A 49,690-nucleotide genomic window follows, 5' to 3' on the forward strand; every position below is an offset into this window, starting at 1 on the left:
TGAGGGTGTGGGAGAGTAGGTCACCGCCGGACTTAACTTGAGTAGATGGTTTGAGGCCCTGGTACCGTTTGGTGCCGGGGCCTCACCTGTTTAACCAGACTATTTAAGCCGTACGCGCATCGGCGGTCCTCACCCTTCCTATCTTCATGGATGTAGATAAGGTGTGTAGTAGAAATAACAAGATCTTCTACACGAGGGGCTTTCCTTGACCACCGAGACTACGAGTCCACTGACATACCGCGACGATTCAATTCGTCCCCAGGACGATCTCTACCGCCATAGCAATGGCAAGTGGTTCGAGACAGCAACAATTCCAGGAGATCAAGGAATTTACGGTTCCTTCATGGAACTCCGCGACCAGGCTGAGGCTGCGGTCCACGGAATCATTAATGAAGCAGTGCAGAAGGTCGATTCCGGTGCAGAAACTGACGCCGCCACCCAGCGCATTGCCCGCCTCTACAGCTCATTCATGAATGAAGCCGTTATCGAAGAACGCGGTGCCGATCCGGTTGCTGTCTTCTTGAATACTATTTCGGATATCCAGAACACCGAACAGCTGCTAGAAGTATGCGGTTTCTTCCAGCGCAAAGGCATCAGCGGCTTCATGGATATCGGCGCGATGAACGACGCCGGCAATCCGGACCGGAACCTGCTGACCTTCCTGCAAGGCGGCCTGGGCCTGCCTGATGAGTCCTACTATCGCGAAGAGCAGTTCGCTGAAACCGTATCCGACTACCAGGACCACCTTGGCCGCCTGCTGGCCCTTGGCGGTATTGCTGATGCCGAAGCCGCGGCCGCACATGTCGTAGCGCTCGAGAAGGCCATGGCCTCGCATCACTGGGACCGGGTCAAGGTCCGCGATGCTCAGGCACGCTACAACCTGATGTCCGATGAGGAGCTTTCCGCGCTTTTCCCGGGTGTGAGGACCTGGCTGGCAGGCGCCGGCATTGAGCCGAAGTACTACAGCGAAGTTGTCGTCTGGCAGCCAAGCTACCTTCAGGGATTGTCTGAGCTATTCGGCTCCCAGCCGCTGGATGCCTGGAAGAACTGGTTGCGGGTCCAGGTGCTGCGCTCGTTCGCTCCCTACTTGTCCAGCGCATTCGTCAATGAGAATTTCTCCTTCTACTCGGCCAAGCTCGGTGGCGTGGAACAGCTCAAGGAACGCTGGAAGCGAGGTGTCGCATTCACCGAAGGTGCTGTAGGCGAAGACATCGGCCAGCTGTACGTGGCTGAGCACTTCCCTGCAGAGGCCAAGGACGCCATGGACGCGCTGGTTCAACGGCTCATCGAGGCTTACCGCATCTCGATCAGCGAACTGTCCTGGATGGGCCCGGAGACCATCGAAAAGGCACTGGATAAGCTTTCCAAGTTCCGTCCGAAGATCGGCTACCCGAACCAATGGATCGACTACTCTGCCATCCAGGCTGATGAACTGGACGTCATCGCGAATATTGCCTCGGCGAACGAATTCGAGTTCGCTCGTGAATTGAAGAAGATCGATGACGGGGTGGATCGCGAACTGTGGTTCATGTTCCCCCAGACGGTGAACGCCTACTACCACCCGCTGCTGAACGAAATCGCGTTCCCAGCGGCAATCCTGCGCCCGCCATTCTTCGACGTGAACCGCGACATCGCCTCGAATTTCGGCGGCATCGGCGCGGTCATCGGCCACGAAATCGGCCACGGCTTCGATGACCAGGGCTCGCAGTTCGATGGCACTGGCCAGTTGACCAATTGGTGGACCGATGAGGACCGGGCTTCCTTCGAGAAGCTGACCGCCAAGCTGGTGGGCCAGTACAACGCGCTGTCCCCTTCAGAAGCCCCGGAACACAACGTCAACGGTGCACTGACCTTGGGCGAGAACATCGGCGACCTCGGTGGCCTGGGCATTGCCTACAAGGCCTACAAGCTCGAGTTGGCCGCCCTTGGCATACAGGAAGATGAAGTGATCGACGGCATCACCGGAGACCAGCGCTTCTTCTACTCCTGGGCCGAATGCTGGCGCACGCTGATTCGTCCGGAGACCGCGGTGGTACGCGTGACCACCGACCCGCATGCACCCGGGGAGTTCCGCTGCAACCAGGTTCCGAAGAACCTGGCATCCTTCCACGAGGCCTTCGGCACCAAGCCCGGCGATGGCATGTGGCTGGATCCAGCTGACCGCGTAGAAATCTGGTAAACCGCATAACTGAATGGATAGGGCAGGGGCAAAGCCAGCTTTGCCCCTGCCCTATCCTGCGTTGCGGGCCAACATCACTGTGTAAGGCTGATCATGAAGGGCTTCAACTGCACGCCATGACACGTAGAATGGTCTATTGTGACTTCCGAAAATAATTCCGCACAGGCCCCAGATCCAAACGACCAGCGACAGGTGCGCACCGATAAGCGCAACCAGCTGCTGGCCAAGGGCGAGGAAGCCTACCCGGTAGGCATAGCTCGCACCCACTCGTTGCAGGAAATCCGCGACAAGTACGAGCACCTCGAAGCTGGTGAAGAGACCGAAGACGTCGTCGGCATCGTCGGCCGCATCGTTTTCATGCGCAACACCGGCAAGCTGTGCTTCGCCACCTTGCAGGAAGGCGGCCAGAAGGGCGAAGGGGTTCGCCTGCAGGTCATGCTCTCGCTTGCCAACGTTGGCGAAGAGCGCCTGGCCCAGTGGAAGTCGCTCGTCGATCTGGGCGACCATGTGTTCGTGACCGGCAAGGTCATCTCCTCGCGCCGCGGCGAGCTGTCCATCATGGCAGACGCTTGGGAAATGGCTTCCAAGGCCCTGCGCCCACTGCCGGTGCTGCACGCCGATCTGAATGAAGAGACCCGCGTGCGCCAGCGCTACGCCGATTTGATCGTGCGCAACGAGGCCCGCGAAATGGTCTACAAGCGCGCCGCGATCGTCCGCGCCGTACGCAACACCCTGGAGAACCGTGGCTATGTCGAGGTTGAGACCCCGATGCTGCAGCTGGTTCACGGTGGCGCTTCGGCCCGTCCATTCAAGACGCACCTGAACGCCTTTGACCAGGAAATGACCCTGCGCATCGCAACCGAGCTGTACCTCAAGCGGTGCGTCGTTGGCGGTGTTGACCGTGTCTTCGAAGTGGGGCGCATCTTCCGCAACGAGGGTGTCGACTCGACCCACTCGCCGGAATTCACCACCTTGGAATCCTACGAAGCCTACGCCGACCAGTACGTCATGGCCGATCGCATCAAGGAAATCATTCTCAATGCCGCTGATGCCATTGGTGCCGGCCGCACCATCGAGACCCCCAAGGGCACCGCTAACCTGGACGGCGAATGGCGCTGGGTCAGCGTCTACCCTGGCCTGTCCGAAGCTGTCGGCGTGGAGATCACCCCGGAAACCGAAGCTTCGGTGCTGCGCGAAGTCGCTGCGAAGCACGAAGTGAAGATCGATCCAGCCTGGGGCGCCCAGAAGCTGGTCATCGAGCTGTTCGGCGAAATCGTCGAGCCGACCTTGATCGATCCGACCTTCGTGTGCGACTACCCGCCACTGGCACAGCCGCTGGCACGCCCGCATCGCTCGAAGCCGGGAGTCATCGAGGCCTGGGACCTGATCATCGGCGGCATGGAGCGCGGTACCGCGTTCTCCGAGCTGATTGACCCGGTGATCCAGCGCGAGCGCCTGACCGAGCAGTCCCTGATGGCTGCTGGCGGCGATCCGGAAGCAATGCAGCTTGACGAAGACTTCCTTCGTGCATTGGAATACGGTGCACCGCCGATGGGCGGTATCGGTTTGGGTATCGATCGTCTGGTTATGCTTTTCACCAACGTCGGTATTCGTGAAACTATTCTGTTCCCACTCCTAAAGCCGGAGGCATAGGAATGCCATATATTGAGGCGATCGTCCCGACAATCGGCCTGGCGCTGCTTTTCTGGTACGTGATGAAAGCAATTACAAACGCGGATCGAAAAGAACGCCAAGCTGAAGCTGAAGCTGATGCGCTAATTCAAAATCGCTCGGATTCTAATAATCCAGTAAACGAGAATTAGTCTTTCCTGAAAGAACCTTGTGAATTCTGATGATAATTAGAGTTTAGTGCGGCTATTTGTATATGCTTGTTGTTTGAAATGGGCTGATGATCGAATGTCAGTTGGTCCAGTACATTCAAGCTCGGAGGAATTCCTAAATGGCACGTCAGGTTCAAATTGCCCTGATCGACGATATTGATGGTAGCGAGGCGACTGAATCTATTGCATTCAGCGTCGCTGGTCAGCATTTTGAAATCGACCTGAACGACGAGCATGCTGCTCAGTTCCATGCAGCCATCGAGCCGTACATCGATGCGGCGCGCTCGTCGAAGCAGACTGCAGCGAGCGAAGCTCCAGCAATCCGCGCATGGGCGAAGGAAAACAACATCAAGGTCAACGCACGCGGACGCCTTAATGCAGAAGTTGTAGATGCCTACAATGCTGCAATGCGCAAGGGCGGACGAAACCGCGCGAAGTAATTTGCGAGGTTTTCAACAAGTCTCAATATAAGAGCCGGCACGCAATGCGTGCCGGCTCTTATTCTTATAACGACGTTCGTAATTCATCCAATACTTTCATTGAACATCGCAATATTGGCGAGCCAAGTAAATCTGGAAATTAATTGCACCTCAATTACGGATTTCCGGTACCAGGGGACCGCTTCGGTTATCCCTGTGGCGAACAAGGGCGCATTGCCGGCGCTTGGTGCGTAGCATCGAATTATTGGTAAGCAAGGAGTGTGCCGAAGATGTTTGAGAGATTTACCGACCGTGCCCGTCGAGTTGTCGTGCTCGCCCAAGAAGAGGCGCGCATGCTCAACCACAACTACATCGGCACCGAGCACCTGTTGCTCGGTCTAATCCACGAAGGCGACGGTGTCGCCGCAAAGGCGCTTGAGTCGCTGAATATTTCGCTGGGTGCCGTTCGTGAGCAGGTTCAGGAGATTATCGGCAAGGGCCAGCAGGCGCCTTCCGGTCATATCCCGTTCACTCCTCGCGCCAAGAAGGTTTTGGAGCTCTCGCTGCGCGAAGCGCTGCAGCTGGGGCATAACTACATTGGTACCGAGCACATCCTGCTCGGCCTGATCCGCGAGGGCGAGGGCGTCGCAGCCCAGGTACTGGTGAAGCTGGGCGCTGACCTCGGTCGCGTGCGCCAGCAGGTCATCCAGCTGCTCTCGGGCTACCAGGGCGGCAAGGAAACTGCCTCCGCTGGCGTCAGCTCGGGCGGACAGCAGGAAGGCACCCCGGCAGGCTCGGCGGTGCTCGACCAGTTCGGCCGCAACCTCACCGCAGCTGCCCGCGAGGGCAAGCTCGATCCAGTGATTGGCCGCGAGCACGAGATGGAACGCGTCATGCAGGTCCTCTCGCGCCGTACCAAGAACAACCCGGTGCTGATCGGCGAGCCTGGTGTCGGCAAGACCGCAGTCGTCGAGGGCCTGGCCCAGTCGATCGTGCGCGGCGATGTGCCCGAGACCATCAAGGACAAGCAGCTGTACACCCTGGACCTCGGTTCCCTGGTGGCCGGCTCCCGCTACCGCGGCGACTTCGAGGAACGCCTGAAGAAGGTCCTCAAGGAAATCCGCACCCGTGGCGATATCATCCTGTTCATCGACGAGATCCACACCCTCGTTGGTGCTGGTGCCGCCGAGGGCGCCATCGATGCAGCGTCGATCCTCAAGCCGATGCTGGCTCGTGGCGAACTGCAGACCATCGGTGCCACCACCTTGGATGAGTACCGCAAGAATATCGAGAAGGATGCAGCGCTTGAGCGCCGCTTCCAGCCGATCCAGGTCAAGGAGCCTTCGGTGGAGCTGACCACGCAGATCCTGCGTGGCCTGCGCGACCGCTACGAGGCGCACCACCGCGTGACCATCACCGATGGTGCACTGCAGGCCGCTGCCACGCTGGCGCACCGCTACATCTCCGATCGCTTCCTGCCGGACAAGGCCGTGGACCTGATCGACGAGGCGGGCGCACGCCTGCGCATCCAGCGCATGACCGCTCCTCCGGCCTTGAAGGAAATGGACGAGGAAATCGCCACCGTGCGCCTGGAGAAGGAAGCTGCGATTGACGCGCAGGACTTCGAAGGGGCTGCCTCGCTGCGCGATAAGGAATCCAAGCTGATTGAGGCCCGCAACGAGAAGGAGAAGTCCTGGCGCAATGGCGACATGGACGAAGTCTCCGAGGTGACCGAGGACCTTATTGCCGAGGTACTTGCCAACTCCACCGGCATCCCGGTTGTGAAGCTGACCGAGGAAGAGTCCACGCGCCTGCTGAACATGGAAGACGAGCTGCACAAGCGCGTCATCGGCCAGGACTCGGCGATCAAGGCCATCTCCCAGGCGATCCGCCGTACCCGTGCAGGCCTGAAGGATCCGAACCGCCCAGGTGGTTCGTTCATCTTCGCCGGCCCAACCGGTGTAGGCAAGACCGAGCTGGCCAAGGCGCTGGCAGAGTTCCTCTTCGGTGAAGAAGACGCGCTGATCACCCTGGACATGTCCGAATACTCGGAGAAGCACACCGTTTCCCGGCTCTTCGGTGCTCCTCCGGGCTACGTCGGCTACGAAGAGGGCGGGCAGCTGACCGAAAAGGTCCGCCGCCGTCCGTTCTCCGTAGTGCTCTTCGACGAGGTCGAGAAGGCGCATGCCGACTTGTTCAACTCATTGCTGCAGATCCTGGAAGACGGCCGCTTGACCGACTCCCAGGGCCGTGTGGTGGACTTCAAGAACACCATCATCATCATGACCACCAACCTCGGTACCCGCGACATCTCCAAGGGTGTGATGACCGGCTTCCAGTCGGCCGCGGATACCAAGACCGGTTACGAGCGCATGCAGGCCAAGGTCCAGGAAGAACTGCGTCAGCATTTCCGCCCTGAATTCCTGAACCGTGTTGATGACACCGTGGTCTTCCCGCAGCTGAACCAGGACGAGATCGAAGAAATCGTCGACCTGTTCATCGCACGCCTGGCCAAGCGCCTGGAAGAACGCGAGATCACCATCGAGCTGACCCAGGCTGCCCGCAGCCTGCTGGCCCAGCGCGGTTACGATCCAGCAATGGGTGCCCGCCCGCTTCGCCGCACCATCCAGCGCGATATCGAGGACCAGCTCTCCGAGCGCATCCTCTTCAGCCAGATCGTTGCGGGCCAGAAGGTCACCGTCGACGTCGAGGGCGAAGGCGAGAGCCGCAAGTTCGTCTTCCACGCTGAAGGCGGCACCGGCCAGCTGGAAGGCGAGCCGGCACCGGCAGCACTGGAAAGCTAGGCCGCAGAGGCATAACCCATAGCCGTGGAACTGACAACGTTCAGTTCCACGGCTATTGGCTTTAATCCGGCCATGTCGTAGGCTCAACACATGAAGAAGCGAAGCAAAGGGCAACAGCTGATTGCCGCTTCCTGCCTCGCAGTCATGGCCTATTCAGCCCTGTACCTTCTCCTCCGTCCCCAGCTTCCTGGACAATTGGTGCGCCATGCCGGCACCGACGGAGCCGGATACGGCCCAACGTGGCTGGTGGTGCTGGTGATTGGTGCCGCGGGCACGCTCAGTATTGCCATCGGCATCATTGCCTACCGCGACTTCACCTCATTGGGGCACTGGAACCCGGGACCGAAATCGATTGTGGTCTGCTTCCTGGCCGCTGGCTTCGGAATCCTCGGACTGGGCGCTGCCATGCTTCTCGCTGCCATGGGAGAAGACGCCGCGCAGCAAGGCACCCTGCCTATTGGCATGGGACTGCTTGGGCTGATCGGGGTCTTCGCGCTTTCCGCCTCGCTGCTGGCAAAGGCATTGCCCCAGGCGGAGCAAGAAAGCCTCGACGCCTGAAGAGCAATCGATTCCCTCCGGGCGTGCTGGGCTTAGCGGGCCACCGCCTTGGCTACCAACTCGGCAAGCATTTCTTCGAGCTGCCCATCAAGCGCGGTAATGGCGAACGAGGTGGGCCATAGGGTGCCCTCATCCAGCTGCGCAACATCGTTGAAGCCGAAAGTCAGGTAGCGGGTACCGAACTTCTTGGCATCCTGCATGAAGCACAAGATCTTGCCGTCCAAAGCGTAAGCGGGCATGCCATACCAGGTTTTCGGCTCCAATTCCGGAGCCGTCTCGGTGATGATCCGGTGCAGCTTCTGCGCAAGCACCTTGTCGTTGCCCTCGAAGGAAGCAATCTTCTCTTCCACTTCCTTGCGGGCCTGTTCCGCCTTCTCGGCTTTGGTCATGCGCTTCTTCGAAGTGCGCACCTCAGCGGCCCGCTCTTTCATCGCGGCTTTCTCGGCGGCTGAAAAGCCTTCTTGTTCTGAACTGCTCATGCTTCTTCTCCCTGAACTGCTTGGTTGATACGGACCATATTTCCCGAAGGATCGCGGAAGGCGCAATCGCGCGGACCCCACGGTTGGTCCATTGGCTCCTGCAGGACTTCAGCGCCCGACGCGCTCAAAGTTTCAAAGACCTTGTCCAGATCATTGGTGGACAGCACCAGCGGCCCGATCGCGCCCTTGGCTACCAGCTCGGCCAAGGCCTGCGCATCGGCAGCTGACCGGCCAGCGCCCGGAGCCGAAAGCACCAGGCTGGTGCCGGCGCCGTCGGAGCCGCCAAGGGACACCCAGCGGAAGCCGCCGTTGGCGACATCGGAGAGGACCGTGAAGCCCAGCGCATCGCGGTAGAACGCGAGCGCCTCATCCACATCGAGCACGGTCAAAGGGACATGATTGATTGAAATGCTTGCCATGGCTCCAGCCTAGGGAGCGCCGACCAGATAGCGCTTCTTCAAAACTGCTCAGAATCTCTCGGGACGCAAAAGGATCTTGGCGATGCAGGCAGGGATCGGCTCGGTGGCTGAATGGTCCCGTTCCCGGTATGACGAGGGAGTTTCGCCGACCACTTCGGTGAAGCGCGTGCTGAAGGAACCCAGAGAGGTCCATCCCACTTGCATGCAAGCATCTGTTACCGAGACCGATGCGCGCAGCAGATGCATGGCGCGCTCGATACGGCGGGTGAGCAAATAGGCATGCGGGGTCTCGCCATAGGCCCGCTTGAACTCCCTGGAAAAATGAGCAGGAGACATGGAAGCACGCTGGGCCAACGCAGGCACATCCAATGGTTCCGCATAGTGCCGGTCCATCAGGTCCCTGGCCCGGCGCAGGTGCGCCAGGGTTTTCAGCGCTTCGGCATCCACCGGCTAGCCCCGGTTCCTGGCTCGCAGGACAAGGAATGCACCCAGCACCGTTGAGCACAGGTAGATCCCGGTGACGGTGATCCAGCCCGCGGTGAAGCCACCGGCCGAGCCGACCAGCAGGCCCATGGCCAAGGGCCCCACTGTGAAACCGCCAAACTGGCCCGCCGAGACGATTCCGCTGGCACTTCCCAGGCGGCTTGCGGGGATCACCCGCAGCAAGCCCGCCATCAGCACTACCGAAACTCCCAGGGCCGAGGCGCCGTGCAGGCAGACCGCTAGCCAGAGCAAGGCCACCGAGTGCAGCTGCTGGGCCATCAGGAAGCTGGCACCGCCCGCAGTGGCCAGCGACGCCAGCAGCAGCAAGAGCTTAGGAGCTGATACGCCGCGTGACATCATCTGCCCCCATCCGACGCGGGCGGAAACGCCAATGACGCCAGCGACCGCGGCGGTCAGGCCGCCAGCGACCAAGGAGAAGTCCAGCTCGCGGACCGCAAAGAGCGCCAGGTAGACGTTGGTCGCCTGTACGCCGACACCGTTGATGAAACCGAATAGGGCCAGCGCAAAAATGACGAACTTCGTGGAGGGGGCGGCCGCAGCCACCGGCTGGCTCGCGCCCGCTGCCGCCTTCTGCGGGGCAGGCGCGGCGAGCATGGGAGTCGCGCGGATAACCCGTACAGCGATCACCGCGAGGACCGCGGCGAGCACGGCGCCGGCCAGCGATGCTCCGTTCCAGCCAATGAATGCAGCCAGCAGCGGGAACCCCACGCTGCCTACGAGCTGTGAAACCTGCACGCCAGACTGCTTGATGCCGGTCCACGTGATGCGCTGGGCACTAGGGACGCGCTGGGCCAGAATGCGGTTGGTGACCCCGTTGGGGAATGACTGGGCGAAGCCGGCCAAACCGGAAGCCGCCAGGAGCAAGACGTAGCCTGCGGGAATGGCTGCCAAGCCCAGCGCGACCGCCGTCGTGCCGAAGATCAGCAGGACCAGCCTGGTATCCGGTTGCCTGTCGGAGAACTTCCCGAAGACGGCGTTACCCAGTGCGGCGCAGCCGAAGCACACTGTCGCCAACAGGCCGAACTGGGATTCGGTGATTCCCAAATCCCTGATGACCAGGTCGCTGGTGGCGTTCAACCCGTAATTAAGCAGGGGAGCGATGCCGACGGCGGATAGGAGGATGGCAAGCAACCCGAATCCGGGGCGTGCTGTTCTAGCTGGCATCCTCATCCTTGCTCCAGTGCGACTTCAATGTTCAAGTTTATCTTGGCACACCGTGTTGCGGGATGTTCCTTCAATGACATATCCGGCATCTGCTTCGATTCTGCAAACGGTGGGGCATAGGATTTAGAACGTGAACTCTTTTACCGTCCGCTCAGCCAGAACCAGTGATGTCAACGCTATCCGCAATCTTGTGCGCCCGTTGGCCGAGGAACGGATCCTGCTGGATAAGGAAGCGGTCACCTACTACGAGTCCATCCAGGAATTCCTGGTCGCCGAGGACGCGGACGGCAATGTTGTCGGCTGCGGCGGTTTGCACGTCATCTGGGAAGACATCGCCGAAATCCGTACCTTGGCGACCTCGGGCGAGCTGCGTGGCAAGGGCGTAGGCCATGTCCTGCTCTCCGAACTCTTGGAACGTGCCCGGGAAGTCGGGGTTGGCCGCGTCTTCTGCCTGACCTTCGAAGTGGATTTCTTCATACGCCAAGGCTTCAAGGTGATGGCTGACCAGAGCGCCGTGGATCCAGCGGTATACCAGGAGATCCTGCTCTCCCGGGATGAAGGCGTTGCTGAATTCCTGGACCTCGCCCGCGTGAAGCCGAATACCTTGGGCAACACCCGGATGATCATTACGCTGGACTGATACTTCTAGTCCATCCGGTCGTAGCGCGCACGGAATACCAGGTACAGCGCGTAGCAAACCAGGCCCGCACCGATAGCAACCAGGGCAACCGGCCCAAACGGCTGATCCTGGATGGCCTTCAGCGCTCCATCGATGCCGCTGGCCTCTTCCGGGTCGCGCTGTACCGTGGCCACGATGAAGAGCAGGCCCACGGCACCGAGGACTACGCCTTTGGCAGGATAGCCCAGCATGCCCGAGTGCTTGATCGCGCGCGATACCTCGGTATTTCCGGAACCGGAGAGATCCTTCAAGAACTTCCGGGTGGCACCCTTGTAGATGTAGTAGCCGGCCATGGCCAGCAGCCCCAGGCCCAAGGCGATCAGCAACCCCCGGCCAAGTCCGGTCTTCATCATTTCTCCGCTGAAGCTGGTGGCAGTCTTTCCCGAATCACTGGGAATTCCCACCGCAAACCGCCCAAAGGTGAAGCCGACAGCCAAGAAGGACACCGAGATGGCCGCGGACTTGAGCCTGCCCTTCAGCTCGTTTTCGGGCAAGAAGGCCTGCGCCAAGGACCATAGGCCCAGCAATAGTGCGCCGATTGCGCAGATCCACAGCAAGACCATGCCGAAAGGCTGCTCTGCCAAGGCGCCCATGGCTCCGCCCTGATCGGCTTCCGCCTTGCCGCCGGCAGCGACGAAAGCTGCGAGGATTCCCACGGTTGCGTGAAGTACGCCGTTGGCGACGTATCCCAGGCGTGCGGCGCGTTCGAACCATGGGTGCTTGGCTACGTGGCGAACAGCAGCGGCCGGATCAACTGAAGCGTTCATGGGCTAAGCATAGGTAGGCATCAGGGCATAAAGCTAGCCGCTTCTGGCTCGTTCCGGGCCGATGCTACGAAGGCAGGCGGATTCCATCTTCTTCGGCGATCGCCAGGCCATCTTTGAGCAGCCCGGCCAGTGCCCGTTCACGCTGCTCCAATGGTGATTGCAATTGGTCAAGCGCCACATACCTTGCATGCGATTCATGGGACAGCTCGGCCAGGAAGGACTGCTCTGGCACCGCCTGCTCATGCTCGCGCAGGATCGCCATGATGGCGCCGCGGACCTGCCGGTCCGTACCCTTCCAAGCTTGTCCCTTCGGGATGTAGTGCGGGGCCGGTTGCCCCTGGGCAATCCATGCGCACTGCTGGAAGACCGGGCATTGCTCGCACTTCGGGCTGCGAGCGGTGCACACCAGGGCACCGAGTTCCATTACCGAAATATTCCACAGATTCGCTGCCTGATGATCCTCGGGCTGGACTTCTGCAGCCCGGGCGAATTCACTGGCACGCGGGCTTGGCTCGGGCAATGCCATGCCGCCAAAGAGCCGTGCATGCACGCGGCGAATGTTCGTGTCCACGACAACGGTGCGCTCGCCGAAGGCAAAGCAGGCAATGGCGGCCGCGGTGTAGGAGCCGATGCCCGGCAAGGCCAGGAGCTCGGCTTCGGTGCGCGGGACTTCGCCGTTGTACTCGGTGGTGATCTCCACGGCGGCGGCATGCAAGCGCTGCGCGCGCCGCGGATAGCCCAGCCGTCCCCACGCTTTCAGTGCTTCGGACAGCGGTTCCGCAGCCAGATCCTGCGGCCGTGGCCAGCGGCGCATCCATTCTTCCCAAACCGGCAAGACACGAACTACCGGAGTCTGCTGGAGCATGAACTCGCTGACCATGACTTCCCAGCCGCTCACTCCGGGGCGTCGCCAAGGCAGGTCGCGGGCGTTCTCTAGGTACCAGGTGTTGATGGTGTTGTGGATTTGCTGCACCCCACCACTCTAAGCCAGCGCACCGTCCGCCCGGAATCAGCGGGAATGGATTGCAGAACGTGATTTGCCCTGGATCCTACGCCATTACCGGCTTCGGGCAGGCAAATGAATTAGCCTTAAGCCATGAGCAACGCATCAGGGGGGAAACCATCGGCCAGCGTCTACCGGCGCAGGCGGATCACCGTGGCAGTACTTGCCCTGGTGCTCGTCGGCCTGCTTGTCTGGGGCGTCGTTGCGCTGGCCGGATTGTTCTCCCCTGATGAGAAGAAAACTGCAGGCAATGAGCCAAGCGCCCAGCAAACCCAGTCGGTTCCTTCGCCATCGCCAGAGCCGGAAGACGACGAAGCTGCGGCCAAGAAGTGCAAGAGCGACGAGGTCGAGATTACTGCGACTACCGATGCGAAAAGCTACGCCTCGGACAAGAAGCCGACCTTGCTGCTGGGCATCGAAAATGTTTCCAAGCGCGAATGCGAATTGAACGTCGGAACCACGCAGCAGGAGTTCCTGGTTTCCAGCGGCGCGGACCGCATCTTCTCCACCATCGATTGCCTGGATGGCGCAGAAGATGTGAATCTGGCCTTCAAGCCGGGGCAGAAGGAGAACGCGCGCTTCACCTGGAACCGCGAGCGTTCGGCTCCCGGGTGCAAGTCGGTCAGCGTGCAGCCGCGTCCGGGAACCTACAAGTTCACCGCCGCTATCGGCGACTTCGTTTCGGAGCCGGTCACCTTCACCTTGGAGTGAAAACGCCTAGATGTAGCGATCCAGCAACGAGGATTCGGCCATGCGGGCCAGCCCTTCCCGGATGGAGCGTGCACGCTGCTCGCCGACGCCCTCGATTTCCATGAGCTGGCTGGTGGACGCTGCCATGAGCAGCTGCAAGTTATCGAAGGACGCCACCAGGCGGTCCCCGACCAGCTTGGGCACCGTGCGGATCTGCGAAAGCAGGCGGTAGCCCTTCGGGGTCAGCTGGTCGTCTTGGCCAATGGTGGAGTGCGGGAACAGGATCTTGGTCAGGCCATCAAGCTCAATGAGCTGGGCATCGGAAACTTCATGCAGCGTCTCCAGGGCACGCTCGATATCCAGCTCCTGGCCTTCAGCGTCGGAATAGTCCCGCAGGAGCAACTGGTTATCCGCCTGGATGCCGGAGAGCAATTCCGCATGCTGGGCCGCCAGCAGGCGCCCATCGATGCCCAGCTCCAGCACGTAGCGGGAGATTTCTTCGCTGGTACGGCGCAGCATCTCGGTGCGCTGCAAGACAGCGAGCACTTCCCGCGCGGTGGCGACATCTTCAATTTCCGCAGCTGACAGGGCGCTGGTGACCTGGTCCAGGCGGTGGCGGTACCGTTCCAAGGTAGCAATAGCCTGGTTGCCGCGGGCCAGCAGGCGCTCGGCTGGCTCGAGCACATGGCGCTCGCCGTCGGCATAGAGGGTGATGGTCTGCATGGACTGCGAAACCGAAATCGTCGGGAACCCGGTTTGCGCGGCTACGCGTTCTGCCGTGCGGTGGCGGGTGCCGGACTCCTGGGTTTCAATCTGCGCATCCGGCATCAGCTGCACGCCGGCCTGCTGGATCTGGCGTCCTGTGCCGTCCAGAATGATCGCGCCGTCCATCTTGGCCAGTTCGCGGATGCGTGTAGGCGTGTATTCGGTGTTGATCCTGAAGCCGCCGGAGCTGATCGACTCCACGAGCCTGTCATGGCCCAGCACTATGAGAGCGCCAGTACGGCCGCGCTGGATCCGTTCAAGACCCTGGGCGAGCTCGGTACCCGGGGCAATCTGGGCCAGAACGGCAAGGAATCCGGGGGTTGGGTGCGCTTTCAACTTGCGTCCTTTCGGCGGGCAGCAACAATCAAGTTTATCCTGCGGGCTTCTGTCGCTGGTTAAACGCAATATCCAGCGCCTGCGCGATGTTCTCCACCTGGAATACGCGGATGCCCTCGGGGATATTCTTCAACGGTTCCGGGGTGGCCGGAGCCATCGCGAAAGAGAAGCCCAGACGCTGCGCCTCGGTGATGCGCCGTGAGATTTCCGGTACTTGCCGAACTTCGCCGGCCAAGCCGACTTCGCCGAAGGCCACGAAGTCCTGCGGCAGCGGGAATTCATTCATCGAAGAAGCCAATGCCAGCGCGCAGGCCAGATCCGAGGCGGGTTCGGCAATTTTCACGCCACCCACGGTGGCGATATACGAGTCCATGGACGACAGATCCATATGCGCGCGGGCCTGCAGCACCGCCACAACCATTTGCGCCCGCGCGGCATCCAAGCCACTGGTGGCCCGGCGGGCAGCAGGGGCATTGCTGCGCGAGAGCAAGGTCTGCACCTCGGCAACCAGCGGCCGGCGGCCCTCCATCGTGACGGTGATGCAGGTGCCCGGCACCGGGGTGCGGGTTCGGGTGACGAAAAGCTTGGAAGGATCGGTCAGCGATTCAATGCCGTCTTCATTCAAATCGAAGCAGCCCACCTCGTCGGTGGCTCCGTAGCGGTTCTTCAGCGCGCGCAGGATGCGCAACCGCGAATGCTTCTCGCCATCGAACTGGCAGACCACGTCCACCAGGTGCTCGAGCAGCCGTGGGCCGGCGACCGAACCTTCCTTGGTCACGTGGCCGACCATGATGGTGGACATGGCTCGGGTCTTGGCCGCGTTGATGATCGAGGCAGCGACTTCGCGCACCTGGGAAACGCCGCCGGCAGCGCCGTCCACCTCTGCCGAGGAGAAGGTCTGCACCGAGTCCAGGATCAGCAGCTGCGGATCGATCTCCTGGATCTGCCCCAAGGCCAGAGCCAGGTCGGTTTCGGCGGCCAGGAACAGCGTATCGGCGATGGCGTTGATGCGTTCGGCGCGGGACTTTACCTGCGCGGCGGACTCTTCACCGGTTAGATAGAGCACGCGCAAGCCGGTTTGCGCGGCTTTCGCGGCAACGTCCAAGAGCAGCGTGGACTTGCCCACGCCAGGTTCGCCGGCCAGCAGGATCGCGGCTGCCGGAACCAGGCCGCCACCGAGCACGCGGTCAAGTTCGGAGACGCCGCTGGGGCGGAAGGCCGCTTCGGAGCCGTCAATCTGCGCGATCGGCTTGGCTGGGTGGGCCACCTTGGCCGCGGCTACGGTACGGGCGGAGACGACACCCACTTCTTCGACAGTGCCCCAGGCCTGGCATTCGCCGCAGCGGCCCACCCACTTAATCGTGGTCCACCCGCATTCAGAGCATTTGAACGATGCGGAAGACTTGCTGCGAGTGGAGGTTTTGGCCATGGCTCAATGCTATCGAGCTATGCGGACATTTTCGTTCAGGACAGCTTGGGCAGCACTTCGATGGCTTCTTCGTGTTCGCGGCCTGCCGCTTCGAGCAGATCCACCACCATCGGGCGCAGCAGCAAGACCAGGCCTTCGCCCTGGAGCCCCTCAACTCCCAGGGCGCGCGGATCCAGTTGGGCGGCGACGCCTTCGAGCTGCAGCTGGGCGGCCTTCTCGTATTTGCGTTGGCCAGCCACCGTGGTTTCGCGCACCGAGTGCGCCAAGGTGTTGACCGCCTCGGATAGCTCGCGCATCAGGGGAGCCAAGGTTTGCGCGCCTTCCGGGGTCAGTGCGCTGTTGCTGAGCACGGAAGCAAGGCGCCGGGCGAAGACCCGCGAGTTGCGGGCGGCCCAGTCGTAGTGGTTGAAACGCTTGGATAGCCGGTTCAGTTCATGGCGGTGGCGACGCCCGGTGGGGGAAATCGTTGCGATTTCCTTCGAAGCGCGGAAGGCGGCTGGCAGCATATCCAGGTACTTCTGGGTTCCGCGAGCCTTGATCAGTGCGTGGAAGGCTGCGCGCCGGTCATCGTCGCGGATGGCCCAGGCGCATTCCAAAAGCGCTTCGGAGAGCTCCTTGAACAGATCCGATAACGCGGACACCGGGCTGCGCCGCGGGTCGGTAGGCCAGAAAATAATCACCAGCAGGGCAAGCAGGGACCCGGTCAGGGCATCGATGGAACGGGCAAATGGCCCATCCGCGCTGATGGGCAGCAGCACTACCAGCGCCGATTGCATGCCCAGCTGGGTGGAGAAGATGGCACCGGAATCCAAATAGCGGGCAATGACCAGACTCAGCGACATCACCAGTGCGGCCTGCCAGATCCCCTGCCCGAACCAGTGCATGAGGGTATCGCCCAGCGCCACCCCCAGGGTGCACCCCAGGGCGACTTCGGCGGTTTTGCGCACGGTGGTGGAGGCGCCGAAGCCCAGGGAAACCAGCGCGCTGGTGGCTGCGAAAATCGGCTGGGAATGTCCCCAGATGCTTTCGGCGATCCAAAAGGCTCCGATTGCGCCAAGCGTCATGCGCAGGATTCTAGGCAGGGAGTTGCGCGAGCGTATCAGCCCAGCGCGATTGCGCTGCGCTATGAATCCGAATAGATGCGCTGGCATGCGCTTCACTTTCCGCCCAGTTGCCATGGCTTCAGTCTTCCACGTGTTCGGCGGCAGGTGGCAGAAGCTGCCGGGATATTGCGCTGGTGAGCAGGATCACTTGGCTTCGGGTATGTTGTTAACCTTATGTTCACCTTTGCCGGGGGAGCTGGTTACTTTCGATCTTTAACGTCGTAGATGAAGCGGGAAGACGCCGCTGAAGGTTTTACATCGATCTACCAACATGGGGAGTAAATCTCGTGAAGCTCAATCGCTTTGGCAGCGCAGCTGCTGTTCTTTCCGTAGCGGCACTCGCGCTGACCGCTTGCGGCTCGGATAACCCAACCGCCGCAGCAGGTTCTGAAGGTGCCGAGGCGTCGGCAGCATCCGGTGTCACCGGAACCCTGACCGGCATCGGCGCATCCAGCCAGAACTCGGCCATGGAAGCATGGACCACCGGCTTCAAGACCGCCAACCCGGAAGCCAACGTGCAGTACTCGCCAGATGGCTCCGGCGCAGGCCGCGAAGCATTCCTGGCAGGTGGCGCGCAGTTCGCCGGCTCGGATGCATACCTGAAGGAAGACGAAGCCGAAAAGGCCAAGGAAGTTTGCGGCCCAGAAGGCGCATTCAACATCCCGGCCTACGTTTCGCCGATCGCGATCGCTTTCAACCTCGAAGGCGTTGAAGAGATCAACATGGACGCAGCCACCATCGCCAAGGTGTTCAAGAAGGAAATCACCAAGTGGAACGATGAGGCTATCGCCAAGCAGAACGAAGGCGTTGAACTCCCGGACACCGCAATCACCGTGGTGCACCGCAATGATGAGTCCGGTACCACCGAGAACTTCGTCGAGTACCTGAAGGCCGCAGCGGCTGACGTTTGGAGCTACGATGTTTCCGGCGACTGGCCAAGCGACATCCAGTCGGAGAATGCCAAGGGCACCTCTGGCGTGGTTTCGACCACCACCTCCACCAACGGCGCAATCACCTACGCCGACTTCTCCGCAGTGGGCGGCCTGTCCACCGTGAACGTGAAGGTCGGCGAGGAATACACCAAGATTTCTGCTGAAGCAGCTGCCAAGGCCCTGGAGACCGCAACCCCAGTTGAAGGCGCAGCCGAGAACGACCTGGCTCTGGACCTGGAGCGCGACACCACCGAAGCGGGCACCTACCCAATCGTCCTGGTTTCGTACCACATCTTCTGCAGCAGCTACAAGGACCAGGCAACAGCCGATCTGGTCAAGGCCTTCGGCAACTACGTCATCTCCGAAGATGGCCAGAAGACCGCGCAGGCTTCGGCAGGCAACGCCCCGATCTCGGCAGCCATTGCCGAGAAGGCAAAGAAGTCGATCGACGGCATCACCGTCGCCGAGTAGTACCCCGCCGGGCAACCGGCACCAGGTGCGGGTGGACGAACTCACCCACCCGCACCAGCAGTACCCCTCCACCCCCGCAGTGAAAACTGCACCACCCCCGTTTCGTAAAGGCTCTAGCCATGACTACCAATGCTTTGACAAGCAAGTCATCGACTTCCGGCCGCGCTGGTGACAAGATCTTCTCCGGTGCCGCCCTGGGCGCCGGTGCCCTGATCCTGATCACGCTCTTCGCGGTCGCGGTCTTCTTGCTGATCCAAGCCCTGCCGACGTTCTTCGCCGATCCGGCGGAGATTTCCGGCGGCGCAGGATTCTTCGCTTACATCTGGCCGATTGTTATCGGCACCGTGATCGCAGCGGCTATCGCGCTGCTGATCGCCACCCCGATCGGCATCGGCGTGGCGCTGTTCATCTCGCACTTCGCTCCACGCAAGGTCGCAGGCCCGCTGGGCTACCTGATCGATCTGCTCGCCGCGATCCCCTCGGTGATCTACGGCGCGTGGGGCTACATGGTGCTCGCTCCGGCTCTGGTTCCAGGCTACGAATGGCTGGCCAAGAATCTGGGCTTCATCCCCATCTTCGAAGGCCCCGCCAGCCAGACCGGCAAGACCATGCTCACCGCCGGCATCGTGCTGGCCGTGATGGTGCTGCCGATCATCACCTCGCTGAGCCGCGAGATCTTCTTGCAGACTCCCAAGCTGCACGAGGAAGCCGCGCTGGCACTGGGCGCAACCCGCTGGGAAATGATCACCACCGCGGTGATCCCGTTCGCCCGTCCGGGCATCATTTCCGCCGTCATGCTGGGTCTGGGCCGCGCCTTGGGCGAGACCATGGCCGTTGCGCTGGTGCTCTCCACCGGCAACCTGATCCCATCGCTGATCAAGACCGGCAACCAGACTATCGCCGCGGAAATCGCCTTGAACTTCCCTGAGGCCTTCGGCCTGCGCCTGGCAGAGCTGATCGCCGCCGGCCTGGTCCTGTTCCTGATCACCCTGGTCGTGAACATGATCGCTCGTGGAATCATCGCCCGCCACAAGGAATTCTCGGGAGCTAACTGATGAGCACCATGACTACTAACCAGAGCAACAGGCCCGGGGCCCCGACTCCACCGGTGCGCAAGCGCAACTCCTTGGCCAAGGGCAAGCTGCCGAAGTGGGCCATCTGGGCGATCGCCGCAGGCGCCATCATTGTCGGCGCGGCAGCGTCCACGCTGACCGGCTTCAACGTTGCCTCCTTCGCCATCTACTCGGCGCTCATCTTCCTGGTGGCCGCCTCCGTGATCACCACCGCAGCTGAAGGCAAGCGCCGCGGCAAGAACGCGATGTGGACCTACCTGATCTACGCGGCGTTCATCGTCGCCGTAATCCCGCTGGTATCCGTGCTCTATACGGTGCTGGAAAAGGGCATGCCGGGCCTGAACAGCCACTTCCTGTTCAGCTCCATGAACGGCGTGACCGGCGCGGTGGACAATGAATCCGTCGCCAATGGCACCCCGGTAGTCGGCGGCGCGTACCACGCGGTGATGGGCACCTTGCTGATCACCCTGTGGGCCACCTTGATCTCCGTTCCAGTGGGCATGCTGACCGCTGTCTACCTGGTGGAATACGGGCAGGGCAAGGCGCTGTCCAAGGCGATCACCTTCTTCGTCGACGTGATGACCGGCATTCCTTCGATCGTTGCCGGCCTGTTCGCAGCGGCCTTCTTCGGCATGATCCTGGGTCCGAACGCCCGCATGGGCATCGTCGCGGCGGTCGCGTTGAGCGTGCTGATGATCCCAACGGTGGTCCGCTCCACCGAGGAAATGCTCAAGATCGTTCCCAACGAACTGCGTGAAGCTTCCTTCGCGCTGGGCGTGCGCCGCTGGCGCACCATCTTGAAGGTCGTCATCCCGACCGCGATCTCCGGCATCGCCTCGGGCGTCACCCTGGCCATCGCCCGCGTGATCGGCGAGACCGCGCCAATCCTGGTCACCGCAGGCATCGCAAGCCAGATCAACATGAACGTCTTCGCAAACTGGATGTCCACGCTGCCGACGTTCATCTACTACCAGATCCTGACTCCGACCAGCCCGACGAACATCGACCCGTCGGTGCAGCGCGCCTGGGCTGCTGCCCTGCTGCTGATCTTCATGGTCATGGCTTTGAACCTCATCGCCCGCCTGGTCGCTTCGATCTTCGCCCCAAAGAAGGGCCGTTGAGCTAAGGCTCCGGTCCGGACAAACCCGAACTTTTCAAGGATTACATCATGGCAAAACGCATTGACGTCAACGACCTGAACGTCTACTACTCCAAGTTCCTCGCCGTTGAAGGCGTCTCGATCAACATCGAGCCGAAGTCCGTCACCGCTTTCATCGGCCCCTCGGGCTGCGGCAAGTCCACCTTCCTGCGCACCCTGAACCGCATGCACGAGGTCATCCCGGGCGGCCGCGTCGAGGGCCAGGTCCTGCTGGACGGCGATGACCTGTACGGCGCCGGCGTCGACCCGGTCACCGTGCGCAGCCAGATCGGCATGGTCTTCCAGCGTCCGAATCCGTTCCCGACCATGTCCATCAAGGACAACGTGCTCGCCGGAGTGAAGCTGAACGGCCAGCGGATTTCCAAGTCCGATGCCGATGCCCTGGTCGAGAAGTCGCTACGCGGCGCCAACTTGTGGAACGAAGTCAAGGATCGCCTGGACAAGCCGGGCTCGGGACTCTCCGGCGGCCAGCAGCAGCGCCTGTGCATCGCCCGCACCATTGCGGTCAAGCCGGACGTGATCCTGATGGATGAGCCTTGCTCGGCATTGGACCCGATCTCCACCCTGGCTATCGAGGACCTGATCAACGAGCTGAAGAACGACTACACCGTAGTGATCGTGACCCACAATATGCAGCAGGCTGCACGCGTGAGCGACAAGACCGCGTTCTTCAACATTGCGGGCACCGGCAAGCCGGGCAAGCTCATCGAGTACAACGACACTGCAGCCATCTTCTCCAACCCGGAGCAGAAGGCCACCGAGGATTACGTCTCCGGACGCTTCGGATAAAGATTTCGGATACCGCCGCTCCTTGAGCCGGCGGTAGACGGACCGGAAGGGGGGTCTTCCGGGGATCCTGGAGGGGATCACCGCCAGCGGCGCACCGATTACGGTGCGCCGCTGCACTTTAACTATTCATGTAAAGCACCCTTGACTGTAAAGCACGCTTGTCAGTAAAGTGTGGTTTACATCAATAGGGATAGGGGACAACGATGGATTCAAAAGCAGTTGGCCAGAGCAAATGGGGCCGTTCGCGCTTCGGTGGCGGGTCGGGCGCCCTGATTGCCGTCAGCCTCAGCGCAGGGGCAGTGCTTTCAGCCGGTGCAGGTGTGCTCTTCGCCCGGCTGAACGCCCCGGAGCATTTCGTCTTGGCAGCGTTGCTCATGGCCGCTGGCTTGCTGCCGGTGCTTTCTACAGCTTGCTGGGCGTTGCTGCTGGATCGCGACACCCTGCGCGGTGCCACAAGGAACCCCGAGATATCGGTGGAGAGCCAGTGGTATGACCGAGCTGCCATCGGAGTGTTCCAGGATTTGCTGTTAGTTTGCGGCCTCGGTGGTGCAGTGTTTTCGTTCATTCAGATCCAAGCATCACTTGGCCTCGTTCTGGCTGGTGTCGTGCTGCTGGCGTTGCTTGACTTCGGAATCCGCTATTTCATCATTAAGCGGGCAGAAAGCTAGTGGAGAACAATCTCAGTGCATACCGCAGGGAACGCGGGTTCTCCCAGCAAGCATTGGCCGACCTGCTGGGCGTCTCCCGGCAGACCGTCATCTCGCTTGAAAAAGGCCGCTACGACCCGTCCCTGCCGCTGGCATTCAAGCTCTCGGCGGTCTTCGGCTGCAAGATCGAAGACCTCTTCATTCCGGGCGAAGACTAGGCGTTGCCCAGCAGCGGGTGCACCGCCAGGGTGAGAATCGCGCCGCAGGCAACGCAGGCAATCGGGGTCAGCACCCAGTGCAGCAGCACCTTGGTGACATTGCGCCACACCACCGATTCGAAAGACTGGTTATTGCCGGCACCGACGATGCCGCTGGTTACCGCCTGCGTGGTGGACAGCGGCAGGTGCAAGACGAGCGAGCCGAGGAACAGCATTGCCGCGGCTACGCCCTGGGCGATCATGCCGCGCAGCGGATCGAAGTTCACCAGCCGGCGGCCGAGCGTATAGGTGATGCGCCATCCGCCCAGGAGCACGCCAAGCCCCAGTGCCGAGGCCGCGGCCAGCTGGATAGCCCATGTCACGGGCCCCGGGTCCATTGCATGACCGGTGATCAGCACCAGTGCGATCATCGCGCCGGTGCGCTGGCCATCTTGCAGCCCCAGTCCCAGAGCCACGGCGCAGGCGGTGATGGCCTGGCCTGCGCGCGAGCCGTTGTTGACCGAACGCGAGGAGTTGTGGCGCATCAGCCAGGTCGCCGGAATCACCAGCGCATAGGACAACAGGTAGGCGATGACCGGGGTGATCAGCATGGGCAGCAGCACCGAGCCGAGCAGCAGACCCCAGGCCCCGGACATCGACAGGTCGCCCATGAAAGCCGAGGCGCCGCTGGCGCCCACCAAGCCGGAGAACAGCGCATGGGTGGAACTGACCGGCAGGCCGCGCCACCAGCAATACAGGCCCCACGCGCCGGCGGTCAGCAGGCCGCAGATCAGCAGCTTCAATCCGACGACGCCATCGGGGAGATTGAAGTTCAGCTTGTCCACCAGCGCCACGCTCAGCCCCGAGGTCGCCAAGGTGCCGAGGAAGGCGAATACCGCCGCCACAGAGACCGCAATGGCCGGGCGCAGCGCCCTGGTGCGGACGGAGGCCGCAACGGCCGTAGAGGAATCCCTGAAGCCGTTGAGCACGCCATAGCCCAGGGTCAGGACGATCGCGAATCCGGTGAGGACCGAAAGGATGGTCATTTCCCCTAGGACTCCTTCACCAGCACGCGACCCAGGTGGTCGGCGAACTGGCGCAGGGTGTTGGCGGTAAGCATCAGGTGGTCGGCCACGCGCTGGTGGCGGTGGATGGTCCCTGGCTTGGCGAACTTCGCGATCTCATTGACCCACACCAGGTGGGTTCGGGCCGCGCGCTTGGAGAACTGCAGCATCTGCAGCCAGTTGTCTTCCAGGTCATCGAGGTTATGCAGGCGCTGGACCGAATCGGAGGCCAGCTCGGCCAGCTGCGAAATGAGTTCAAGCTGCTCCGAGGAACGCTCGGAAAGCGGGGTGGAGCCAACGGTCATGATCAGTTCGCCGGTGCCGCGCAGCTGTTCCATGGTTTCGTGCAGCAAGCGCGAAAGCGTGTACATGTCTTCGCGGGGAAGCGGGCTGATATAGCTGGTTCGCAGGTGGGTGAGCACCGCGTGCACCAGATCGGAGGCCTCGGCTTCCGCGGAGGCCAGATCCCGCAGCTGGTCCGCACGGGTATCGGGTGAGCCGATCATCTCGGCGACATTGGCAACGGAGGTGCGAATGGTCGTCGTCAACCCGCACAGCAACTCGATGCCGCGCGAGGCGGAGGGAAAGATCTGGAACTTCACTTTACGGCGCACCATTCGATTCGACGGCTATTGGTACCAACGCAGAACAGTTTACGACGTGGAAGTTAACACCGGGTATTTGAAGGTGCCGGACCGGGAACGCCTCTCGGCGGAAGGCCGCTCGAAGCGGCAGAATTTTGGAGCCCGGGGTTACCAGCGGCCCGGCACCGTTACCTAGTGTTCTCGCCCTACCGGTGTGCTGTCAACCGCAGGGCGGCGCTCGTGCGTTTTCTCACGCTAGCGGCGCACGCTCTTCTCCGCTCCGCTCAGGCAGAGCAGCGCGCAACAGAACCAGATCGCTCCCGCCGGCCCCAAACCCGCGGCGACCGTACTCGAGATGATCGGCAAAGCTACTTGTCCGACCCGGTTTCCCATGAGCCGCACGGCCAATGCGGCACCGCGGTCCACCGCCGGTACCGAGGTGGAAATCATGGTCATGGTCATCGGCTGGCCCAGGCCCAGGAAGAAGCCGCCGACCAGCAACGCGGCCCCGGAGGCCCACAGCGAATCGATGAAGATCGGGGCCAGCGCGATGGCTATGCCCGAAATGTACAAACTGGTGACTAGCAGGTGGTTGCGTTCGAAGTGGGCCGAGAGCTTGGGGATGAACAGCCGGGAAACTACCGAAGCGAAACCTCGAATGGCCAAAAGCACACCAACATCTTCGGGTGTGACGCCATGTTTCTCCGCCACCAGCGGCAAGAAGGCCGTGAGGATGTCCAGCATGGCCAGCAAGGTCATCGAGGCGAACATGTGCGAAGCCATGCCCTTGATGCGCAAGACCGAGGGAATGGAGGCTTCGGACTTCGCCGGGCGGGTTTGCGGCGCCGTCTTGGAAATCCTCGGCTGCCAGCTCGGAAGCAAGAAGGGGACAGCTAGCAGTGAGCACCCGGCCGCAATCCACAGCGACAGGCTGATGCCGGCGATGCGCTCAGGGGAGGCGGCATCGGTACCGGAGCCGAGCACCAATCCGCCAATCAGCGGCCCGATGAATTGCCCAGCCGCGTAGGCGGCCGTGAACCAGCCAAAGCCCTTGTCCAGATCGCTGTCGGGGAAGAACCGGGCGATGGAAGATTGCCCGCCAATGGTAAACATCAGATGCCCGAGCCCGAGCACGGCACTGGCCAGCGCCACGGTCAAGGCATTCGGGGAGAAATTGATGCCGATGCCGCCCGCGGCCAGCAAGGCCACGCCGGCAACCATCAGGAACCGGATCCTGCGGATCCGCGAACTGGCCCGGCCCAGCATCATTGCGGTGAACAGCGGGAGGATGGCATAGGCGGCGGTCACCACGCCGACGGTGAACTCGCCGGAGCCAAAAGAGATGAGCTTATAGGTGGTCACCGGACGAATGAGGTTCAGCGCCGTTTGGGAAAGCAACGCCGTTGCGATCAGGATCAGCAACCAGCGTACGAGCCCTGAAGAGTTGGTCCTCGATGCGGCGCCCACACCCACCTGCCTAAAATTGAGGGGCAACTTCCTCAACCCATCCTAAGGGCGCGGGATCATGTTTCAGTCCAATGCGTCCTGGCGCCAAAGCCGGGCGCAGGCTTCCAGATCCACGGCGGTGCCCATCAGGGCCTTGGCCTGCTGGGTCAGCTTGGTTCCCCGATCGCTGCTGGAAAAATCCGCGGCATCGGCATGCTCGGTCATGCCCAGCGCCAGTACCCGGCAATAGGCGGCGGTGCGTTCCAAGGCGTGGGCGAAGTCGCCGTCGAAGGCGCCGGAGAGAATCGACCCGGTCATCTTCTTCATCTCCTCGGCGGTCGGCGGCTCGGCCACTCCGGCGACGATGCGTTCGACCTGGGCACGATGGGCTCCAGCCTGGAAGCGTGCAGAATGCACCTCGGGCTTGCTCATTGTTGCCGCGCGAACCGCATACAAGCGCCACAGGGCACCTGGCAGGGAGCGGGCCGGAGCCTCGCTCCACAGCTGCGCGAGCACCTCCAGCCCTTCTTCTTCGGCCACCGCAATCAGCCGGCGTGAAACTTCGGGGTCGTTGTTGGCAATGCCGCGCTGCACGAAAGCCTGGGCGGACAGATGGGCTGCCTCGGATACGCGCGCCGGATCAGCGCCTCCCTCGTAGGGCTCGAAATCTGCCGGGGCGAAGGGGCGTGGTTTGTGATGGCGGAATCCCGCATCCTGGGCAACTTTTGATCCTGCACGTGCACCTCTCATGCGCTCCAGAATACTCGCTGATCCTGAGTTCTGCGCCAACAAGTGATTTAGCTTGCAAACCCCAAGATCCAGCGGAAATTACGGGCTGCCGAATTGCGGAATACGCCGATTAATACTCATGCCGGTCCATCAGGTAGTATGGATTTTGGCCTTGTGCCGTGCGCCTTTAGCTCAGCTGGTAGAGCACTGGACTTTTAATCCATTGGTCGCGGGTTCGATCCCCGCAGGGCGCACAAAATGAAACCGGACCCGGCTTGCTGACGCAAGCCGGGTCCGGTTTTTCGATTTATTGTCCGGCATGGAACCAGCGGACTGCCCTCGTGCTAGACGTAGGGCTGAAGGAACTTGACCATGCGTTCCATCACCAACGCGCGAGCTTCTGGATCATGCGAGCGAAGCGAGCTGTCGGTGAACAGGTGCTGCGTGCCAGGGTAGGTGAAGAGCTGGGCGATATCGCCGCCCTCTGCTTCAACGAAGCGCTGAGCTGCCTCCAGGTCGCCTTCCTTCGCGAAGAACGGGTCCTGGTCCATGCCATGGATCTGCACCGGGACATTTTCCGGCCACGGCCCGAAGCTCCAGTCGGCGTCCAGGTCCACGAAGGATTCGAGCAGGATCGCGGCGATGGCGCCGGGACGTTGCTGCGCGCACTGCTGGGCCAGGGCCGCGCCCCAGGAAGTGCCGATGTAGACCAGCTCTTCGGGCAGTTTGCCAAATAGCTTGTCGACGCGTTCCTGGATCTTGTCCGCGGTCAGCTTGCCTGCCATGCGCATCCCGGCATCGAAATCCTTGGGCAGCTTGCCGGCGTACAGATCCAGTGCGTGCACGGTGTGGCCAGCGGCGCGCAATTCTGCGGCCATCTCCTGCACCCCGGGGGTCAGGCCCTGGACGTGATGGAAAAGAACAATCGTAGCCATGGGTGCTCCTAGCGGTTTCTAGCGTTCGTCGACCAGGTTCTCGATGCGCTGCGGCAAGTGCTCAATGGCCATGTCCCAGCCGGGCATCTGGCTATTGATCTCCACGCTGTACCCTTCGACCAGCATGAATTCTGCGCAGGTAAGGATTTCCTGGCCGGAACCCGTTTCATAGATGAAGGCACGTTTGATGTCCTGCCAGAGCAGGGTTGCGGACTGGTCGATCACGAGGCCGCTTTTGACGACTTCGACGGTGCGCTGGGGGTAGGACATACTCAACTTGCTTTCGGGGTCCTTGGCGGTGTGCTTTGAACAAGTCTAAACCGGCAGCGCACCGCCAGGGGGTTAGCAAACTGGATTCGGGTAGGACTTCGCCAAGGTTCCCTGCGCATCCAGCTCCAGCAAATAGTCCAGATCCAGCTGCGACAGGAAATGCTGATCGTGGCTGACTACCAGCAACGCGCCCTTATAGGCGCCCAGTGCTTCGCTGAGCTGGCGCACGCTGTCCATATCCAGATTATTGGTGGGCTCATCGAGGATGAGCAGCTGCGCGGCTGGTTCTGCCAGCAGCAACGTCGCCAGATGGACCCGGAAACGCTCGCCGCCGGACAGCGCCGCCACTGGCCGGTCGGCGCTGGCCCCGCGCAGCAGCAACCGGGCAAGCATATTGCGCACGTCGTTCGCGGTTGCTGCTGGCGCCACCAGCGCCACGTTCTGGATCGCGCTTAGTTGGCCATCCAGGCCGTCCAGGCGCTGGGGCAGGTACCCGACCCGGTCCACGAAGAGCGTTCCGCCCGGTCCGGGGCCGGGATCTTCGCCGGCGAGCATCTGCTGGAGCAGCCGGGTCTTCCCGGAACCATTGGGGCCGACAAGGCCCACGCGTTCGGCTCCCTGGATGATGAACTGGTGATCTTCTGCACCTAGCGCCGCGACCTGCTTGCCCGAGGGCAACCGGGGATCGGGCAGCTCGATGCTGATGTGCTCGGCCTGCCGAACCCGCCGATCGGCATCGTCGAGCCTGGCCTGTGCCGAATCGACCTTGCCATCCAGGTTTGAACGCATCTTCCCGGCGTTCGCCTCGGATTTCTGGCGAAGGTGGTTGGCCAGGATCTTCGGCATGCCTCCGGAAAGCTGGGTGGCCCGACCCTTGCGCTTGGCCCGCGCCAACTTCGTTTCGGCCTCTGTCCGTTGGCGCTTTTCCACTTTCAGGGAGGCCTGGGCAGTTCTGGCTGCCTGCTCGGCCGCCTGCTGCTCGGTTTCAAGCTGCTCGCGGTATGAGCTGTAGGGCCCTCCGAAAACGCTGAGCTTCCCGTCGTAGAGCTCCACCGTATGCTCCATGAGCTCGAGCAGCTCGATATCGTGGCTCACCACAACCAGCGTGCCCTTCCAGGCACGTACAAGGTCGTAGAGCAATTCACGGGCAGGGCGATCGAGGTTATTCGTCGGCTCGTCGAGCAGCGTGATCGGCGAATCGGCCAGTCGCAGGCCCAGTACCGCCAGCAGCATGACCTCCCCACCCGAAAAGGTGGTGATTTGGCGGCCCAGATCCAGCCCGTCGAAGCCCAGCGGCGCCAGTTCAGCTCGAACCCGGGCTTCGGCATCCCAGTTCGCGCCCACCGCATCGAAATCCGCTGGGTCGACACTGCCGGACTCGATAGCTTCCAAAGCCGCCAGGACCTGATGCACCCCCAGCAGCTGGGCGACGGTCGTGTCCTGTTCCAGAGCCAGCGTTTGCGGCAGGTAGCTCAGCGGTGCGTTCGTTTCTGCCGTTCCGCTCGTTGGGCGCAGCTGCCCGGCGATCAGCTTCAGCAACGTCGATTTGCCGCTGCCGTTGGCGCCGATCAACCCGGTCCGCCCGGATGGAAACGTGCCGTCCAGATTGGCCAGGGCGCTTTCTCCCGTGGGCCAGGAAAAGCTGAGGTTGTTCAGGGTAATTGGTGGTGTCAAAGACATGCAGGTCCTCCCGCGAATGCGAAGGGGCTGCCGGCTTGGGGGATCGCAGAATTGGCTCAACCCCGCAGGGGAGCCGGAAAGGAAAAGGATACCGAAGCCGGTAGCCGAAATGAACAAGATGCACCGTTGGGAATCGATGCGGGGTCATCGGCTGGCTCAGTAGGTATCCATGCCAACGAGTGTAGCAGGGGGAATTGGGGTGTTAACCCCCTCAGTACAAGAAGATCGGGAGCCATTCCCGGTTGTGCGCGTGGACCAGCGCGAGGAACAGGACGAAGTCGAAGATCAGATGCACGCTAACTACATAGGACAAGGACTTGGTCAGCTTGAAGGTATACCCCTGCAGCAGGGCGAAGGGAAAGGTCAGCAACGGCCCCCAGGATTGGTAGCCGATCTCCCACAGGAAGGAGGAGAAGATCACCGCTTGCAGGAGGTTGGCCTGCCAGTCCGGGAAATGCTGGCGCAGCAATGCGAATGCCGTGCAGATGAAGAACAGCTCGTCCCAGATGCCCACCGAATTAACTCCGAGGAAGAGCCGCCAGAAGATGACTGGGTCCGAGGCATCCGGCCAGTTCTGGTAGGCGCCGGTGCTGATCAGGTACACCGGGAGGATGAAGAAGCCCAGCGCCACCACCCCCAGCAAGTACAGCTTCGCTGCCAGCGGCCACTTGAGGCCGGTGTTCACCGGGAACTTGATGATCTGCTCGCGCAAGGCGAAGCGCGAGATCAGCCAGGGCAGCAGGACTGCCGCGGCCAGCGCTGCGCCCATCAGCGCCATGTGGCCCAGGTCCAGATCGGCGTTGAGCGGAACCAGGCTGATGATCACCAGCCCTGCAGCGATCAATGCCAGATGCCGAGCGAGCCTGCGCTGGATGACCGCTGCGCACAGCAGGCTCAGCGCCAGCAGGCCGTAGCCCAACAGGTCGTTTTCGGCGCCGAAGAGGAACACTGCGGAACCCGAGAGCAGGGAGGCTGGCAGCAGCTTCCAGCTCATCGCGGGGCGGTGCGATTCGGTTGGTATCTGGCTCACGGACACAAGCATGCCAGCTGGGCCGGCAGAAAGACACAGCCCGCCGCCGCGGAACCAGTGCTTTAAAGCTTCTGGCCCGCATCCGTCATTTCGGCTGCGGGCCAGAAGGAAAATTCTGGAGAAGTGCTACTTCCAGGCGCGGTGCACGGCGACGATGCCACCGGTCAGGTTGCGGTATTCCACGTTCTTCCAGCCAACGTTGACGAACTTGGCACCCAGTTCGTCCTGGTCTGGCCAAGCTGCAATGGATTCAGCCAAGTAGGCGTAAGCGGTCGGGTTAGGGGAAACCAGATAGCCCAGCGCAGGAATGGCGCGCGGCAGGAACTGCTTGTAGGCCGTCTTGATCGGGGCGACGGTCGGAGTGGAGAACTCGGCGACGACGATCCGTCCGCCGGGCTTGGCCACGCGGCGCATTTCGGACAGGGCCTTCTCGGTATCCGCGATATTGCGCAGACCGTAGGAGATGGTCACTGCATCGAAGGTGTTGTCTTCGAACGGCAGGTCGGTTCCGTCTCCGTAGACGAAGTTCAGCTGCGGGTAGCGCTTGCGGCCCTCATCGAGCATGCCGTGGGACATGTCGCAAGCGGTGACGTCAGCGCCGGCTTCCGCGAGCGGGACCGAGGAGGTGCCGGTGCCTGCGGCGAGGTCGAGAATGCGCTCGCCGGGCTTTGGCGCGATCGCTTCGGTGGTGATCTTGCGCCAGTAGTTCACGATGCCGCCGGTCATCAAGGTATTGAGCAAGTCGTAGCGAGGAGCCAGCTTGTCAAACATTTCCTGAACCTGTTCGGCCTTCTTGTCCAGGCCTGCGCGCGCATTCTGAGAACTCATGGGTCTAAGTCTTCCATATTTGCGCGCGCCAAGGCGCCGGATGTGGGGCGAATCGCCCTTTAGAGAATCGATTCGAGCCGGGCGTAGCTGGCCTCCATCCCGTCGGTCATTCCGGTGGCGAGCACCATGTCGCGGGTTTGCGCATCTGGGTAGGTGATCAGGATCGTCAGCAGGGTGCCGCCCTGGTTGGATGTCAGCGTTAATTCATTCACCGTGGCCGGGTAATCGGTGCCGATCATTTGCTCCGTGGTCCGCTCGTAGGACTGGGGCAGCGTTTCAAGTACGGTTCCAGTGAAACCGAAACCGGAGCCGTCATCGGCAGATAGCGGTTCCCACCAGTACCGGTAGGTCTCGCCGGCCTCTTGCGCCGTCACGCATTCAGCCAACTGCCATCCGTCGGGGCCGAGCATCCAACGTTTCATGAGCCGCTGGTCATGGTGGGCCTGCCAGACTTGCTCCACTGACCCGCGCACCAAGCGGGTAATGCGCACCTGGGTGTCCGACAGGATCTGTGCATCGGTGATGAAATTTTCGGCATAATTGCGCAGGTCGATGAGGACTTGCTCGATCTGGCTCATGGCCGAACGGGTGCCATCGATCATGCCCATGGAGACGACTTGTTCCAGCTCCTCAACGGAATCGAAAACTGCTGTAATCGTCAGTTTTGATCCTTCAGGCGTCGGGTCGAAGGAGAAAACCATGCGGTTGAGGGGCAGGTCGGGGTTCGGAGTGCCGTCGGCGTGCGCAAAGCCGTCGCTGACCTCAAAGAATTTGTGCTCGACGACTTCATTCCAGATCCAGTAACCGTGGAATTCTTCGCCTTCGGGAGAAGTCATGTGGTAGTTCGAGCGGCCACCAGGGGTGGCATCGTGCCGGGTGAAAGTTGCCGGGTATTCCACCGGCCCCCAGAATTTTTCAAGTTGCCGGGCGTCCAGGTAAGCATCCCACAGGCGGGAAACCTTGACCGGAAATTCTGCGTGGACAGTCAGTGAGAGTGCTTCGGAATCTTTGACAACGGATGTGACAGGCATGGGAATGCTCCTTATTTGTCCCCATCGGCGAGGAAATCATCGAGCCGGCTGATGCGTTGGCGCCAGATGTCTTCGAGGGAAGAGAGTAGCTCTTGCGCGTGCCGGATGGTATCCGGCTGTCCGCGAACTATGCGTTCGCGACCACGTGCGATTTTTGTGACCAGACCAGCGGATTCCAATGCCGCGACGTGCTTCTGAACTGCCGCAAAAGACATGTCATAGCTTGCAGCAATTTCCGAAACGCTCACCTCGGCGTTTAGCGTCCGCCGCACGATGTCTCGTCGTGTGGCATCTGCCAAGGCGCGGAAGACCTTGTTTGCCTGTTCTTCGCTCAACTCATATACAACCATTTGGTTGTATATTACGCCCGGAATGGGCTGGAAGTAAAGAGGTGGATCAAAACTTTTGGAGAGTAGTGTACTTATCCCCTATATAATCGACATTGTATAGGTGATATGTCACCTGCGAATTTCAGCCTTGGGATTGCGCGCCGCGGGGCCGCCCCCATGCCACTCGCGAGCAGCCGTTCCCATGTCGGGAACAGGGTGCTGATGCGCATCGTGCGCGGATTTCCGATTTGCCGAACCCGAGGCGGTGGCCGATGCGATCGCATCCCTTGCCTCGGCGAGGCGTCGGGCATGAGCGGAGCGAATTCCCCAGTGCGCCCTGAGGCGACTGCTTGCGCAAAGCCTGGACGGGGCAAGCATCATCCATGGCTCCGGTGATCATGATTCAGCGCTTCTGCAGCGTCGCGCCCAGGATTGCTTGGGCGCGCGTGGCAAGTGGATGCGCTGCCCGGGGCGTTCGAGAGGCCGGATTGTAAAAATATATAGACTGGTCTATTTTTAATTGTATGACTCCCAAAGGAGACCTCACCAAGGCACGGCTCGCAGAGTCCATGCTTGAACTCATCCAGACCAGCGGATACAGCGGCACCGGCCTCAATGCAGTGATCGAGCACGCTGCAGCACCAAAGGGGTCGGTCTATTTCCACTTCCCCGATGGGAAAGAGGGGCTGGGCGTGGCCGCAGTAGAACTGGCCGCCAAGCAATTCGAGACCATGATTATCCAGGTCGCCCAGAGCGCAGGAGGTGCTGCCGAAGCCGCCAAGCTTGCTATCCAAGCGTTGGCCGCCATCATCAGCGATAGCGGCTTCCGCTTAGGCTGCCCCGTGTCAGTGGTGACCTTGGAAATGGGAGACTCAAGTGAACGCCTGCGGCAAGCCTGCGCCACCGCATTCGAGTCATGGATCACTCCGACCACTGCCCTGCTCGAAGCCGATGGCGTGGGCAATGCCCAAGCGAAGTCCCTGGCAACTGTTATCGTCTCGACCATCGAAGGGGCCGCCATCGTTTCCCGGGCGATGAAAAGCACCCGGCCGCTTCTCGCCGCCGCCGACGCGGTAGCCGACCTCATTGGCCTGCGCCAACAGGGCGAAGGGGACCAGAATTGATGCACGGAGCCAACCTTCGCCATGCGCTGGTTTTCGGGGCATCGGGACTAATCGGCAGGCATCTGATCCTTGCTCTCCTCGACGCCCGAACGCAGGTAACAGCAGCTGTCCGGAATGCTGAATCCGCAGCGAAGGTCAAGAATTGGCTGAGCCAGCACGGACTGGAACAAGTGATCAATACCGCGATCGTCGACTTCGACGCCCCCGAAATCCTGGCTGGCGGACCTGCGGCCTTCACCAGCGTCACCGAAATTCACAATTGCGCCGGCACCTACCGATTCGGCATGAGCGCGCAGGAAGCCCGCAGCGCTAATGTTGGCATCGTCGAGAAGCTGGTGGATTTTGCTGCAGCGCTGCCAGAGCTGCAGCGCATTGTGCATATTTCCGGCTACCGAGTCGGCGGGCAGGATCCCTCGAAGGTTCCGTGGCCGCAGGACTACCGCGATCATCTCTACCGGAAACTAGGCGCTTACGAAGCCTCGAAAGTGGAGTCCGACGCGGTCTTCCAAGCCCTCGGCAAAGAACACGGAATCCCTTGGACCATCGTCAATCCGGCCAGCGTCATCGGCCACAGCATTACCGGGGAATCCGACCAGCACATCGGGCTGGCCGGCACCATTGAGCAGCTCTGGGAAGGGAAAACCGCAGCTCTTCCCGCAGGTGACTCGACTTTCTTACCGGTGCTCACGGTCGACTATATGGCTGCGTTCATGGCGGCCGTGGCCATTGCGCCGGAGGCGATAGGCAAATCCTACTGGCTGCTGGATGACGCCACTGCGCCACTGGGGCGCTTGCTGGCCGAAACTGGCCGGCATCTTGGCGCGAAAGTCCCCAAGCTGCGCTTGCCCGTGGGACTAATCAAGGCTCTTCCTTCGTGGATCACCAAAGCCGATCCGGAAACGCTCCACTTCATGTCCGCGGACCGCTATCCGACCGGGCCCGCGATCGAATTCGCCAACCGGCACGGAATCCAGATGCCTGACGTTGGTTCCTCTCTGGAGCGCTGGGCAGACTATCTGGCCGCCCACCGATTCGGGGCCGCGGCATCTGGGGCACGCCGCTATGTAGATGTCGGGGGAGTGAGAACTTTTGAGCTGGGCGACCGCGAGGAACGCCGGTTGATCTTCCCTGGCCTTCCGGTAAATGCCGATACCTGGGCCGCAGTAGCTCAGGGCATTGGCGGACGGGCCGTTGACCTGCCAGGGCTTGGGCTCAGCGGCGGACGGGGCGTCCCGGATTGGGACCGGTGGCTTCCCGCTCTCCTGGCAGGCGGCCCGGTGGATCTGATCGGGCACTCCATCGGGGCAGCCGCCGCCACGCTCGCCGCGGGTCGACTGCCGGGCAAGGTCCGCTCGCTGACCTTGGTTGCGCCGTTTTTCTTGCAAGGGCCCGCAGGGAAGGCGCCAAGGTTCCAGCCGCTGGTCCGCGGCTATTTGCGCCATGCGACCGCGGAGCAACTCTCACGTCAATTGACCGGCAACGAGGCGAGCTCAACTGCCTTGGTCTCCAGCGTCAGCGATCTGAAGCGAAGTACCGCCGCCGCGGTAGCTGGCCATCTCGCCCTGGCGAGTTCCAAGCAGTGGCGCCGGCAGTTGCGGGAGATGCTCGATCGCTATGACGGTCCGCTCCGAATTATCTGGGGAGCCGAAGACCCATTGGACCCCGCCGCAATCCGGCAGCTGGAGTCCCGGCCCGAGGCTGGACTGCACTCCATTCCCTCCGCGGGGCACCACCCGCAGCTGACCCACGAGGATGCCCTGATTGAACTGTTGAAGTAGGGGTTGGAGCACGCCTCTTCTCAAGCATCCCCTCTTCGCCTAGTCTGGTTGGAACTGCACAGAACCATCTTTCCGACGGGGTGAAGGGGGAGCGTGAGCACATCTGCCATCGACTGGTCCAACGCAACTCGCCGCGCACAAAAAGCCCGCGAGCTGCTCTCCTCGCAGGAAACCGGACTGGGCGACCTCCCATTGCGCAATGACGTGCGCGAATCCTGGAAACGGTCGCTGGCCCAAACAGGCTCGGTTCAAGAACCGCCGGTTCTGAGCAACGACCGGTTGCGCCTTGCCCGCGAGCGCAGCGAGCTCCAGCGGATTTGGCCTGTTTTCGAAAAGCTCCTTGTTCCCGCCGCAACCGACGCCAATCTCTTGGTCGCCCTTGCGGATGCCGGCGGAACCTTGTTGTGGGTTGCGGGAAGCACCAGTTCGATGAGCCAAGCCGAGCACGTGGGCTTCATGGCAGGTGCCGACTGGGCAGAAAAGAGTGTTGGCACATCCGCGCCGGGAATGGCGCTGGCAACCGGGGCCGGTTCGCAGGTCTCGGGGGCTGAGCATCTCTATGAGCAAGCCCAGCAGTACAGCTGCTCGGCGGTACCGATCCGCGATCCGCGCACTGGTCAGGTAATTGGCGCAATCGACCTGACCGGTGGCCCGGAAGCCGTTGCCACGCACTCCTTGCCGCTGCTGCAAGCGGCGGTCATGGCTGCGGAAACGCAGCTGCTCTTGCCGGGTGCCGGAGTCGTGGCCGATCCCGACTACCTGGACTTGGGGCGCTCTGATGGGGCCCATCTGGGATCAGTGCCGATTTCCCTTCGCCATGCAGAAATATTGGCCCTTCTGGCGCACTACCGGGAAGGCCTGAGCACTGCCCAGCTGGTGGAAGAGCTGTTCGAGCGTCCCGATTCCGCGGCCGAGGGCACGGTCCGCGCCGAAATCGTCAGGCTGCGCAAGGTACTCGCGGGCCCAGGCGGGCGTGCCTTGACTTCACGCCCGTACCGCCTTCAGTGGGACCTGCATACGACCCTTGGCCGCCTATGGCGTGCACTGGAGCAGGGCGATCTCGATTCCGCCCTGCCGCTGTACTCCCCGGGCCTGCTGGCCCGCTCCCAGGCGCCAGGCATCGTCTCGCTGCTGTACCGGACCGAGGCCGCGCTGCGTGAAATGGTGCTGGATCGAGGAACTGCGCATCAGCTGCTGAACCTGGGCCGCCAGCTGGCTGACCCTGGCCTCTTGCGAGCTGCCTTGCGCGAATTGCCTGCGCAATCGCCAGCGCGCTCACTTGTCGTCGCCGAGGTCCAGGCCCTCGAGAACTAGGTTCCTTGCCATTGCCGTTCCTCCCGCCAGGCTCGAACATGCCATTGCGGTCATCTGGGATCCCGTTGCAACCTGACTGCAACCTTCGTGTGACTAGAGTCACAAGCAAGGTTCCGCGATGATGCCATCGCGGCCAGGACATCCGACTAAGGAGACGTGGAGCAATGGCGGTTTACGCAAACCCGAATACCGATGGAGCACTGGTCAATTTCAAGCCGCGCTACGAGAACTACATCGGCGGTGAATGGGTAGCCCCGGTCAAGGGCATGTACTTCGAGAACATCACCCCCGTCACCGGCAAGGTCTTCTGCGAGGTGGCCCGTTCCACCGCAGAAGACGTCGAAGTGGCGCTCGACGCGGCGCATGCGGCGGCTGGCGCCTGGGGCAAGACCAGCCCGGCCGAACGCGCCGTCATCCTGAACAAGATCGCGGACCGCATCGAGGAAAACCTTGAAATGCTCTCCGTGGCCGAGACCTGGGATAACGGCAAGGCGATCCGCGAGTGCCTGAATGCCGACCTCCCGCTGGCAGTGGACCACTTCCGCTACTTCGCCGGAGCAATCCGCGCCCAGGAAGGCAGCCTCTCCCAGCTCGACGAGGACACCACCGCGTACCACTACCACGAGCCGCTGGGCGTGGTCGGGCAGATCATCCCGTGGAACTTCCCGCTGCTCATGGCCGTTTGGAAGCTCGCCCCGGCCCTGGCGGCCGGCAACGCGATCGTCCTGAAGCCGGCCGAGCAGACCCCGGCCAGCATCCTGGTGCTCATGGAGCTGATCGGCGATCTGCTTCCAGCCGGCGTGCTGAACGTGGTCAACGGCTTCGGCGTGGAATGCGGCAAGCCGCTGGCCTCCAACAAGCGCATCCGCAAGATCGCCTTCACCGGCGAAACCACTACCGGCCGGCTGATCATGCAGTACGCGTCGGAAAATCTGATCCCGGTCACCCTGGAGCTGGGCGGCAAGTCCCCGAACATCTTCTTCGAGGACATCGCGGCCAAGGACGACGCCTTCTACGACAAGGCGCAGGAAGGATTCACGCTGTTCGCGCTGAACCAGGGCGAAGTCTGCACCTGCCCATCGCGTGCGCTGATCCAGGAAAGCATCTACGACCGCTTCATGGGTGATGTGGTGGCCCGCACCAAGGCCATCAAGCAGGGCCACCCGCTGGATACCGACACCATGATGGGTGCCCAGGCATCCAACGACCAGCTCGAGAAGATCCTCTCCTACATGGACATCGGCAAGTCCGAGGGCGCCAAGGTGCTGCTCGGCGGGGGACGGGCGGATCTGGGCGGAGAGCTCTCCGGCGGCTACTACGTGCAGCCGACCATCTTCGAGGGCACCAATGACATGCGCATCTTCCAGGAGGAGATCTTCGGGCCGGTGGTCGCGGTGACCAAGTTCAAGGACTACGACGACGCGATCTCCATCGCCAACGACACCCTGTACGGATTGGGTTCGGGGGTGTGGAGCCGCAATGGCAACGTGGCCTACCGTGCCGGCCGCGCCATCCAGGCCGGACGCGTGTGGGTCAACCAGTACCACGCCTACCCGGCGCACTCGGCCTTCGGCGGCTACAAGTCCTCGGGCATCGGCCGCGAGAACCACCTGATGATGCTGGACCACTACCAGCAGACCAAGAACCTGCTGGTTTCCTACTCGGAAGACAAGCTGGGCTTCTTCTAGGAGCAGTAGCTGCCACGAGCAGCATGAGATGACAACAGACCTCGAAGGTACGGGGCCAGCCGGGACGGCGTCCGGGGATCGATTGGCCTCATCCCCCGCACGCCAGCCGGCACCCCGCACCTTCGAATGCCATGCAAAGGACAAAGTACATGAGCAAGATGAAAGCTGCAATAGTCGAGGGCTTCGGCGAAGAGTTCCAGGTGAAGGAAGCCGCGATCCCCGAGCCCGGCCCCGGCCAGGTGCTGGTGAAGCTGATCGCCTCGGGCGTCTGCCACACCGACCTGCACGCCGCCGAAGGCGATTGGCCGGTCAAGCCGAAGCTTCCGCTGATTCCCGGGCATGAAGGCGTGGGCATCGTGGAAAAGCTCGGCGAAGGAGTCACCGAGGTCGCGCTCGGGGACATGATCGGCAACGCGTGGCTGGCTAGCGCCTGCGGGCACTGCCAGTACTGCCGCACCGGCTGGGAGACGCTGTGCGAAGCCCAGTCCAATGGCGGGTACTCCGTGGACGGTTCCTTCGGCCAGTACATGCTGGTGGATTCCCGCTATGCCGCGCACATCCCGGAGGGCTCGGATCCCCATGAAATCGCGCCGGTGCTGTGCGCGGGAGTGACTGTCTACAAGGGCCTGAAGATGACTGAGGTCAAGCCCGGCCAGTGGGTGGCTATTTCGGGTATCGGCGGACTGGGCCATATCGCGGTGCAGTACGCGGTGGCCATGGGCATGCGGGTGATCGCCATTGACGTGGCCGATGACAAGCTGGCGCTGGCCTCGAAGCATGGAGCGGAAATCACCGTCAATGCCTTCGCCCAGGACCCGGCCGAGATCATCCAGCAGAAGGTTGGCGGAACGCACGGCGTGCTGGTTACGGCGGTGCATCCAAAGGCGTTCGGGCAAGCGATCGGCATGACCCGGCGCGGCGGAACGATCGTGTTCAACGGGCTGCCCGCCGGTGATTTCCCCGCACCCATTTTCGACATCGTGCTCAAGGGCCTGACCATCCGCGGATCGATCGTGGGAACACGGCAGGACATGATCGAGGCGCTGGAATTCTATGCGGCAGGGAAGATCAAGCCGACCTTCCATACCCGCCCGCTGGAAGATATCAACGCCGTATTCGACGAAATGCGCCATGGCAAGATCGATGGGCGCGTTGTCATCGACTACGCCGGCAAGGCGTAGCCGGATCCGCAATGGTTGATGGCACGGTACCGGATGCGGCTTTTCGAAGCGGCATCCGGTACCGGTGTCCTGGCCGCCCTGGCCGAGCGATGGACGGTGCGGCCCAAAAAGAGGACACTGGCCACAACGAGATAAATCCGGACGTGGACAACGAGGCAGGAGCAGGACATGAGCACCGTAACCGAAACGCGCGCCGCAATCGAGGGCGAAGAGTTCTCGCGGGTGGCCTTCACCTCCGAAGCCCTGGATCTGCTGCGCAAGCTGTGGGGGATCCACGGCCCGCTGATGTTCCACCAGTCCGGAGGATGCTGCGACGGGTCCTCGCCGATGTGCTATCCGGCCGGCGAGTTCCGCACCGGGGGATCGGACATCCGGCTCGGCGTGCTTTCCCTGGACGGCGCTGATGGCACCGCCCTGGGCGACATCGATTTCTGGATGTCCAAGGAGCAATTCGAATACTGGAAGCACACCAAGCTCACCGTGGACGTGGTCAACGGGCGGGGATCCGGTTTCTCCGTCGAAGCCCCGGAGGGCAAGCGCTTCTTGATCCGCAGCGAGATCATCGAGTTCCCGGCTGGCCCGAACCCCGACTAGGCTTGGCCCATGCGACTGTGGTCCCTGCACCCCTCATTGCTCGACGCCAAAGGGCTCGTTGCCTGTTGGCGTGAAACACTGCTGGCCCAGAAGGTGCTCGCAGGCCAGACCAAGGGCTATACCGGGCACCCGCAGCTTCTCCGGTTCAAGGCGCAGCCCGCCCCGCTGGTGCATATGGGCGGCTACCTGCAGGGCTTGTGGGACGAAGCGGCTGTCCGGGGCTATCGCTTCGACGCCGCGAAGATCCTGCATCCGGCAGCCGCCGCGCAGCTGGAAAAGATCCCGGTCACCCAGGGGCAGGTGCACTTCGAGCGCGAGCACCTGCTGCGCAAGCTCTCCGTCCGGGATCCCGCGCGCATCGCCCGCTTGGAACCGGCAGGGCAGGTGGCCCTGCATCCGCTGTTCGTGCAGGTCCCGGGGCCAGTGGAGGCCTGGGAGAAGGATGCGCTCGCCAGCGGATGAGCTGCTGGCCCGGCAAAATCCTAGAGCAGCTCTGCGCGCAACTGTGCGGGGGACTTGGGCGAGAGCAGCCCCGGGGCCACATCGTAAACGGTCTGCGCACCGGTGATGCCGCGCTGGTTCATCCGGAAGGCGGCCCGGGCGTAAGCCACCAGCACGCTGGAAGTGAATTCCGGGTTGGAGCCAAGTGCCAGCGAATACTCGATGACCTGCTTCTGCTCGTCGCTGGTATTGCCCGAACGGATCACGAACCCGCCATGCGGCATATTCGAATGCTCGGCGGCCAGGGTCTGCTCGTCGATGAACTGCACCGTGGTGTCGTACTGGTCGAAGTAGTGCTCCATGGTCACGATGGCTTCGCGCACCGACTCCGGATCGGCACCGTCTTGGAGCACGACAAAGCATTCGCGCTGGTGCTTCTCGCGGGTGCTCAAGGAAGGGCGCTCGCCGGCCCGGACCCGGTCGATAGCCTCCTGGCTCGGGATGGTGTACTGCACGCCGGCGGCGACGCCCGGGACGCGGCGGATCGCATCCGAATGCCCCTGGCTCAGCCCGCGGCCCCAGAAGGTGTAGGTTTCGCCGTCGGGCAGCAAGGCCTCCCCGAAGACCCGGTTGATCGAGAACATGCCCGGATCCCAGCCCACGGAGAGCAACGCGGTCTTGCCAGCTGCCTTCGCTGGGCCGTCGATGGACGCGTAGTACTCGGGGATGCGGGCGTGGGTATCGAAGCTGTCCACGGTGTTGAACAGCGCCGCGAACTTCGGGCCCTGCTGCGGCAAGTCCGATTTCGAGCCGCCGCAAAGGATCAATACGTCGATCTGTGCGGCGTGCTTTTCCAGCTCATCGATGCCGAACCGCCGTGCTGGCTGAGCCAGTTGGAGGGCCTGCGGGTCACGGCGGGTGTAGACGCCCACCAGCTCCATATCCGGATTCTTGGCGATCGCGGCTTGGACGCCGCGTCCCAGATTCCCATAGCCAGCAATACCGATGCGGATCTTTGAAGTCATGCCTGCCGTTTCCTTGGGGGAGTGAAGTTTGCTCAGCCGCGGATGGGCTAAATACTTCGGATTATGCCAACGAATCCCGGGGCAGTGAAACCCTTGACCCTCTATGACCCCGGTCTAGCCGAACAGGCGCTTGAAGAAGCCCTTCTTCGGTTCGGCTTCGTGGCCCTGGCAGCGGTCCTTATTGGGGACATTGCGCATAGTTGCTTCAACGTGCTGGCCGCAGCCAGCCCACGTGGTCTTCTGGCAGATCTTGCATTGAACCTGGCGGCACATAATTTTTTCCTTGGGGTAGTGGTTAGGACAGGGAGAGGAAGAGCTTTTCGAGTTCTTCGACGCTCAGGCCGTCTTCTTCCTCGGAAGCCTTCTCGGGATCGGCGATGCAGTACTGCATCGCGGTGGAGACAATGGCGAATCCGGCGCGGTCCAACGCGGTGGAGACGGCGGCCAGCTGAGTGACTACCTCTTTGCACGAACCATCGGTTTCCACGGCGTTGATCACCGCATCAAGCTGGCCTCGGGCACGCTTAAGGCGGTTGAGGATCCGCTTGCGGGTCGCTTCGTCAGCAGTACGCATCAATTTCTCCTTGGTACGGGTAGCGGGTTAGTCGTCTTCTGCAATTTCGGCATCCAGGTGTTTGAGTTGGACGAGCAACTGCTCCATAGCGCCAGAGCTCAACGCTCCGGGTTTTGAATGTACAAGTATCCCATCCTTGAACGCCATGAGCGTCGGTATGGATGCAATCCGGGCTGCCTGCGCCAAATCCGGCTGGGTTTCGGTATTCACCTTGGCGAAGGCGATTTCAGGATGCGCCGCGGATGCTTCGTCGAAAATCGGGGCAAAGCCGCGGCAAGGACCGCACCAAGGCGCCCAGAAATCCACGAGCACCAGCCGGTTCCTTGCGATGAACCCAGCGAAGTTCGAAGCTGACAATTCAAGCGGCTTCATCGGGTTTCTCCTTTCAGAACGAGCGGGCAGCGCGCCCCCATCGCCGGAATTTTGTTGCACAGCAGCACCAATGCGCCCGCGAGGGCTGCAACCGCAACTACGACCAGCCCGCCGGGAGCCGGCAGTTCCTGGCTGAGCACGAACACGCCCATGGCCAAGACGAAGTAGCCAAAACCCTTGCGCAAAGCGCGTTCGTCGATCCTGCGCGAAAGCCGTGCGCCGATCAACGAACCGAGGATCGCGGTGGTCGCCAGCCCTGCGGCCAGCGGCCAATCCAGTGCAACTGAATTCAACTGCCCGGCCAGGCCAGTGATCGAATTCAGGGTGATCACCAGCAGGGAGGTGCCCACCGCCTGTTGCATGGACAGCCCGGCCAGCAAAGCCAGTGCAGGGACGAGCAGGAAACCGCCTCCGGCACCGACCAGGCCGGTGACCATGCCAATGCCCAAGCCGACCGGGGCGGACAGCCACAACGACTGTGTTGCGCTGCCAGTGTTTTTCCGTCCGCGGATCATCCCGCGGGCACCGGCCAGCATGATGATCGCGAAACCGAGCATCAGCAGCTGGGCAGGGATCCCGCTGGCCAGCAGCCCGCCGCCAAAGGCGCCAAGCATGCTGGTGGCCGCGAAGACCATCCCCTGTTTCCAACGCACATTGGCCTTGCGGGCATGCGGGATCAGGCTCGTTGCCGAGGTCGCACCGACCACCAGCAGGGAGGTGGCGATCGCTTCCTTGGCGGGCAACCCGGCTACATAGCTGAGCAGGGGAACCATCAGGATTGAACCGCCGCCGCCGAACAGTCCCAGGGACAGCCCGACGATGCTCGCTAGTGCAAGGGCCAGAACCAGCAGCGGTCCGAACTCCATGGCCTACTTCTTTACTTTGTTCCAGGGCATCTTGCCCAAGAAGCTGATCATCGGGCAAGAATCCCGCAGGGCTGAGAACACCAGTCCGCCACCGATGGCCGCCGAAAGATAGGCGAACTTCGGGGAGATGAACTTCGCTCCGAGCAACCCGGCGAGCACCACGGAACCTGCGGTCATGCGCATCTGGCGGTCCAGCGCCCAACGCTGCACGCCGCGCACCATGGTGCCGCCGGCATTTTCGTAGGCGGTGACGCCGCCAAGCAGTACCGTGCTGTGCTCGATCTGTTGCTCCTGCAGGGCACGCTGCGCCTTGGAAGCACGGTTGCCGCTGTGGCAGATCAGCACCGGCTTGCCTGGAATCTTGGCGAGCACCTCGGTGGCGTTGGCGGTGAATTCTTCGAGCGGCACGTTGTACGAGCCGGGAATGTGGAGGGTTTCGAATTCGCCCGCGGTGCGCACGTCAATCAAGGCGAGGTCCGTGTCGGGGGCTTCTACCAGGCATTTAAGTGCTTCGGCGTCCATGGTGGTCAAAGGGGTAGTCATTGAATGCAGTTCAGCTTTCGTGGCGGGGGTGGCTAGTTGGCGAAGGAGGACCAGCCGAGGTAGCTGCCCTCAAGCTCGACGACGTTGTAGCCGGCATCGCGCAGTGCGCTGGCGGCCACGGCATTGCGCATGCCGCTTTGGCAGTAGGTGACGATGGTGCCGCCGGCGGGCAGCTGATCGAGATTCCACAACACCCGTCCGCCGGACAGCTGCTTGGCGCCCGGGATATGCCCGGCGGCGAACTCGGTCTTGTTGCGGACATCCAGCAGCATCTCGTACTCGAAATCGTCCAGCTGTGCCGGGGTGATCGACTTCGGCTTCACCGTTGGCAGGCCTTCCAAGCTGGTGGTGAAACCCTTGACCGCGTCGATGCCCACGCGCATTAGGTGGGCGCGGATCGTCGCGGCGTGTTCGCCGGTCTCGGCCAGCACGATCAGGGCGCGTTGGTCCTTTTCCGGATCGTAGGCCCAGGCGCCGAAGCTGGCGGTCTTCGCCGTACCCGGGATGGACAGCGCGCCGGGAACAGTGCCTGCGGCGATCTGGGTGTGCCCACGGGTATCGACGAACACCGAGACCCCCGCCTCCAGCTGCTGGAGGAGCTGCTGGACGGGTATTTCAGCTAGGGGGTCGAGCTGGCCCAGGATGGCTGGGCCCAGGCGGTTCTGCCGCTTCATGCGGCCGAAGTAGGCGTGGGCGTCAGGCTGGCCGTTGAGCAGTTCGGCGATGAAGCCGTCCTGGTCGTCGTTGGCCAGGTAGGTGCTCCACCAGGCGAACTCGCGTTCGTAGCCCAACGTGGTGGAAGGGACCGCGCCCAGCGCTTTGCCGCAGGCGCTGCCCGAGCCGTGGCCTGGATGCACCTGGATGTAATCGGGCAATTCTGCCAGGGTTTTCTTCAGCGAAGCAAAGAGATCGCGGGCGCCTTCGAAGCGGGTATCGACACCGCCGGCGGCCTCGTCCAGCAAATCCGGACGGCCTAGGTCGCCGGCGAAGATGAAGTCGCCGGAGAGCAGGTAGCCAGGGTCTTGGCTGAAGGCTCCGTCGGTGATGGCGTAAGCCAGGTGCTCCGGGGTGTGGCCCGGGGTGTGGCGGGCGGCGATGCGCAGGTTGCCCAGCGTGATGATATCGCCATCCATCAAACGTTCTGCCTCGAATCCGTACTGCCAATCTTTGCCGCCCTCGCCCGAAACGTAGCTGGTGGCGCCGGTGGCGGCGGCTAGTTCGCGGGTTCCGGAAAGGTAGTCGGCGTGGATGTGGGTTTCAGCGACGGCCGTGATGCGCATGCCGTGCTTGGCAGCCAGGGCAAGGTAGTCGGCGATGTCGCGGCGCGCGTCGACCACGAGAGCTTCGCCTTTGGCCTGGCAGCCGATGAAGTAGCTGGCCTGCGCGAGATCTTCGTCGTAGAGGCGTTCAAGCAGCATGGTTGGTTCCTTTCAAGGTGGATTGGAACCAGACTAAACTATACCCCCGGGGGTATGTCAAAAATACGGGTGGGGGTATGTGCGGAGGCCCGCAATGCCGCTAGGTGGGAAAGGTGTTTTTATGCCCGGGTGAAAGTGCGCAGCCAGCCGGTTAGCCGCAGCTGCTCCGCGGGGTCCAAGGTTGCCAATAGCTGCAGGGTGCCGTCGTCTGCGGGGCGCAGAATACCCAGGTGATCGGCTGGAACATCGGACATCGCCTCGCCAGCCGGGGAATCGGGCGATGCGCTCGCCGCCCTGGAGATGAAGACCTCGTCGGGTGAACCGTTCCAACCCTCGAGGATCGAGATGGTGCCTTCCAGCAGGCGCAGGGCCTCGTGCGCGTGGATCCATGCGGTGGCATCCTTGGCAGCCAGCTCGAACCCGGCTTCGGGAACAATCTTGCGCAGGCCCGTGGCCAGGACGCGCGCTTTCGCGCTGAGCCCCTCGGCCTGGAAGGCGGCTACCGCATCCAGGCGCTGTGTCATGCGCGCGAAGTCCTGCTCAATGCTTTTCCTGCTTGCGAAAATGCCCATGCTCCTATCTTCGCCTACCTTGGGAAAGGCTGTCGAGGTGCTCGGCCAATCGGGTGCTGGCGCGGGAGAGGTGCTGGGCCAAAACCTCTGCCGCGCCCTGGGCATCGCCGGCGGCGATGCATTCGAGCAGGCGTTCATGTTCGCTGGCGATGTCCGCGGTGTTCAGCAGCGTTGCATCCTGGACGTGGGTCATGCACAGGCGGATCTCATCGCTGAGCTGGCCGTAGATTGCGCTGGTACGGGTCGAATCCAGGGCCTGGACCAGTGCGGAGTGGAAGCGGACATCCGGATCGACGATCTGGATCGGGGAAGCATCGCGCAGTGCGGTGATTTCGGCATTGGCCTCGCGTGCAGCTTCCGGGACCTGTCCGGTGCTGGCCAGCAGCCGCACGGCCTCTGCTTCGATGATGGCGCGGGTGCGGTAGATGTCGCGGGCGTCGGCGGATGAGAGCAGCGTGACTTTCGCGCTCTGATGCGCGTTGCGCGTCAGCAGGCCGCTGGCAACGAGGTTCTCCAGCGCGGCCTTGGCGGTTGGCCGGGCCACTTCATAGTGCGCGGCGACGTCCACTTCGCCCAGCGGGGTGCCGGGGGACAGTTCCCCGCTGAAAATCCGGGCACGCAGTGACTTGACGACGGCCTGAACCACGGAAACCACACCTAAACGGGCCGCCATCAGGGTCCTTTCGAGCCGCGGAAAATTTACCTAACAAGTATCCCATGAATAGTACTACTATGGCTTGTATACTTGTAAGACAATTTTCGTATTCGGCAAGCGCCGCTTGCCAACTGCACAGGAGCGCACCATGGCATTGAGCACGCCAGCACTCGGAGAAACGACGGTTTCATCCGACATCCTCGATCTGGTCGGCGACCAGGATCGCGTCAAGACCCGATCCATCGACCGCGTTGCCTACGCCTCGGATGCCTCGCACTACCTGTACACGCCGCAAGCTGTCGTGCTGGCCAAGGACGCCGCGGAAGTCTCCGCCCTGCTGGCTGCGGCCGCGCGCGGCAACCAGCCGGTCACCCTGCGCTCGGGCGGCACCTCGCTGGCCGGGCAAGCCAGCGGCGACGGACTGATGATTGATGTGCGCCGCAACTTCCGCGGCATCACCGTGCTCGATAACGGAGCGCGCGTGCGTGTGCAGCCCGGTGCCACCGTCCGCCAGGTCAACGCGCGCCTGGCCGTCTATGGCAGCAAGCTGGGGCCGGATCCGGCCAGCGAGGCGGCCTGCACCATCGGAGGCGTGATCGCGAACAACTCCTCGGGGATGGCCTGCGGCACCGAATTCAACACCTACCGCACCCTGGAATCCATGACTTTCGTGCTCCCCTCGGGTACCATGATCGACACCGCGGATCCGCAGGCCGACCGCAAGCTGGCCGCCGCTGAACCGCAACTGGTCGCCACGCTGGACAAGCTGGGCCAGCGCGTGCGCAGCAACCCGGCCTCGGTCGCCAAGATCGAGAAGCACTTCGCGCTGAAGAACACCATGGGCTACGGCATCAATGCCTTCCTGGACTACGACACCCCGGCAGAGCTGATGGCACACCTGATCATCGGCTCCGAGGGCACCCTGGCTTTCGTCGCCGAGGCCGTCTTCCGCACCGTGCCGATCCGCAAGCTGGCCATCGCCACCTTGGCCGTCTTCGATAACCTGGATCTGGCCACCCGGGCGCTGCCTGAACTCGTGGATTCCGGCGCCGCCACCCTGGAGCTGATGGATTCCACGTCGCTGCGCGTGGGCCAGTCGCTGCCCGGCGTGCCGGATGCCATCATGGGCTTCGACGTCGACCAGCAGGCCGCCTTGCTGGTCGAATACCATGCGGACACCGAAGAGGAACTGGCCGGGCTGCGCTCCGCTGGCCAGTCGCTGCTCGACGCATCGGCATTGCGCGCCCCAGCGGTGCTGTCCCCAGATGCGAAGAACCGTCAGGCCGCGTGGAAGTTCCGAAAGGGCCTGTATGCTTCGGTGGCCGGTGCCCGCGCCACAGGCACCACCGCGCTGCTCGAGGACGTCGTGGTCCCGGTAGAGTCCTTGGCCGAAACCTGCGACAGCCTGCAGGAGCTGTTCACCGAGTACGGCTACGCTGATTCGGTGATCTTCGGCCACGCCAAGGACGGCAACATCCACTTCATGCTCACCGACCGTTTCGAAGGCGATGTGGCGTTGAACCGCTACAACTCCTTCAACGACAAGATGGTCCAGCTGATTCTGGACAAGGACGGCAACCTCAAGGCGGAGCACGGCACCGGCCGCGCCATGGCGCCGTTCGTGCGCGCGCAGTACGGCGATGAGCTCTACGAGGTGCACCTGGAGCTGAAAGCCGCCTGCGACCCGCGCCTGATGATGAACCCCGGGGTGATCATCGACGAAGACCACGCCGCGCACATCCGCAACATCAAGCTCAACGAGACCATCGAGATCGAGGCCGACCACTGCGTGGAATGCGGCTATTGCGAGCCGGTCTGCCCGTCCAAGGACCTGACCCTGACCCCGCGCCAGCGCATCGTCGTGCGCCGGGCCATCGCCAAGGCCGAAGCCGAGGGCAACGCCGAGCTGGCGGCCGAACTGGAGCGCGACTACGAATACAACGGCGTGCAGACCTGTGCCGTGGACGGCATGTGCGTCACCGCCTGCCCGGTGGGCATCAACACGGGCCTGCTGGTCAAGCGCCTGCGCCGCGAAGACGCGCACCCGGTCCTGGAAGCCGGCTTCAAGGCCGCGGCCAAGGGATGGGGACCTGCCACGCGCGCTGGGTCGCTGGCCCTGAGCATCGCCGATAAATTCCCTGCTTCGCTGGTCCGCGGTGCCACCGATGCTGCGCGCAAGGTGGTCAGCACCGACACCATGCCACGTTACGATGCCGACCTGCCTGGTGGAGGCAAGGCGCGCAAGCCCATGGCCGGCAACTTGGGTGCAGCTGGCACCGAGCCGCTGGCCATCTACCTGCCAGCCTGCGTGAATTCGATGTTCGGCCCTGCAGGAGACGGGGAAGGAGTCGCCCCGGCGTTCACCAAGCTGCTGCACGCTGCTGGCGTCTCGGTTTACGTTCCCGAGGGCATTGAATCCACCTGCTGCGGTACCCCGTGGACTTCCAAGGGCTACGAACAGGGCCATGAGGTCATGGGCCAGCGCGTGCTGGAAGAAGTCCGTGCGGCCATGCCGGGCAAGGACCTGCCGATCATCTCCGATGCCTCCAGCTGCACCGAAGGCTTTGCGCATACCCTGGCCGAGCATGGCTACGAAGTGGTTGACCTGCTGGCGTTCACTTCGCAGCACCTGCTGGAGAAGCTGCCAGCGCTCGAGAAGATCTCCTCGGTCACCTTGCACCCAACCTGCTCGTCCACGCAGATGGGCCTGAACCCGGACATGCAGAAGATCGCAGAGGCTGTGGCAGATACCGTGAACACCCCGGTGAACTGGGGCTGCTGTGGTTTTGCCGGTGACCGCGGCATGCTGCATCCGGAGCTGACCGAGTCGGCTACCGCTCGCGAAGCTGCCGAGGTTCGTGAACTGGATGCGCAGGAACACGCTTCGTGCAACCGCACCTGTGAACTGGGCATGACCCGTGCGACGGGCAAGGAATACCGCCACATCGTTGAACTGCTGGCAGACGCCGCCAGCAAGTAGAGGTCGGAGCAAAGCCGGCGGCGTCGAGCGGCATTAAGCCATGGGTACGCGCAATGGTTGCTTGCCGGGAGTCAGGCTGCGAGGTCTTCGGGGCCGTCCTTGGGCTTCAGCCGTTCCTTGAGTTGCTGTATCCATTGCGAGTCGCGTCTCAATTGCGGGAACGGCTTGTGCGCGTAGCCCGTGGCTGGTGGCGCGGTGGACTTGTAGGACATCGCCGAGCCGGGACAGATCA

The 49,690-nt window shown here is 62.3% G+C and carries 51 protein-coding genes and 1 tRNA gene; 23 read left to right on the forward strand and 29 right to left on the reverse strand.

The annotated features are described in order from the left end of the window. Positions 1-205: 205 nt before the first annotated feature. The 6 genes from ACIOJF_RS17340 (at position 206) to ACIOJF_RS17365 (ending at position 7,801) form a co-directional block, all read left to right on the forward strand. Positions 206-2,179: a M13 family metallopeptidase gene (locus ACIOJF_RS17340; protein WP_402741974.1), complete on the forward strand. Its 1,974-nt coding sequence runs from the start codon at positions 206-208 to the stop codon at positions 2,177-2,179. Positions 2,180-2,317: 138 nt separating this feature from the next. Continuing rightward, the gene (gene lysS / locus ACIOJF_RS17345) at positions 2,318-3,832 is read left to right on the forward strand and encodes a lysine--tRNA ligase (RefSeq protein ID WP_332488537.1); all 1,515 of its coding nucleotides are present in this window, start codon (positions 2,318-2,320) and stop codon (positions 3,830-3,832) included. 2 nt (positions 3,833-3,834) lie between these two features. Beyond that, positions 3,835-4,002, forward strand: a complete 168-nt coding sequence (locus ACIOJF_RS17350; RefSeq protein WP_166650875.1) for a hypothetical protein — start codon at positions 3,835-3,837, stop codon at positions 4,000-4,002. Positions 4,003-4,139: 137 nt separating this feature from the next. Continuing rightward, positions 4,140-4,460, forward strand: a complete 321-nt coding sequence (locus ACIOJF_RS17355) for an Lsr2 family protein (protein ID WP_105659017.1) — start codon at positions 4,140-4,142, stop codon at positions 4,458-4,460. Positions 4,461-4,729: 269 nt separating this feature from the next. After that, positions 4,730-7,243: an ATP-dependent Clp protease ATP-binding subunit gene (locus ACIOJF_RS17360; RefSeq protein ID WP_105659016.1), complete on the forward strand. Its 2,514-nt coding sequence runs from the start codon at positions 4,730-4,732 to the stop codon at positions 7,241-7,243. A gap of 90 nt (positions 7,244-7,333) precedes the next feature. Continuing rightward, entirely contained in the window at positions 7,334-7,801 is a 468-nt protein-coding gene (locus tag ACIOJF_RS17365; RefSeq protein ID WP_105662701.1) for a hypothetical protein, read from the forward strand. A 32-nt stretch (positions 7,802-7,833) separates the two neighbouring features. Here ACIOJF_RS17365 and ACIOJF_RS17370 read toward each other — a convergent pair whose 3' ends face one another. Genes ACIOJF_RS17370 through ACIOJF_RS17385 form a run of 4 tightly spaced genes read right to left on the reverse strand, consistent with a single transcriptional unit; the run spans position 7,834 to position 10,367 of the window. Further along, a complete protein-coding gene (locus tag ACIOJF_RS17370) occupies positions 7,834-8,280 on the reverse strand; it encodes an iron chaperone (RefSeq protein WP_105659014.1) in 447 nt (148 codons plus the stop codon). Further along, positions 8,277-8,699, reverse strand: a complete 423-nt coding sequence (locus ACIOJF_RS17375; protein WP_105659013.1) for a VOC family protein — start codon at positions 8,697-8,699, stop codon at positions 8,277-8,279. Before ACIOJF_RS17375 ends, ACIOJF_RS17370 begins: the two co-directional genes overlap by 4 nt. 48 nt (positions 8,700-8,747) lie before the next feature. Next, positions 8,748-9,092, reverse strand: a complete 345-nt coding sequence (locus tag ACIOJF_RS17380; protein ID WP_402741983.1) for a helix-turn-helix domain-containing protein — start codon at positions 9,090-9,092, stop codon at positions 8,748-8,750. A gap of 57 nt (positions 9,093-9,149) precedes the next feature. Further along, on the reverse strand, positions 9,150-10,367 hold the full coding sequence (locus tag ACIOJF_RS17385) for an MFS transporter (RefSeq protein ID WP_402741975.1): 1,218 nt from the start codon (positions 10,365-10,367) through the stop codon (positions 9,150-9,152). 130 nt (positions 10,368-10,497) lie between these two features. On the opposite strand from ACIOJF_RS17385, the gene ACIOJF_RS17390 reads away from it, so the two are divergent. Then, entirely contained in the window at positions 10,498-11,007 is a 510-nt protein-coding gene (locus ACIOJF_RS17390; RefSeq protein ID WP_105659010.1) for an amino-acid N-acetyltransferase, read from the forward strand. A 5-nt stretch (positions 11,008-11,012) separates the two neighbouring features. Here ACIOJF_RS17390 and ACIOJF_RS17395 read toward each other — a convergent pair whose 3' ends face one another. Together ACIOJF_RS17395 and ACIOJF_RS17400 are read right to left on the reverse strand one after the other, a co-directional pair. Continuing rightward, entirely contained in the window at positions 11,013-11,813 is an 801-nt protein-coding gene (locus tag ACIOJF_RS17395) for a DUF1206 domain-containing protein (protein ID WP_133835038.1), read from the reverse strand. A 64-nt stretch (positions 11,814-11,877) separates the two neighbouring features. Beyond that, complete coding sequence (locus ACIOJF_RS17400; protein ID WP_105659008.1) at positions 11,878-12,786, reverse strand: A/G-specific adenine glycosylase; 909 nt, start codon at positions 12,784-12,786, stop codon at positions 11,878-11,880. Positions 12,787-12,909: 123 nt separating this feature from the next. On the opposite strand from ACIOJF_RS17400, the gene ACIOJF_RS17405 reads away from it, so the two are divergent. Then, on the forward strand, positions 12,910-13,527 hold the full coding sequence (locus ACIOJF_RS17405; protein ID WP_105659007.1) for a hypothetical protein: 618 nt from the start codon (positions 12,910-12,912) through the stop codon (positions 13,525-13,527). 6 nt (positions 13,528-13,533) lie between these two features. Here the strand turns inward: ACIOJF_RS17405 and disA are convergent, their stop codons facing one another. From disA to ACIOJF_RS17420, 3 genes are read right to left on the reverse strand one after another with little or no spacing between them, the layout of a single operon-like run. Beyond that, positions 13,534-14,607 (reverse strand): DNA integrity scanning diadenylate cyclase DisA, encoded by a 1,074-nt coding sequence (gene disA, locus ACIOJF_RS17410; RefSeq protein WP_105659006.1) that lies wholly within the window; start codon positions 14,605-14,607, stop codon positions 13,534-13,536. Positions 14,608-14,641: 34 nt separating this feature from the next. Continuing rightward, the gene (gene radA, locus ACIOJF_RS17415) at positions 14,642-16,036 is read right to left on the reverse strand and encodes a DNA repair protein RadA (protein WP_105659005.1); all 1,395 of its coding nucleotides are present in this window, start codon (positions 16,034-16,036) and stop codon (positions 14,642-14,644) included. 35 nt (positions 16,037-16,071) lie between these two features. Then, the gene (locus ACIOJF_RS17420; protein ID WP_286134711.1) at positions 16,072-17,100 is read right to left on the reverse strand and encodes an aromatic acid exporter family protein; all 1,029 of its coding nucleotides are present in this window, start codon (positions 17,098-17,100) and stop codon (positions 16,072-16,074) included. Between the two features lie 326 nt (positions 17,101-17,426). Between ACIOJF_RS17420 and pstS the strand changes: the two genes are divergently transcribed. The 6 genes from pstS to ACIOJF_RS17450 all read left to right on the forward strand — a co-directional run bounded on the left by pstS (position 17,427) and on the right by ACIOJF_RS17450 (position 22,428). Beyond that, positions 17,427-18,542: a phosphate ABC transporter substrate-binding protein PstS gene (pstS, locus tag ACIOJF_RS17425; protein ID WP_105659003.1), complete on the forward strand. Its 1,116-nt coding sequence runs from the start codon at positions 17,427-17,429 to the stop codon at positions 18,540-18,542. A gap of 119 nt (positions 18,543-18,661) precedes the next feature. Further along, the gene (gene pstC / locus ACIOJF_RS17430) at positions 18,662-19,597 is read left to right on the forward strand and encodes a phosphate ABC transporter permease subunit PstC (protein WP_402741976.1); all 936 of its coding nucleotides are present in this window, start codon (positions 18,662-18,664) and stop codon (positions 19,595-19,597) included. Then, positions 19,597-20,736 (forward strand): phosphate ABC transporter permease PstA, encoded by a 1,140-nt coding sequence (gene pstA, locus ACIOJF_RS17435; RefSeq protein WP_105659001.1) that lies wholly within the window; start codon positions 19,597-19,599, stop codon positions 20,734-20,736. Before pstC ends, pstA begins: the two co-directional genes overlap by 1 nt. Positions 20,737-20,783: 47 nt before the next feature. Then, complete coding sequence (gene pstB / locus ACIOJF_RS17440) at positions 20,784-21,563, forward strand: phosphate ABC transporter ATP-binding protein PstB (RefSeq protein ID WP_105659000.1); 780 nt, start codon at positions 20,784-20,786, stop codon at positions 21,561-21,563. Between the two features lie 203 nt (positions 21,564-21,766). Continuing rightward, positions 21,767-22,231, forward strand: coding sequence for a hypothetical protein (locus tag ACIOJF_RS17445; protein ID WP_105658999.1), 465 nt, complete (start codon positions 21,767-21,769; stop codon positions 22,229-22,231). Further along, positions 22,231-22,428 (forward strand): helix-turn-helix transcriptional regulator, encoded by a 198-nt coding sequence (locus tag ACIOJF_RS17450; protein ID WP_105658998.1) that lies wholly within the window; start codon positions 22,231-22,233, stop codon positions 22,426-22,428. The genes ACIOJF_RS17445 and ACIOJF_RS17450 overlap by 1 nt, the downstream gene beginning before the upstream one ends. On the opposite strand, the gene ACIOJF_RS17455 is transcribed toward ACIOJF_RS17450, so the two are convergent. The 4 genes from ACIOJF_RS17455 to ACIOJF_RS17470 all read right to left on the reverse strand — a co-directional run bounded on the left by ACIOJF_RS17455 (position 22,425) and on the right by ACIOJF_RS17470 (position 26,251). After that, on the reverse strand, positions 22,425-23,453 hold the full coding sequence (locus ACIOJF_RS17455) for an inorganic phosphate transporter (RefSeq protein ID WP_105658997.1): 1,029 nt from the start codon (positions 23,451-23,453) through the stop codon (positions 22,425-22,427). The two genes, ACIOJF_RS17450 and ACIOJF_RS17455, sit on opposite strands and share 4 nt — an antisense overlap. A gap of 5 nt (positions 23,454-23,458) precedes the next feature. Then, a complete protein-coding gene (locus ACIOJF_RS17460; protein WP_286134404.1) occupies positions 23,459-24,073 on the reverse strand; it encodes a hypothetical protein in 615 nt (204 codons plus the stop codon). A gap of 237 nt (positions 24,074-24,310) precedes the next feature. Then, entirely contained in the window at positions 24,311-25,522 is a 1,212-nt protein-coding gene (locus ACIOJF_RS17465) for an MFS transporter (protein WP_105662707.1), read from the reverse strand. Positions 25,523-25,585: 63 nt separating this feature from the next. Further along, the gene (locus ACIOJF_RS17470; protein WP_105658994.1) at positions 25,586-26,251 is read right to left on the reverse strand and encodes a hypothetical protein; all 666 of its coding nucleotides are present in this window, start codon (positions 26,249-26,251) and stop codon (positions 25,586-25,588) included. Positions 26,252-26,411: 160 nt separating this feature from the next. Here ACIOJF_RS17470 and ACIOJF_RS17475 point away from each other — a divergent pair. Continuing rightward, positions 26,412-26,484 (forward strand) — tRNA-Lys (locus tag ACIOJF_RS17475). A gap of 90 nt (positions 26,485-26,574) precedes the next feature. On the opposite strand, the gene ACIOJF_RS17480 is transcribed toward ACIOJF_RS17475, so the two are convergent. From ACIOJF_RS17480 to ACIOJF_RS17510, 7 genes are all read right to left on the reverse strand, one after another. Beyond that, on the reverse strand, positions 26,575-27,165 hold the full coding sequence (locus ACIOJF_RS17480; RefSeq protein WP_402741977.1) for a dienelactone hydrolase family protein: 591 nt from the start codon (positions 27,163-27,165) through the stop codon (positions 26,575-26,577). Positions 27,166-27,183: 18 nt separating this feature from the next. Then, complete coding sequence (locus ACIOJF_RS17485; protein ID WP_105658992.1) at positions 27,184-27,435, reverse strand: hypothetical protein; 252 nt, start codon at positions 27,433-27,435, stop codon at positions 27,184-27,186. A 72-nt stretch (positions 27,436-27,507) separates the two neighbouring features. Further along, on the reverse strand, positions 27,508-29,115 hold the full coding sequence (locus ACIOJF_RS17490) for an ABC-F family ATP-binding cassette domain-containing protein (protein ID WP_402741978.1): 1,608 nt from the start codon (positions 29,113-29,115) through the stop codon (positions 27,508-27,510). 211 nt (positions 29,116-29,326) lie between these two features. Further along, positions 29,327-30,109 (reverse strand): CPBP family intramembrane glutamic endopeptidase, encoded by a 783-nt coding sequence (locus ACIOJF_RS17495; protein WP_402741984.1) that lies wholly within the window; start codon positions 30,107-30,109, stop codon positions 29,327-29,329. Positions 30,110-30,271: 162 nt separating this feature from the next. Then, the gene (locus ACIOJF_RS17500; protein ID WP_105658990.1) at positions 30,272-30,973 is read right to left on the reverse strand and encodes a demethylmenaquinone methyltransferase; all 702 of its coding nucleotides are present in this window, start codon (positions 30,971-30,973) and stop codon (positions 30,272-30,274) included. Between the two features lie 59 nt (positions 30,974-31,032). After that, the gene (locus ACIOJF_RS17505) at positions 31,033-32,004 is read right to left on the reverse strand and encodes an SRPBCC family protein (protein WP_105662710.1); all 972 of its coding nucleotides are present in this window, start codon (positions 32,002-32,004) and stop codon (positions 31,033-31,035) included. An 11-nt stretch (positions 32,005-32,015) separates the two neighbouring features. Further along, a complete protein-coding gene (locus ACIOJF_RS17510; protein ID WP_105658988.1) occupies positions 32,016-32,354 on the reverse strand; it encodes a helix-turn-helix transcriptional regulator in 339 nt (112 codons plus the stop codon). A 503-nt stretch (positions 32,355-32,857) separates the two neighbouring features. Between ACIOJF_RS17510 and ACIOJF_RS17515 the strand changes: the two genes are divergently transcribed. The 7 genes from ACIOJF_RS17515 to ACIOJF_RS17545 all read left to right on the forward strand — a co-directional run bounded on the left by ACIOJF_RS17515 (position 32,858) and on the right by ACIOJF_RS17545 (position 40,474). After that, positions 32,858-33,457 (forward strand): TetR/AcrR family transcriptional regulator, encoded by a 600-nt coding sequence (locus ACIOJF_RS17515; protein ID WP_402735839.1) that lies wholly within the window; start codon positions 32,858-32,860, stop codon positions 33,455-33,457. Continuing rightward, the gene (locus ACIOJF_RS17520; protein WP_402741979.1) at positions 33,457-35,235 is read left to right on the forward strand and encodes an alpha/beta fold hydrolase; all 1,779 of its coding nucleotides are present in this window, start codon (positions 33,457-33,459) and stop codon (positions 35,233-35,235) included. Before ACIOJF_RS17515 ends, ACIOJF_RS17520 begins: the two co-directional genes overlap by 1 nt. Positions 35,236-35,328: 93 nt before the next feature. Then, a complete protein-coding gene (locus ACIOJF_RS17525; RefSeq protein ID WP_402741980.1) occupies positions 35,329-36,549 on the forward strand; it encodes a GAF domain-containing protein in 1,221 nt (406 codons plus the stop codon). Positions 36,550-36,713: 164 nt separating this feature from the next. After that, a complete protein-coding gene (gene adh, locus ACIOJF_RS17530) occupies positions 36,714-38,237 on the forward strand; it encodes an aldehyde dehydrogenase (protein WP_332727351.1) in 1,524 nt (507 codons plus the stop codon). A 149-nt stretch (positions 38,238-38,386) separates the two neighbouring features. Next, positions 38,387-39,418: an alcohol dehydrogenase AdhP gene (gene adhP, locus ACIOJF_RS17535; protein ID WP_402741981.1), complete on the forward strand. Its 1,032-nt coding sequence runs from the start codon at positions 38,387-38,389 to the stop codon at positions 39,416-39,418. A 168-nt stretch (positions 39,419-39,586) separates the two neighbouring features. Further along, the gene (locus ACIOJF_RS17540; protein WP_013347532.1) at positions 39,587-40,012 is read left to right on the forward strand and encodes a DUF779 domain-containing protein; all 426 of its coding nucleotides are present in this window, start codon (positions 39,587-39,589) and stop codon (positions 40,010-40,012) included. A 9-nt stretch (positions 40,013-40,021) separates the two neighbouring features. Continuing rightward, positions 40,022-40,474 carry a pyrimidine dimer DNA glycosylase/endonuclease V gene (locus ACIOJF_RS17545; RefSeq protein WP_105658982.1) on the forward strand — a complete coding sequence of 151 codons (453 nt, stop codon included), beginning with the start codon at positions 40,022-40,024 and terminating at the stop codon, positions 40,472-40,474. Between the two features lie 20 nt (positions 40,475-40,494). Here ACIOJF_RS17545 and ACIOJF_RS17550 read toward each other — a convergent pair whose 3' ends face one another. The 9 genes from ACIOJF_RS17550 to ACIOJF_RS17590 all read right to left on the reverse strand — a co-directional run bounded on the left by ACIOJF_RS17550 (position 40,495) and on the right by ACIOJF_RS17590 (position 46,496). Then, positions 40,495-41,478 (reverse strand): diaminopimelate dehydrogenase, encoded by a 984-nt coding sequence (locus ACIOJF_RS17550; protein WP_332595311.1) that lies wholly within the window; start codon positions 41,476-41,478, stop codon positions 40,495-40,497. Between the two features lie 114 nt (positions 41,479-41,592). Beyond that, positions 41,593-41,751, reverse strand: a complete 159-nt coding sequence (locus ACIOJF_RS17555) for a hypothetical protein (protein ID WP_166650877.1) — start codon at positions 41,749-41,751, stop codon at positions 41,593-41,595. Between the two features lie 22 nt (positions 41,752-41,773). Next, complete coding sequence (locus tag ACIOJF_RS17560) at positions 41,774-42,052, reverse strand: metal-sensitive transcriptional regulator (RefSeq protein ID WP_105658980.1); 279 nt, start codon at positions 42,050-42,052, stop codon at positions 41,774-41,776. A gap of 27 nt (positions 42,053-42,079) precedes the next feature. After that, entirely contained in the window at positions 42,080-42,424 is a 345-nt protein-coding gene (gene trxA, locus ACIOJF_RS17565) for a thioredoxin (RefSeq protein ID WP_105658979.1), read from the reverse strand. Beyond that, positions 42,421-43,290 carry a sulfite exporter TauE/SafE family protein gene (locus tag ACIOJF_RS17570; protein WP_133835054.1) on the reverse strand — a complete coding sequence of 290 codons (870 nt, stop codon included), beginning with the start codon at positions 43,288-43,290 and terminating at the stop codon, positions 42,421-42,423. Before ACIOJF_RS17570 ends, trxA begins: the two co-directional genes overlap by 4 nt. A 3-nt stretch (positions 43,291-43,293) precedes the next feature. After that, positions 43,294-43,833, reverse strand: a complete 540-nt coding sequence (locus tag ACIOJF_RS17575) for a rhodanese-like domain-containing protein (protein ID WP_105658977.1) — start codon at positions 43,831-43,833, stop codon at positions 43,294-43,296. 32 nt (positions 43,834-43,865) lie between these two features. Further along, the gene (locus ACIOJF_RS17580) at positions 43,866-45,251 is read right to left on the reverse strand and encodes an MBL fold metallo-hydrolase (protein WP_105658976.1); all 1,386 of its coding nucleotides are present in this window, start codon (positions 45,249-45,251) and stop codon (positions 43,866-43,868) included. Positions 45,252-45,370: 119 nt separating this feature from the next. Then, complete coding sequence (locus ACIOJF_RS17585; protein WP_105658975.1) at positions 45,371-45,823, reverse strand: hypothetical protein; 453 nt, start codon at positions 45,821-45,823, stop codon at positions 45,371-45,373. A gap of 4 nt (positions 45,824-45,827) precedes the next feature. After that, the gene (locus tag ACIOJF_RS17590; RefSeq protein ID WP_105658974.1) at positions 45,828-46,496 is read right to left on the reverse strand and encodes a GntR family transcriptional regulator; all 669 of its coding nucleotides are present in this window, start codon (positions 46,494-46,496) and stop codon (positions 45,828-45,830) included. Between the two features lie 130 nt (positions 46,497-46,626). On the opposite strand from ACIOJF_RS17590, the gene ACIOJF_RS17595 reads away from it, so the two are divergent. Beyond that, positions 46,627-49,458, forward strand: a complete 2,832-nt coding sequence (locus ACIOJF_RS17595) for an FAD-binding and (Fe-S)-binding domain-containing protein (RefSeq protein ID WP_402741982.1) — start codon at positions 46,627-46,629, stop codon at positions 49,456-49,458. Positions 49,459-49,690 lie beyond the last annotated feature (232 nt).

Origin of the sequence: Glutamicibacter sp. NPDC087831, assembly GCF_044742845.1 — a bacterium.
Classification (GTDB): Bacteria; Actinomycetota; Actinomycetes; order Actinomycetales; family Micrococcaceae; genus Glutamicibacter.

Bases quoted from the DNA above. Each gene is read 5' to 3' on its own strand.
- ACIOJF_RS17350 (WP_166650875.1), top strand. From the start codon at position 3,835: ATGCCATATATTGAGGCGATCGTCCCGACAATCGGCCTGGCGCTGCTT.
- ACIOJF_RS17355 (WP_105659017.1), top strand. From the start codon at position 4,140: ATGGCACGTCAGGTTCAAATTGCCCTGATCGACGATATTGATGGTAGC.
- ACIOJF_RS17360 (WP_105659016.1), top strand. From the start codon at position 4,730: ATGTTTGAGAGATTTACCGACCGTGCCCGTCGAGTTGTCGTGCTCGCC.
- ACIOJF_RS17365 (WP_105662701.1), top strand. From the start codon at position 7,334: ATGAAGAAGCGAAGCAAAGGGCAACAGCTGATTGCCGCTTCCTGCCTC.
- ACIOJF_RS17370 (WP_105659014.1), bottom strand. From the start codon at position 8,280: ATGAGCAGTTCAGAACAAGAAGGCTTTTCAGCCGCCGAGAAAGCCGCG.
- ACIOJF_RS17375 (WP_105659013.1), bottom strand. From the start codon at position 8,699: ATGGCAAGCATTTCAATCAATCATGTCCCTTTGACCGTGCTCGATGTG.
- ACIOJF_RS17380 (WP_402741983.1), bottom strand. From the start codon at position 9,092: ATGGACCGGCACTATGCGGAACCATTGGATGTGCCTGCGTTGGCCCAG.
- ACIOJF_RS17385 (WP_402741975.1), bottom strand. From the start codon at position 10,367: ATGCCAGCTAGAACAGCACGCCCCGGATTCGGGTTGCTTGCCATCCTC.
- ACIOJF_RS17395 (WP_133835038.1), bottom strand. From the start codon at position 11,813: ATGAACGCTTCAGTTGATCCGGCCGCTGCTGTTCGCCACGTAGCCAAG.
- ACIOJF_RS17405 (WP_105659007.1), top strand. From the start codon at position 12,910: ATGAGCAACGCATCAGGGGGGAAACCATCGGCCAGCGTCTACCGGCGC.
- radA (WP_105659005.1), bottom strand. From the start codon at position 16,036: ATGGCCAAAACCTCCACTCGCAGCAAGTCTTCCGCATCGTTCAAATGC.
- ACIOJF_RS17420 (WP_286134711.1), bottom strand. From the start codon at position 17,100: ATGACGCTTGGCGCAATCGGAGCCTTTTGGATCGCCGAAAGCATCTGG.
- pstC (WP_402741976.1), top strand. From the start codon at position 18,662: ATGACTACCAATGCTTTGACAAGCAAGTCATCGACTTCCGGCCGCGCT.
- pstA (WP_105659001.1), top strand. From the start codon at position 19,597: ATGAGCACCATGACTACTAACCAGAGCAACAGGCCCGGGGCCCCGACT.
- pstB (WP_105659000.1), top strand. From the start codon at position 20,784: ATGGCAAAACGCATTGACGTCAACGACCTGAACGTCTACTACTCCAAG.
- ACIOJF_RS17445 (WP_105658999.1), top strand. From the start codon at position 21,767: ATGGATTCAAAAGCAGTTGGCCAGAGCAAATGGGGCCGTTCGCGCTTC.
- ACIOJF_RS17455 (WP_105658997.1), bottom strand. From the start codon at position 23,453: ATGACCATCCTTTCGGTCCTCACCGGATTCGCGATCGTCCTGACCCTG.
- ACIOJF_RS17470 (WP_105658994.1), bottom strand. From the start codon at position 26,251: ATGAGAGGTGCACGTGCAGGATCAAAAGTTGCCCAGGATGCGGGATTC.
- ACIOJF_RS17480 (WP_402741977.1), bottom strand. From the start codon at position 27,165: ATGGCTACGATTGTTCTTTTCCATCACGTCCAGGGCCTGACCCCCGGG.
- ACIOJF_RS17485 (WP_105658992.1), bottom strand. From the start codon at position 27,435: ATGTCCTACCCCCAGCGCACCGTCGAAGTCGTCAAAAGCGGCCTCGTG.
- ACIOJF_RS17490 (WP_402741978.1), bottom strand. From the start codon at position 29,115: ATGTCTTTGACACCACCAATTACCCTGAACAACCTCAGCTTTTCCTGG.
- ACIOJF_RS17495 (WP_402741984.1), bottom strand. From the start codon at position 30,109: ATGAGCTGGAAGCTGCTGCCAGCCTCCCTGCTCTCGGGTTCCGCAGTG.
- ACIOJF_RS17500 (WP_105658990.1), bottom strand. From the start codon at position 30,973: ATGAGTTCTCAGAATGCGCGCGCAGGCCTGGACAAGAAGGCCGAACAG.
- ACIOJF_RS17505 (WP_105662710.1), bottom strand. From the start codon at position 32,004: ATGCCTGTCACATCCGTTGTCAAAGATTCCGAAGCACTCTCACTGACT.
- ACIOJF_RS17510 (WP_105658988.1), bottom strand. From the start codon at position 32,354: ATGGTTGTATATGAGTTGAGCGAAGAACAGGCAAACAAGGTCTTCCGC.
- ACIOJF_RS17515 (WP_402735839.1), top strand. From the start codon at position 32,858: ATGACTCCCAAAGGAGACCTCACCAAGGCACGGCTCGCAGAGTCCATG.
- ACIOJF_RS17520 (WP_402741979.1), top strand. From the start codon at position 33,457: ATGCACGGAGCCAACCTTCGCCATGCGCTGGTTTTCGGGGCATCGGGA.
- adh (WP_332727351.1), top strand. From the start codon at position 36,714: ATGGCGGTTTACGCAAACCCGAATACCGATGGAGCACTGGTCAATTTC.
- adhP (WP_402741981.1), top strand. From the start codon at position 38,387: ATGAGCAAGATGAAAGCTGCAATAGTCGAGGGCTTCGGCGAAGAGTTC.
- ACIOJF_RS17540 (WP_013347532.1), top strand. From the start codon at position 39,587: ATGAGCACCGTAACCGAAACGCGCGCCGCAATCGAGGGCGAAGAGTTC.
- ACIOJF_RS17545 (WP_105658982.1), top strand. From the start codon at position 40,022: ATGCGACTGTGGTCCCTGCACCCCTCATTGCTCGACGCCAAAGGGCTC.
- ACIOJF_RS17550 (WP_332595311.1), bottom strand. From the start codon at position 41,478: ATGACTTCAAAGATCCGCATCGGTATTGCTGGCTATGGGAATCTGGGA.
- ACIOJF_RS17555 (WP_166650877.1), bottom strand. From the start codon at position 41,751: ATGTGCCGCCAGGTTCAATGCAAGATCTGCCAGAAGACCACGTGGGCT.
- ACIOJF_RS17560 (WP_105658980.1), bottom strand. From the start codon at position 42,052: ATGCGTACTGCTGACGAAGCGACCCGCAAGCGGATCCTCAACCGCCTT.
- trxA (WP_105658979.1), bottom strand. From the start codon at position 42,424: ATGAAGCCGCTTGAATTGTCAGCTTCGAACTTCGCTGGGTTCATCGCA.
- ACIOJF_RS17570 (WP_133835054.1), bottom strand. From the start codon at position 43,290: ATGGAGTTCGGACCGCTGCTGGTTCTGGCCCTTGCACTAGCGAGCATC.
- ACIOJF_RS17575 (WP_105658977.1), bottom strand. From the start codon at position 43,833: ATGACTACCCCTTTGACCACCATGGACGCCGAAGCACTTAAATGCCTG.
- ACIOJF_RS17580 (WP_105658976.1), bottom strand. From the start codon at position 45,251: ATGCTGCTTGAACGCCTCTACGACGAAGATCTCGCGCAGGCCAGCTAC.
- ACIOJF_RS17585 (WP_105658975.1), bottom strand. From the start codon at position 45,823: ATGGGCATTTTCGCAAGCAGGAAAAGCATTGAGCAGGACTTCGCGCGC.
- ACIOJF_RS17590 (WP_105658974.1), bottom strand. From the start codon at position 46,496: ATGGCGGCCCGTTTAGGTGTGGTTTCCGTGGTTCAGGCCGTCGTCAAG.
- ACIOJF_RS17595 (WP_402741982.1), top strand. From the start codon at position 46,627: ATGGCATTGAGCACGCCAGCACTCGGAGAAACGACGGTTTCATCCGAC.